Annotated in this window: 51 protein-coding genes and 1 pseudogene; 33 read left to right on the top strand and 19 right to left on the bottom strand. The window is 65.1% G+C overall.

What is annotated here, in order from left to right:
* The first annotated feature begins 283 nt into the window (after positions 1-283).
* The 8 genes from AC5Y7V_RS29300 (at position 284) to AC5Y7V_RS29265 (ending at position 7846) form a co-directional block, all read left to right on the top strand.
* Entirely contained in the window at positions 284-1738 is a 1455-nt protein-coding gene (locus AC5Y7V_RS29300; RefSeq protein ID WP_499883515.1) for an SIR2 family protein, read from the top strand.
* An 11-nt stretch (positions 1739-1749) separates the two neighbouring features.
* Positions 1750-3804, top strand: a complete 2055-nt coding sequence (locus AC5Y7V_RS29295; protein WP_499883514.1) for an ATP-binding protein — start codon at positions 1750-1752, stop codon at positions 3802-3804.
* A 222-nt stretch (positions 3805-4026) separates the two neighbouring features.
* Positions 4027-4866: a hypothetical protein gene (locus AC5Y7V_RS29290; RefSeq protein ID WP_499883513.1), complete on the top strand. Its 840-nt coding sequence runs from the start codon at positions 4027-4029 to the stop codon at positions 4864-4866.
* A 265-nt stretch (positions 4867-5131) separates the two neighbouring features.
* Positions 5132-5473 carry an AbrB/MazE/SpoVT family DNA-binding domain-containing protein gene (locus tag AC5Y7V_RS29285; RefSeq protein ID WP_499883512.1) on the top strand — a complete coding sequence of 114 codons (342 nt, stop codon included), beginning with the start codon at positions 5132-5134 and terminating at the stop codon, positions 5471-5473.
* On the top strand, positions 5470-5781 hold the full coding sequence (locus AC5Y7V_RS29280) for a hypothetical protein (RefSeq protein ID WP_499883511.1): 312 nt from the start codon (positions 5470-5472) through the stop codon (positions 5779-5781). The genes AC5Y7V_RS29285 and AC5Y7V_RS29280 overlap by 4 nt, the downstream gene beginning before the upstream one ends.
* Positions 5753-6493, top strand: a complete 741-nt coding sequence (locus AC5Y7V_RS29275) for a TetR/AcrR family transcriptional regulator (protein WP_499883510.1) — start codon at positions 5753-5755, stop codon at positions 6491-6493. Before AC5Y7V_RS29280 ends, AC5Y7V_RS29275 begins: the two co-directional genes overlap by 29 nt.
* A 620-nt stretch (positions 6494-7113) precedes the next feature.
* Positions 7114-7392: a hypothetical protein gene (locus tag AC5Y7V_RS29270; RefSeq protein ID WP_499883509.1), complete on the top strand. Its 279-nt coding sequence runs from the start codon at positions 7114-7116 to the stop codon at positions 7390-7392.
* A gap of 136 nt (positions 7393-7528) precedes the next feature.
* The gene (locus tag AC5Y7V_RS29265) at positions 7529-7846 is read left to right on the top strand and encodes a hypothetical protein (protein WP_499883508.1); all 318 of its coding nucleotides are present in this window, start codon (positions 7529-7531) and stop codon (positions 7844-7846) included.
* Positions 7847-7887: 41 nt separating this feature from the next.
* Here AC5Y7V_RS29265 and istB read toward each other — a convergent pair whose 3' ends face one another.
* A complete protein-coding gene (gene istB / locus AC5Y7V_RS29260) occupies positions 7888-8691 on the bottom strand; it encodes an IS21-like element helper ATPase IstB (RefSeq protein ID WP_499883507.1) in 804 nt (267 codons plus the stop codon).
* Positions 8688-9920 carry an IS21 family transposase gene (istA, locus tag AC5Y7V_RS29255; protein ID WP_499883506.1) on the bottom strand — a complete coding sequence of 411 codons (1233 nt, stop codon included), beginning with the start codon at positions 9918-9920 and terminating at the stop codon, positions 8688-8690. Before istA ends, istB begins: the two co-directional genes overlap by 4 nt.
* Positions 9921-10227: 307 nt before the next feature.
* Between istA and AC5Y7V_RS29250 the strand changes: the two genes are divergently transcribed.
* Positions 10228-11193: a pentapeptide repeat-containing protein gene (locus tag AC5Y7V_RS29250; RefSeq protein ID WP_499883505.1), complete on the top strand. Its 966-nt coding sequence runs from the start codon at positions 10228-10230 to the stop codon at positions 11191-11193.
* Positions 11194-11306: 113 nt separating this feature from the next.
* Here the strand turns inward: AC5Y7V_RS29250 and AC5Y7V_RS29245 are convergent, their stop codons facing one another.
* The 3 genes from AC5Y7V_RS29245 to AC5Y7V_RS29235 form a co-directional block, all read right to left on the bottom strand.
* A complete protein-coding gene (locus AC5Y7V_RS29245; protein WP_499883504.1) occupies positions 11307-11648 on the bottom strand; it encodes a hypothetical protein in 342 nt (113 codons plus the stop codon).
* Between the two features lie 266 nt (positions 11649-11914).
* The gene (locus AC5Y7V_RS29240) at positions 11915-12886 is read right to left on the bottom strand and encodes a ParA family protein (RefSeq protein ID WP_499883503.1); all 972 of its coding nucleotides are present in this window, start codon (positions 12884-12886) and stop codon (positions 11915-11917) included.
* Between the two features lie 1459 nt (positions 12887-14345).
* A complete protein-coding gene (locus tag AC5Y7V_RS29235; RefSeq protein ID WP_499883502.1) occupies positions 14346-14924 on the bottom strand; it encodes a hypothetical protein in 579 nt (192 codons plus the stop codon).
* A gap of 246 nt (positions 14925-15170) precedes the next feature.
* Here AC5Y7V_RS29235 and AC5Y7V_RS29230 point away from each other — a divergent pair, with 246 nt between their 5' ends.
* Complete coding sequence (locus AC5Y7V_RS29230; protein WP_499883501.1) at positions 15171-15434, top strand: hypothetical protein; 264 nt, start codon at positions 15171-15173, stop codon at positions 15432-15434.
* Between the two features lie 12 nt (positions 15435-15446).
* Here AC5Y7V_RS29230 and AC5Y7V_RS29225 read toward each other — a convergent pair whose 3' ends face one another.
* Positions 15447-17291, bottom strand: coding sequence for a hypothetical protein (locus tag AC5Y7V_RS29225; RefSeq protein ID WP_499883500.1), 1845 nt, complete (start codon positions 17289-17291; stop codon positions 15447-15449).
* A gap of 793 nt (positions 17292-18084) precedes the next feature.
* Here AC5Y7V_RS29225 and AC5Y7V_RS29220 point away from each other — a divergent pair.
* From AC5Y7V_RS29220 to AC5Y7V_RS29175, 10 genes are all read left to right on the top strand, one after another.
* On the top strand, positions 18085-18960 hold the full coding sequence (locus AC5Y7V_RS29220; RefSeq protein WP_499883499.1) for a DUF2637 domain-containing protein: 876 nt from the start codon (positions 18085-18087) through the stop codon (positions 18958-18960).
* A 37-nt stretch (positions 18961-18997) separates the two neighbouring features.
* Positions 18998-20554, top strand: coding sequence for a DUF4226 domain-containing protein (locus AC5Y7V_RS29215; protein WP_499883498.1), 1557 nt, complete (start codon positions 18998-19000; stop codon positions 20552-20554).
* A 13-nt stretch (positions 20555-20567) separates the two neighbouring features.
* Positions 20568-20873, top strand: a complete 306-nt coding sequence (locus AC5Y7V_RS29210) for a YbaB/EbfC family nucleoid-associated protein (protein WP_499883497.1) — start codon at positions 20568-20570, stop codon at positions 20871-20873.
* A gap of 69 nt (positions 20874-20942) precedes the next feature.
* Positions 20943-21248: a hypothetical protein gene (locus AC5Y7V_RS29205; protein WP_499883496.1), complete on the top strand. Its 306-nt coding sequence runs from the start codon at positions 20943-20945 to the stop codon at positions 21246-21248.
* Between the two features lie 14 nt (positions 21249-21262).
* Positions 21263-22900, top strand: coding sequence for a PPE domain-containing protein (locus AC5Y7V_RS29200; RefSeq protein WP_499883495.1), 1638 nt, complete (start codon positions 21263-21265; stop codon positions 22898-22900).
* Positions 22897-23262 (top strand): type I secretion protein TolC, encoded by a 366-nt coding sequence (locus AC5Y7V_RS29195; RefSeq protein ID WP_499883494.1) that lies wholly within the window; start codon positions 22897-22899, stop codon positions 23260-23262. The genes AC5Y7V_RS29200 and AC5Y7V_RS29195 overlap by 4 nt, the downstream gene beginning before the upstream one ends.
* A gap of 109 nt (positions 23263-23371) precedes the next feature.
* Entirely contained in the window at positions 23372-23524 is a 153-nt protein-coding gene (locus AC5Y7V_RS29190; protein WP_499883493.1) for a hypothetical protein, read from the top strand.
* Between the two features lie 183 nt (positions 23525-23707).
* Positions 23708-23887, top strand: a complete 180-nt coding sequence (locus tag AC5Y7V_RS29185) for a hypothetical protein (protein WP_499883492.1) — start codon at positions 23708-23710, stop codon at positions 23885-23887.
* Between the two features lie 130 nt (positions 23888-24017).
* A complete protein-coding gene (locus AC5Y7V_RS29180) occupies positions 24018-24281 on the top strand; it encodes a site-specific integrase (RefSeq protein WP_225330463.1) in 264 nt (87 codons plus the stop codon).
* A 30-nt stretch (positions 24282-24311) separates the two neighbouring features.
* Positions 24312-24938, top strand: a complete 627-nt coding sequence (locus AC5Y7V_RS29175) for a tyrosine-type recombinase/integrase (protein ID WP_011331207.1) — start codon at positions 24312-24314, stop codon at positions 24936-24938.
* 371 nt (positions 24939-25309) lie between these two features.
* Here AC5Y7V_RS29175 and AC5Y7V_RS29170 read toward each other — a convergent pair whose 3' ends face one another.
* The 11 genes and pseudogenes from AC5Y7V_RS29170 to AC5Y7V_RS29120 all read right to left on the bottom strand — a co-directional run bounded on the left by AC5Y7V_RS29170 (position 25310) and on the right by AC5Y7V_RS29120 (position 35834).
* Positions 25310-26068: a class I adenylate-forming enzyme family protein gene (locus AC5Y7V_RS29170; protein WP_327037321.1), complete on the bottom strand. Its 759-nt coding sequence runs from the start codon at positions 26066-26068 to the stop codon at positions 25310-25312.
* Between the two features lie 124 nt (positions 26069-26192).
* Positions 26193-26849: pseudogene (locus AC5Y7V_RS29165) on the bottom strand (AMP-binding protein); the annotation flags it as partial.
* A 28-nt stretch (positions 26850-26877) separates the two neighbouring features.
* The gene (locus AC5Y7V_RS29160) at positions 26878-27639 is read right to left on the bottom strand and encodes an enoyl-CoA hydratase (protein WP_011331210.1); all 762 of its coding nucleotides are present in this window, start codon (positions 27637-27639) and stop codon (positions 26878-26880) included.
* 4 nt (positions 27640-27643) lie between these two features.
* Positions 27644-28798, bottom strand: a complete 1155-nt coding sequence (locus AC5Y7V_RS29155) for an acetyl-CoA C-acetyltransferase (RefSeq protein WP_011331211.1) — start codon at positions 28796-28798, stop codon at positions 27644-27646.
* 21 nt (positions 28799-28819) lie between these two features.
* Positions 28820-29320 (bottom strand): MaoC family dehydratase, encoded by a 501-nt coding sequence (locus AC5Y7V_RS29150; protein WP_011331212.1) that lies wholly within the window; start codon positions 29318-29320, stop codon positions 28820-28822.
* On the bottom strand, positions 29317-30075 hold the full coding sequence (locus tag AC5Y7V_RS29145) for a 3-hydroxyacyl-CoA dehydrogenase (RefSeq protein WP_011331213.1): 759 nt from the start codon (positions 30073-30075) through the stop codon (positions 29317-29319). Before AC5Y7V_RS29145 ends, AC5Y7V_RS29150 begins: the two co-directional genes overlap by 4 nt.
* A 91-nt stretch (positions 30076-30166) precedes the next feature.
* The gene (locus AC5Y7V_RS29140) at positions 30167-31327 is read right to left on the bottom strand and encodes an acyl-CoA dehydrogenase family protein (RefSeq protein WP_011331214.1); all 1161 of its coding nucleotides are present in this window, start codon (positions 31325-31327) and stop codon (positions 30167-30169) included.
* 8 nt (positions 31328-31335) lie between these two features.
* Positions 31336-32124 carry an enoyl-CoA hydratase/isomerase family protein gene (locus AC5Y7V_RS29135; RefSeq protein WP_011331215.1) on the bottom strand — a complete coding sequence of 263 codons (789 nt, stop codon included), beginning with the start codon at positions 32122-32124 and terminating at the stop codon, positions 31336-31338.
* A complete protein-coding gene (locus AC5Y7V_RS29130) occupies positions 32121-33788 on the bottom strand; it encodes a long-chain-fatty-acid--CoA ligase (RefSeq protein WP_011331216.1) in 1668 nt (555 codons plus the stop codon). The genes AC5Y7V_RS29135 and AC5Y7V_RS29130 overlap by 4 nt, the downstream gene beginning before the upstream one ends.
* A gap of 7 nt (positions 33789-33795) precedes the next feature.
* On the bottom strand, positions 33796-34971 hold the full coding sequence (locus AC5Y7V_RS29125) for a thiolase family protein (RefSeq protein WP_011331217.1): 1176 nt from the start codon (positions 34969-34971) through the stop codon (positions 33796-33798).
* Complete coding sequence (locus AC5Y7V_RS29120; RefSeq protein WP_011331218.1) at positions 34968-35834, bottom strand: CoA transferase; 867 nt, start codon at positions 35832-35834, stop codon at positions 34968-34970. Before AC5Y7V_RS29120 ends, AC5Y7V_RS29125 begins: the two co-directional genes overlap by 4 nt.
* A gap of 101 nt (positions 35835-35935) precedes the next feature.
* On the opposite strand from AC5Y7V_RS29120, the gene AC5Y7V_RS29115 reads away from it, so the two are divergent.
* On the top strand, positions 35936-36523 hold the full coding sequence (locus tag AC5Y7V_RS29115) for a TetR/AcrR family transcriptional regulator (protein WP_011331219.1): 588 nt from the start codon (positions 35936-35938) through the stop codon (positions 36521-36523).
* Positions 36524-36649: 126 nt separating this feature from the next.
* Here AC5Y7V_RS29115 and AC5Y7V_RS29110 read toward each other — a convergent pair whose 3' ends face one another.
* Complete coding sequence (locus tag AC5Y7V_RS29110) at positions 36650-39685, bottom strand: Tn3 family transposase (protein WP_011331220.1); 3036 nt, start codon at positions 39683-39685, stop codon at positions 36650-36652.
* Between the two features lie 57 nt (positions 39686-39742).
* Between AC5Y7V_RS29110 and AC5Y7V_RS29105 the strand changes: the two genes are divergently transcribed.
* The 12 genes from AC5Y7V_RS29105 to AC5Y7V_RS29050 all read left to right on the top strand — a co-directional run bounded on the left by AC5Y7V_RS29105 (position 39743) and on the right by AC5Y7V_RS29050 (position 53404).
* Positions 39743-40597, top strand: coding sequence for a C40 family peptidase (locus tag AC5Y7V_RS29105; RefSeq protein ID WP_088295437.1), 855 nt, complete (start codon positions 39743-39745; stop codon positions 40595-40597).
* Between the two features lie 147 nt (positions 40598-40744).
* The gene (locus AC5Y7V_RS29100) at positions 40745-41326 is read left to right on the top strand and encodes a hypothetical protein (protein ID WP_499883491.1); all 582 of its coding nucleotides are present in this window, start codon (positions 40745-40747) and stop codon (positions 41324-41326) included.
* Positions 41323-41937, top strand: a complete 615-nt coding sequence (locus tag AC5Y7V_RS29095) for a hypothetical protein (protein ID WP_088295438.1) — start codon at positions 41323-41325, stop codon at positions 41935-41937. The genes AC5Y7V_RS29100 and AC5Y7V_RS29095 overlap by 4 nt, the downstream gene beginning before the upstream one ends.
* A 50-nt stretch (positions 41938-41987) precedes the next feature.
* Complete coding sequence (locus tag AC5Y7V_RS29090) at positions 41988-43391, top strand: MinD/ParA family ATP-binding protein (protein WP_088295439.1); 1404 nt, start codon at positions 41988-41990, stop codon at positions 43389-43391.
* A gap of 44 nt (positions 43392-43435) precedes the next feature.
* Positions 43436-43855: a hypothetical protein gene (locus AC5Y7V_RS29085; RefSeq protein WP_088295440.1), complete on the top strand. Its 420-nt coding sequence runs from the start codon at positions 43436-43438 to the stop codon at positions 43853-43855.
* 49 nt (positions 43856-43904) lie between these two features.
* On the top strand, positions 43905-44636 hold the full coding sequence (locus AC5Y7V_RS29080) for a DUF8175 domain-containg protein (RefSeq protein ID WP_141098980.1): 732 nt from the start codon (positions 43905-43907) through the stop codon (positions 44634-44636).
* A 13-nt stretch (positions 44637-44649) separates the two neighbouring features.
* Positions 44650-46953, top strand: a complete 2304-nt coding sequence (locus tag AC5Y7V_RS29075; RefSeq protein ID WP_088295442.1) for a hypothetical protein — start codon at positions 44650-44652, stop codon at positions 46951-46953.
* On the top strand, positions 46953-48539 hold the full coding sequence (locus AC5Y7V_RS29070) for a hypothetical protein (RefSeq protein ID WP_064074503.1): 1587 nt from the start codon (positions 46953-46955) through the stop codon (positions 48537-48539). The genes AC5Y7V_RS29075 and AC5Y7V_RS29070 overlap by 1 nt, the downstream gene beginning before the upstream one ends.
* A 7-nt stretch (positions 48540-48546) precedes the next feature.
* Positions 48547-50049, top strand: a complete 1503-nt coding sequence (locus AC5Y7V_RS29065) for a putative type IV secretion/conjugal transfer ATPase (protein WP_064074504.1) — start codon at positions 48547-48549, stop codon at positions 50047-50049.
* 304 nt (positions 50050-50353) lie between these two features.
* Positions 50354-52060: a type IV secretory system conjugative DNA transfer family protein gene (locus tag AC5Y7V_RS29060; RefSeq protein WP_418009248.1), complete on the top strand. Its 1707-nt coding sequence runs from the start codon at positions 50354-50356 to the stop codon at positions 52058-52060.
* A gap of 265 nt (positions 52061-52325) precedes the next feature.
* Complete coding sequence (locus AC5Y7V_RS29055; protein WP_064074507.1) at positions 52326-52952, top strand: hypothetical protein; 627 nt, start codon at positions 52326-52328, stop codon at positions 52950-52952.
* 218 nt (positions 52953-53170) lie between these two features.
* Entirely contained in the window at positions 53171-53404 is a 234-nt protein-coding gene (locus tag AC5Y7V_RS29050) for a hypothetical protein (RefSeq protein WP_064074508.1), read from the top strand.
* Between the two features lie 73 nt (positions 53405-53477).
* Here the strand turns inward: AC5Y7V_RS29050 and AC5Y7V_RS29045 are convergent.
* A partial coding sequence (locus AC5Y7V_RS29045; protein ID WP_499883490.1) for a type II toxin-antitoxin system PemK/MazF family toxin occupies positions 53478-53699 on the bottom strand: 222 nt, incomplete at its 5' end.

Below are 53699 nucleotides of genomic sequence, written 5' to 3'. Positions count from 1 at the left end.
AGTAGGGAGCGCCCAGATCGTTGATTTGGGTTTCGATCATCTGTCGATTGGTGAGGCGCTCGGACATCGGGTGCAATTAGCAATCTTCGCATCGCGGATCTCGATCGCTGAACAACGAGCGAGGAATCAGTGATTGGGCTCGTCGCCCGCGAGAAGCCGGTGCGGGCCCCGACTTCTTACGGAACGAATCCGGCGATGAGCTCGATATCGGCGTCCGCCGTCAGCACCTCAGCCAACTCGTCGCTTACAGGGGGCGCTTTCATCCGGGGGCCAGGCGAGCGCCATGTCTGAATCTCCAGAGATCGCGGAGCCAGTCCCGGTGAGACCCGAGGACGAGTCGGTGCAGGACCACCAGGGCATAATAGGTGGGTCTCCTCGCGGGCTCTTTCTCGTCGGCGGTGTCATCAAGGAGCTCATCACGACTCGTGATGCGCATTTCGCGCGCGAATATTTGAGTTCGCTTTTGCAGGTCAAGAACCTCGTCATTCTCCTCGGATCGGGGGCCTCGTTCCACCTTGGCTCGCCACAGACCCGAAACCTCACGAATCAGACTGTGCTCGAACTGATCACGAAGTCTGGCGGTGAGCCTAGTGATGTCGACTCCGAGTTACTGAGCATCATCAACCCCACTGACAGCGGTGACCTAGAGCAGCTGCTCAACGGGCTGCAGTTGGCTAGCTCACTGGCAAGGCATGCAGGTCAAAGCTCGGTTTCAATTGGCTCCGGACAAGCCGCCAGGGCTTACCCAAAGGAGCAAGTCGAAAGTCTCCGCCACAGTATCAACCGGGCGCTGGCAGAAGCATGTCGCTTACCGTCTGAGTCGGCGATACTTGAACCGCCGTTCGACGTCGACCCGTTCCGCGCCCACCGGACCTTCCTTTCACGGATGGTCCGCAGTCGCCGGTCAAACCTCCCGCGCCCCAGCATTTTCACGACTAATTACGATCTGGTAGTTGAACGAGCTCTCGATCAACTCGGCTATCCGTACATCGACGGCTTCAGCGGCACTGTGGATCGTCGATTGAATTTGGCGTACTACGGCCTGGACTTTCACCGGGTAGAAACGACCACACAGGCGGTCGTTGCGCGGGCAGAGGCAGCCGTATACCTACACAAGGTCCACGGCAGTCTCAATTGGCGCTCATCCGTCGAGCGGGACGCCGCTACGGGTCTTGAATCGTTGGAAGTTAAGCAGAGCGCCGCTGAGACTGCGAGCGACGACCTCGTTCTTATCTATCCAACGGCCGCCAAGGAGGCTGACTCTCTGGCATATCCGTATTCAGATCTGCTGCGCCTACTCGGAGACGCCGTCCAACAGGACGACACTGCGGTCCTTGCAGTGGGATACGGCTTCGCCGATCCCCACATCAATCGACTTTTGTTGCGAAGTCTTGCGAGCAATCCTGCGCTTAACGTCTTCGTCGCCGACCCCAAGGCTGTGCTAAGCGATGAGAATCTGTTGGCGGTGACAGACAATGCGGATAACCTCGGTAAGGCGTTGATTGAAACCGGTGCGAGCCCGAAATCGACGGCGATCGCAGCACTTGCGACAGCGGCCGACTCGCGCATCGCTGTCCTCACCGGTGATCTCGGAAAGTTCGCAGAGCTGGCCGAGTTGATGCCAAACCTGAGCACGCACGGCGTGAGCCCACCCGCAGCAGTTACGAGCCTCATTGAAGCTCTGGAGCGGTCAGCAGGAGGGGCTGCTCCTCCCCTCCCTGGGGTTGATGCCCTGTGAGGGACGTAGGCTTGATCGGGCGGGTCATCGATGTCCGAAGCACCACCATCCGTGTCGCGTTGGAGGTAGGCGCAAAGGGCTTCACCAAGGTGGGGCCCGACGGTGTCCAGACGGTAGGTGTCGTCAACTCTTACATCACAGCGCCAGCGGGGGCTCACCGCGTTGTAGGAATCGTCACTGCGGTGTACATCAGCAGGCGCCAGGAGTCGAAGGAGCGCGGCGAACTGCTCAGCCAAGACGACACGGCTGCCTACGAACTGGAAGCCACTGTCGTAGGTCGGTTTGAGGGAGACTCCTTCAAGTCTGGGCTAACCGGCTACCCACCCCTGCATGCCCCTGTGAAGGCGGCGACCCCCCTAGAAGTGAAGAACATATTTCATCCCAAAGGAGGCCCGGCGCTACGGATCGGGACGTCGGCTGTAGCCACTGAGCAATCGGTCTACCTGGATGCGAACCTGCTACTCGGACATCATTGTGCGGTCGTCGGTTCCACCGGGTCAGGCAAGTCGTGCACGGTGACTGCCATCATCGACGGCCTGCTCGATCACGCTATTCCCAATGGGCACATCGTCATCTTCGACATCAACGGTGAGTACGCCCAATCGTTTCCCACGTCTAGCGGCCGAGGAAAGAAGACACGGCCCCTTGTTCTCGGCCCGCGTCCGGGAACGTCGAGCGGCCTCTTTCTTCCGCACTGGTTCATGAACAATGAAGAGCATCTGACGCTGTTTAAGGCGAGCGAAGGTGTTCAAGCACCTGTTCTTCAGCGCTCGATTGCGGACGCGCGTGTAGCTGGTGCGTCAACGAATACTGAGCTGCTCCGTCTCCAGAATGTTCTGAGTTCTGTGGTGATTATCGAAGGAGCGTTCTCCAACACCAGAGGAGGTTCCGACACTGCATTTGCGCAACTTGTCGGCCTGCAGAATATGGTCGACGATCAAGCTAGTCAGACGAGCCCCTGTTCAGTTCAGTGGACGCAAATCAAGCGCATCCTCGACGTAGGGATACCCCAAGCCGTCGTCCAGAACGTCGAGTGGACGCCGTTGACGGCACTGCAACGGGATGTTCTTGCGCGGATGTTCGTCGCTATCCGCAGTCATGTGCGCGCAGCGTTCGGCCTCTTAGGCATGGGAAGTGCTCAGGCGGCCCCAGACTTCGACGCGCCCGTTTATTATTCACTTCAGGATCTCTGCGACCTTTTCCTTCCCAATCGGATCCAGTTGGAACAGGCAGCCGACAACAAGATCGCTGGCTACGTGGCAACGCTTCAGATGCGACTGAGCCGCCTTCTGGCTGACGGGCGCTACGACTTCATCACGCGAGTAGAGAAGCATGCCGACCCGCTTGGCAGCTACCTCAAGGCTCTCATGGGCGTTGACCCGACTGGCGGGAAAACTGATTCCGACTGGCCGGCAACGGATTCCTACCGAGGACAGGTAGCCGCTCACGGCTCCGGACCGTCAGTCACGATTCTCGACCTAAGCCTGGTCGCCAACGATGTGCTTGAGAACGTCACAGCCCTCCTCGGCAGGATTCTGTTCGACTTCGCGGTGCGGAGCGAACCCAGGGCTGAACATCCACTGCTGCTGGTGCTCGAGGAGGCTCACCGTTTCATTCCTTCCCGACGAGAACCCAGTGGGTCTGGCACTCGATCGGCGGCGGTCTTCGAACGAATAGCGAAGGAGGGTAGGAAGTTTGGACTCTCTTTGCTTCTAGCGAGTCAGCGGCCGAGCGAACTGAGCGAGACTGTCGTAGCGCAATGTGGGACTGTCATCGCACATAGGCTCACCCACGAAGCGGACCAGAGCCTATTGCGCCACGCGACAGCCCTGAGTTCCCGCGCGCTTCTCGACCAGTTGCCTAGTCTTGCGCAACAGCATGCCCTTGTCACGGGGGTCAGCACCGGCGTGCCAGTCGCCGTCCGCGTGCGTGATGTTGATGACCCCCCGAAGAGCGACGACCCAGACTTCATGAGCACCTGGGGACAGGTCGAGAAGTTGTCAAGGCTTTCGGACCATATTGATCAGGTGGTCAAGGACTGGCAGGGCGACGCGCCGTCGAATTGATGGCTGCGCGGAGCGCCGTGAAGATGCGTTCAACAAGCCGTGCCGGATGGCAGGATGAACGCCTCCGTCCGGCGCTCTCATGCCGTTTTGGATTTCTTCCGACACTCTCACATTGTCGTGGATTGCCGGGGCTGATCCCGTCCGCAACAAGATGAGAGCGTGCTGGTCAGCGCTCCCCCACGCTGTCAGCTAGTTCCGGATCGGACACCGGGCAGGCCTGACGTGGACCGCGAACGGATCCAGCGTTACCGGGCAGCACTCGAATATCGGCGCCTCACTGAGAAGCTTCACGCACTCGACAGAATTGACCCGGCTATGGAATTGGTCTGGAGTGCCCTCCACGAGGGCACCGCGGCGTCCGATATCAGTCTGACCAATGATCCCATCGTGGCGCAGTCGGCCGCAGACCTTCTTGTTATTGTCGCCGACGTCGAAGTCGTGCAGTTAGGAGAGGTGGCCGGCTACTACCCCGAGGGCTTCACCGAAGTGATACGACAGCTCTCCGAATGGAGACACCCATCGCAGCCAGCTCTCGCAGAGTTACTCAATTCTACGAACGCCCGTGCCTTCGGTTCTCGACGGATGAAAAAGCCGCAGGCTTTCGACGATGCGATTGATGAAGAAGCGATATTCGTAGCGTTGCAAGCCGACTGGTCTGACCTTGCTACGCCCCCGCGGAGGAGCTGCATAAGGCTACTAATCTTTTCCTCGGAACGAATATGGAAGCGGGCATACGACAGAGTGGCATCGCTCCAGGAAGCCTTCCAAAATGACCCAAACTTGCATCTATCCAGCACAGATGTCGACGCGGTCTCCTGGGCGCTTTCTGGACGTGAGGATCTTTATAACGAGCCCGACTGGACCCAGCTGCACGTCTTCGGCAGCCCCGCCGTCCGCAGGGCAATGCGGAGCGCAAAGGCCGAAGCGCGCTCAAGCGAGCTGTCACAGGTTCTGGGGCGATTCGATCAACCAGGGTTACCGCCGCGCCCACGAGGGTCCTATCCACTTTCCGCTCCGCAATCCGAGGGGTTGACGGATCCCGGCGAGGGCGTTTCCACGTAGCGGGCGGCGAGCTTCGAGTGCCTTTCCCCGGCCATGATGGTTCGCGACCAACCAAAGCCTCGACTGTCCGGATCCGCTTCGAAGAGGCCCGGTGAAAGTACCGGAACCCGCACCCACCAGTGCCGACCCCGGCGCTACCGTCAACAGCTCTCACTGTGCGCACGCCGGGCGATCGATCGCTTGCTCTCCGACGAGTAACCGCTCGTATTGCAGTATGACTGCATTGCAGCTTTACAGGTTTGCGGCGCTATGCGATCATGGTGGCATGGCATTCCATGGTTTCGTCGCCGTTCAGGCCCGAGGTGTCGTGGCGCTGCCGGCAGACGTTCGACGTCGGCTGCATCTCGACGAGTCCGGCGCGCAGGTCGAGATCACTGAACGCGAGGACGGCGTCTTGGAACTTCGGCCGGCCTTGCCGGTGCCCGCTGATCAGCGCTGGTTCTGGGAGGACCGCTGGCAGCGACGCGAAAAGGAAGTCGACGAGCACGTCGCCGCCGGTCGCGTCACTGTTCACGAGGACGGTGAGTCCCTTATGGCCCACCTGGAGCAGCTCGACACGGAGGCTCGCGCCGACGAGGCCGCAGCCGACGACGCCCCCTCGTCGTGAAATTCGAAACCACCCCGGCCTTCGACGGCGACGTGCGCCGACTCAAGCCCGATCACCGCGCTGCCTTCCTCAACGTGGTGAAGACGAAGTTCGTCCCGGCATGCGACGCCTACGCCACCGATCCCTCAACGCCATGGCCGCGAGCGCTCCGCGTGAAGTCAGTACAGGGCGCTCCGGGAGTGCTTGAGATGACGTGGTCGTTCGCGAGCCCGGATGGTCGCGCCACCTTTGAATTCGCCACCGTCAACGGTGAACTGCGCTGTCGATGGCGACGGGTCGGTGACCACGACGTCTTCAAAGCCCCATAACTACCCAGATGCCCGCAACTTCCGGGTGATCTCGCTGAGGTCGCCATACGGGGTGTCTCCCCCTCGGCGTCTGGGAGGATTGATGGCGATGGATAACGGCACACTCCCCCGCCCGCCGGAAACCAATGCGAAGGCGACGAAGCCTGAGCAGATCCGCGATGCGGCGATGAGGTGCTTCGCCGTACATGGCATCGCGACCACATCACTGCGAGTCATCGCCGAGACAGCCGGGGTCAGCCTCGGGTTGATACAGCACTATTTCGTCACCAAGGGCCAGCTGATCGATTCCATCGATCGGCACGTGCTGGCCATCTTCGACGAGGCCCTAGGCGAGGCCGCCCCGGTGTCGACGGCCGACGACATTGTCACCGATGCCGGCAGCCGGTTCGCCGAGCTGATGTGCACAAACCCCGACGTCATGGACTACATCGGCAGAGCACTCACCGAAGGCGGTGAGGTCGGCAATGCGCTCTTCGAGGGCCTCTACGCGATCAGCGCCCACCAGGGCGCCACCTTTGCGGCCCAAGGCCTCACACCCGACGATCTCGACCCGGTGTGGGCGGCCATGTTGCCGCTGATTCTGCGTGTCGGAACGGTCATGCTGCGCCCGCACGTCGAGCGGCACATATCCGGCACGTTGTACGACCCCGCCCAGACTTCACGCTGGGATGCCGCGCTCACCCGGATGATCCGCGAAGGACAGATGAAATGACGGGTGGGCAGCTCGATCACGGGCCCGGTCGGCACACAACACCGAACGCTCGGGCGTAGTTGATGGTCGTGCCCGAGCCTTATCGTGAGGGTGCAGGTCCACGCGGCGACTACAGGCTCGCACGATCGCGCGCACAGCTGCTGTGAGAGACGGAAAGGACGCAACGCATGCACGGGGGGGTCGATACCGCCGGCACCGGCGGTGAGGACACTGATCCGCTGCGCATCGTCGACGAGGAACCGCCACAGGCGCTCAGTGGTGGGCCCTTACGGCCCCTGACGGACTTGTCCTACGAGTTCGCCCCAAAACACCACTCCCCCCGCTCCTGGCCGAGACTCACCTTTCCCCGCCGGATGAAGAACTCCCTGAATACGCGGGCCGTAGTCGCCGCGGCCTCCCTGATCGCAGCCGCGGCCGCCGTCACCTGGTTGCTCTGGCCCGGGGCATCGGCGCCAACTGTGCCTCCCCCACCGACTGGCGACGGAGCCGAGCAGCTGCGCCCGCTCGTACCCGCCGGCTTCGGCGACTCATGCCGACCGCAGTCGACCACTCCCCCGTTGGTCGCCCATCTGACTTGCACGACCAACTCAGACCTTTCAGGGCCGGCGACCGCACGGTTCATGCTGGCCCAGAACGACACCGACCTCCAGGACCTGCTGCGCGAGAACCTGGCAGGTGCGCAGGTCGTGGTGTGTCCGGGCAACATCGCCTCCCCCGGCCCGTGGCGGCGCAACGCGGCGCCATCACGAATTGCCGGCACGTTGGTCTGCGCGATGCACGGACAACAGGCGCTGATTGCGTGGTCGACCGATGCTCATCGCCTGGTGAGCACCATCGAATCCGACACGAGCGGACCAACCTTGGCGCAGCTCTATGCATGGTGGACGTCGCACTCATGACGCTCGGGTAGAGAGCAACGCCCTGAGCCATCCGTCCACTCCCCCGGCGCTTGCGGATCCCCTCTGACTTGTGCGGCGCCCGCGGCTACGAAACGCTATCGCCATGATCAGACGGCCAAAGCGACCTCCAGCGCACGTGGCAGAGCGCCGACGTCTCACCGCAGGCCGTCTACACGTCACCGAGACGGCCGCGGCGGCGACCGCAGCTGCGGCCGCGGCTGCTGATACGGCGGCCGAGAAAGCCGCCAAGGCTGAACGGCGCAAGGAGATCCGCGAATGGATCGGTTCGCTTGGACAAGGCACCGCCACGGTGGCGGTGCTGATCTCACTCGGCGCTCTCCTCGCTGCGCGGGACGCCAACGACGCCACCAAGACAGCGGCAAGCAACCAGTTCACCCTTGCCCAACAAGGTCAGGCCGCTGACCGCTTCACCCAGGCTGTCAACGTCGGCTGAATCTGAACCCCATTTCGTCGGTTGAAAGTGGACCCCTCTCGTTAGGTTTGTTTGGTGGTTGTGGCCGCTGGGACGCGGCCGAGGTCTCGGTCTTTGAGTCGGTAGCTGTCTCCTTTCATGGAGAGCACATCGGCGTGGTGCACGAGGCGGTCGATCATGGCGGCAGCGACGACGTCGTCGCCGAAGACTTCGCCCCAGCGGCCGAACGGCTTGTTTGAGGTGACGATGAGGCTGGCGCGTTCGTAGCGGGCGGAGATCAGCTGGAAGAACAGGTTGGCTGCTTCGGGTTCGAAGGGGATGTATCCAACTTCGTCGATGATCAGCAGTGGCAGGCGGGCGAGTTTGATCAACTCGTCCTGCAGTCGGTCGGCGTGATGGGCGGCCGCGAGGCGATCGACCCATTGTGCGGCGGTGGCGAAGGCGACGCGGTGTCCGGCTTGGCAGGCGCGGATGCCCAGTCCGATCGAGAGGTGGGTTTTGCCGGTCCCTGGTGGGCCGAGGAACACGACGTTTTGCTTGCCAGCGATGAAGTCCAGCGTGCCCAGGTGGGCGATCTGTTCACGTTTGAGGGAACGTTGGTAGTCGAAGTCGAACTCCTCCAGCGCTTTTCGGGCGGGGAACCGGGCAGCGCGGATGCGGCCCTCACCGCCGTGGGACTCTCGGGCGGCGACTTCGCGTTGCAGGCATGCCGCGAGAAACTCCTCATGGGTCCAGTTCTCTGCGCGGGCCCGTTCGACCAGCCTGGGGATGGCATCGGCCAGTGATGGGGCTTTGAGGGCGCGGGTCAAAAACGCCAGCTCGGCGCCGATGTCGCGGCTGATCGTCGGGGCCGACTTGGTGGTCATGAGGCGACCTCGCCATCGATGCCGAGGATGCGGTCGTAGTCGGTCAGGTTCCGGTAGGTGACCCCTGTGTCTTCCGAAGGTGCGGCCGGGATCAGCCGGCGGCGGGTTCGTAGTTCGGCCGCGGCACTGATATGGGCTGGGTCGCTGATCGTTTGGTGCTTGGCCCAGCAACGCTGGTGTTGACCGACCAGCGTTGTGTCGCAGTGGATCTGTACGGTATTCAGATCGGCGGTGATGGTGACTTTGCGGCCGATCACGTCCGGGTGCACCGAATAGTCGTTGGCGTCCAAGCGCACGTAATGGTCGCGACCCAGCCGTATCGTAGAGGCCCAGCCCACCGACGGTGGTGTGGGTGGCAGATCGATCATCGCCGCAGCATCAGCGGGCCACCGGTCCACGGGTCGGCAGCCCAGACTGCGATGGGTTCGCGCGTTGGAAACTACTAACCACGTGGTTAGTAGTTTGTTGAAATGCGCCGGCGAGGTGAAGGACCGGCCAGGCAGAAACGACGTCTCCAGATAGCCGTTGGCTCGCTCCACTAGCCCCTTGGCTTCAGGATCCGCCGGCCGGCACAGCACAATCTTGATCCCGAGCATGCCGCGGAACGCGTTCATCGGCGCTGTCAGTTCCGGTTTCCCGCACCGCCACTTGCCGACCGCAGACTCGTTGTCCCACACCAACGCCCGCGGAACACAATCCCATCGCTGCAGCAGCTCCCAATGCCCGCACAACAGGTCAGCAGACTGGCGGCTGGGCAGCATCATCGCGGTGATCATCCGCGAATACCCGGCGACCATCACCAGCACCGGAGGGCGGCCCACCTGACCAAACCCCAACGGGATATCCACCGGCGGGAACCACAGATCGCACTGGGCCAACTCGCCGGCCACATACTGCGTGCGACCAGCAGGATCTGGCGGCAGATACAACGGTCGCAGCTCCCTCACCCGATCCCTGAGGATCGTGATCCCACACGACCAGCCGATCCGCTCAGCGATCACCGTCGCCGGCATCCGTGGATACGCGGCCAACAACTCGCGAATCGCCGGCTCGAAGGCATCAACCTTGGAGCCCTGCGCCGGGCGCTGATACCTCGGTGGCCCCTCCGCAGCCAACGCTCGCCGCACCGTATTGCGGCCCACGCCCAACACCCGGGCGATCGCCTTAATCGGCATCCCCTCCGACCGGTGCAACCGGCGGATCTCAGCCCAATCCTCCACTGACATCACATCCTCAGAATCAACCGAGGGGTCCAAATTCGGCCGACGATTAGGGGTCAGTGTTCACCCGACGCCAACACAGGCGGTCAGCCAGATTGGCAATCCCACCTTGGACATTCGACTTGGTGGCCTGTATGCGCTGCAATCGGTAGCCCGCCAATCACCGGAATACCGGAAAGCGGCTCGGAACCTGTTTGCAGCGTACGTACGCACCCATTCACCGCTGTCGGACTCGCGCTGCGCTGGAACACCTGCCGGGGCCCTGCCTCACTCCGACTTTTACGCGGTACGTCCCGCAGAGGACGTGCGGGTAGCGATGACCATTCTTGCCGATCCGATCTATCCTCTGATGGCGTCGGACCCATCCCGATCAAACCCGGCGAGGGCTATCCCTGAACTCGGGGAATACGAACTAAGTCGACTGTGGGACAGCGGCGGTAACCCGCCCGATCTTCAATCAGTATGCCTAGTCAATGTCGACGCGACTGGAGCACGATTGAAGGAGGCACAGCTGCAGGGCGCGGATCTACGTGCCACGAACCTGTCCTACGCTGACCTGCGTCAAGCCCGGTTCTCGACATGGCTGCCGCAGGAAACCAACATCGACCAGGCAGATTTCTCGTATAGCCATCTCGAAGACGCAGATTTGCGGGACGTGCGGCGCCGCAACAGCGACTGCATCCGGTACGAAGGAGGCGACGGTGACAAGTACTTCACCAGACTCCGCTTCGACGGAGCGAACTTGACCGGCGCGGACTTAAGCCTGGCGCTGCTGACGGGCGCCGATCTCAGCGACGCGGTCCTGGACCGCGCAACGGTGGGATTCACCTCACTGGCGGATTCATCCCTGCGGAACGCCAGCCTCGTCGGCCTCAGAATGTGGGCCTACCTGGACCTGCGCGAAACCGACCTCACAGGTGCCCGCCTATCAGCGTTCAATTTGCCGGGCTCGCAGCCAGATCTAGTCCCCAACGGGATCTCCCCCAACGTCCCACTGCTGTGGCTCAACCGCGCAAAACTGCGTGACGCAGACCTGCGCGGCCTGGACCTGTCTCAAGCGGATCTGTCCGGCGCCGATCTGACCGGCGCACACCTGGACGCCCCCTCAACACTGACTGGCGTGCATTACGACGACAGAACCACCGTCTGGCCGACGGGTTACACGCCGCCACCGAGCACCCCACGCAACACCTCATTTGAGGACGACTGGCATGCAAGGCGCGGCGGGTCGCAGCCGGACGGATACCCGGACGGCCTCCCTCTGTGCGGTCCCCCCGTCTAACAGCTCGGACCGACGGCGCACGCACCTAACTACCCGCGGAGGCTAGACCAACGGCCGGGACTACGCGGAAGCGTTGTGCTGCCTCAGACGGCCGGCGTTCCGGCATTGGGGTGCTATGTGTCTTTCTTTCCGGGCAGGAAGGCATTGAGGACCGGGGCGATCCAGGTGCTACGCGTGGTGAACCCGAGCTCGCGCCCGAGGGTGTCGAGCACGTTTTCCTGCTCGGGGGTAGGACTGAATCCGATCTGGACACTGCCGCCACCCAGATACCGCACCGCCGACGGGTCGGCAGGAAACAGTGAACCGCCAACTGGCGCAGTGCTCACCTCAGACTTTTTGATGATGTCTGCGAGGTCTGCATGTTTGGCGGTGATCGCTTCGAGGACAACCTGCAGATTCGTCTTCTTCTCCTTGTGCCGGTAATCCTCGAAGCGTTGCTTGACGCCTTGGCTCACGTAAACCGCCGTCGTCGGCCGCGTACGCGACCGTGTGCTCGACTGGCGCGGGGATCGGACCGTCCGGGGCGGTGCTGTCACCCGAGGGCCCTCCTCCGCCTCGACGCCTGGCTCAACTGCGGCGACTCGCGTCTCACCGGCCGGCTCACGCAGGGGTGGAGTTGGCGAACCTCCGAGCAATCCGCTGAGTCCTGACCCACGGGGAGCGGGGCTGCCGAGGTCCGACAGGTCCTCTGAGGGTATGTCTTGGTGCTTCAGCTTGCTGCTCACGGCCACACTCCTTGCTCGATCATTTCGGCGCGTCGAGCGCCAGCCCGGGTGAGGATCTCTTTCGCCAGTTTGGCGAAATCGCGGGCTACAGGTTTGGACGTACTGCTCACTACCGCAGTGCTCTTGGCGGTTCCGCTACGCAGTTCCCAGTACTTCGGGTTGTTGGCGATCTCTTGTTCCAGCTCGTGGGCGACGCGGCCGTACTTTGTCATGTCGTTGGCGACGGCCTCTGAATGCCGGATGAAGGCCGACATCATCACATCGTTGTCGGCGCCAAGGTCGCGCCCGATCTGCTCGTTCATCTCCTTTCTCACCTTCGTGGCTGATGTGCCTGACGCAAATGCGAACACGCCGAGCAGCATGAGGTACTCGTTGTACTCCCGCATCTTGCGGATCTCGCCGGCCAGCTCACGGAGCCCGAACTGCGACATAAGCTCGGTCTTCATTGGCACCACGATGAACCTCGCGGCGCACAGGGCCAGCTCCAGCAGAAGCGGATTCTCAGGTGGGGTATCGATGATGATCAGCTGATATCGGTGTGCGATCCGCTGAAGACTGTCCGCGAGGGACAGAAGAACAGACGGCGCCGACTCCTGAGACATCATGTCCCCGGCTACCGCTGCACCAATGCGCCGTACGTACGGACCACCAGGAATGACATCAAGGTTGTCCCTCACGTTCTGGACAGGCGTGAGCGGTGCGCCGCCAGTGATGGCACCGAATAGGCCCCGACCGTGGTCATCAAGCTCGGTGTTGGCGAACCCCAGAATGTGCGCGATGTTCCCCTGACCGTTGAGGTCAATGATCAGGGTCGGGGCACCATCAGAGGCCACCAAAGCCCCGAGATTCGCCGTCGTTGTGGTCTTGCCAACGCCGCCCTTGCCGTTAGCAACCGCATATACGTGGCCCAGACGCGCCCATTCGATCGTCGGCACAGGCGCGGCCCAGGCGGTTACGCTTTCGGTCATGAAAGCCCCCTGGCCTGTTGAATTACGGATGACTGCCCACGCAGTGCGCCATCCGACGCGACAGCTCCGGGCACATTGCGGTTCATGGTCAGCAGAGTCTAGTGAGCCAAACAGGACACGCAGCGCCACGCCACGCCGGGTACGTCGCAGTGACCAAACTGTGACACACCACCTCGGCGCCCGCACGCGGCTCAGCACCGTCCCGAGCGGTGATGACCACTCCCCTACTCACAACCGGCACTATGGCGCCACACGTCCCTGCGGCCGTCCCAGTCGGGATGCAGCCGGGCACATGCGACCCAGCACAACTGCTCATGTGGATGCACCCGCGAGAGTCCACTTCTCATCAGTTTGCACACGCCACGCAATGCCGACCACGCGAACCACTGCCGCCCCCTGCAATGCGCTTGGCCTGCATGAAGATGGGTTTCAGAGCGTGAAGCCACGCGCGTTTCAGCGCACGGTTCACCGCCAGTGGCACTGCCTGACATGCCACCTGATGCAATGCCGTAGCACGTGCCAGGGCAAACACCACGATTCAGGCCAGAGGCGGCGCCGGTTGTATAGCCACGGCACATACCTGACAGTGTGCCTAGTGCAGTGCATCGCATATCGCCGCACCCCGTACGGTGATGCAAGCGCCAGAGAACGGTGTTACAACAACCGTGATCGCCATCGCGACAGAGGCTGCGCCCCCTACATGGGTGGATACGTCAGATGTACCTCGGTTATGCGGTTAGTGATGTGCACCGACGAGTGGTGAATACAGAGCAGCGGCATCTACTTCGAGCCGCACCTTTCCGCGGACTCTCGGCGTTGCTTGTGGATCTGGGTTTAAGCGGGTCTGTCCGACAGTTGGCGCCGCCGCCTGTCGCACGGCGTCGTGCGGTGTTGATCGAGGAGTGGTCTGCACGACTCCTGCTCATGCACACGCCTAGGCAGGGCAGCACGCCTGGTTAGCGACCCATGACCAGATGTGGTGACGAAGACTGCGCACCATGTGCACGGCAGTGGGGATTCGAGTGAGGGCACCAGCGATCCACACCGCCGGGGGCCTCGCATAGGTCCGACCGGTGCGCACCGCGATTCTTCTAACCTGAGGCTAAGCATGGGGTACTGCGGTGATGCACATGGCGGGCCATACTGTTCCGTCGGCGGCGTATATGGCGGCGCTCCAAGATCGCCCGCACACGCTCCGTAGGCGGTGACCTGGCCTTTTCGGATAAGTCGCCGACGGTCGCCGAGGCCGACAACATCTAGGAGGCGCCCACGTCCCCGCTGAGGCGATCCAGACCCATTTCCGCGCCCCTGACAAGCGCCGCACCAGGTTCTCGCCCCTACGGGCCATCTGGACCGTTTTCGCATGTCGCAGCGGTCGAACCGTGGAGCACGGCAGTGAGCGCACCGGAACAAACGGACTACCCGCTGAACGGGAGGGGACATCGCCCGCAGGTGACTTCTAGCGTGGGTCAGTCAAGGAGCTGGCATCGTCGGGGGTAAGCAGACGCCCGAGGATGTCTTGATAGTTCTCGGCTGCCTTCGCGAAGCCCGTCGCGGCGTCCCGATATTGGCCGGCGACCGACCGGTGCCGATCGGCGAGAGCGCGGTAGTCGTCGACCAAGGCGGCCGCATCATCGCTCGCGTGCTGGAACTCGCGGACTGCGCCGAGCAGGATCGCCTGGTTGGCCTGCAGCAGTCGGTTGGTTTCCTCTGTGGCAGCGGCGGCGGCCCGGGCACGCGCTTCACCCTCGCGGGCGTGGGCTTCTGCGGTTCGGGACTCCTCCAGCTCTCGTTGTAGCCGTGCGATGGCCTCGACGAGGTCGCTCGGATCCGGCGATCCCACTGGGAGCCCTGGCTGTGCCAGCTGATCGGCGTAGACGTAATAGGTGGGGCGTTTGCCGTCGAGCGTCGAACCGCCTTCGAGGTCACCGCTTTCGACTAGCCGTTTGACGGTCCGCCAGTCTTTTCCGAGCAGCTTTGCCGCCTGCGCCAAGGAGACGGTCGGGCGGATTGGGCGGGAGGGGGGCGTTGAGCTCACGCGGCCCCCTCGCTGCTCGATACGTTGTGCGGGCTCTCACTATAGCCGCTATCGGTCGGCTAGCCAGGGGCTGCCGACCTGCTGTTATGCTTTATTTTCCGACATTCGATGCGCATGTCGACACGCCGACTTCATTTCGCCTGCGCAGGCGCGGTACCCGCTACAGTGATTCATGTCGGTTAATCCGACATATGCGCACCTCAGAGCAGGCAGGGGTGGGACGGCGAACGGCGATTGGAGCGGATGATGGCGGAAAATACGGCACAGGCCACCACTCCTCGCCGGCGGCGCCCCGACTGGCGCAGCCGGGAGGTCCGCGCCAAGGAGAAGATAGTCGCCCGTCGCGTCAGCGAGGCGGACCACAAGGCACTCAAACAGTTCGCCGACGCCCACGGCACGAAGATCGCCGAGATGATCGCGCCGGCACTCGACGCTCTCATCGCACAGGCGCATGCGTTCTGTCAGGACGCTACTTCGCAGGAGTTGGCGCCGCAGGCCCGAGCGTCCTAACCCGCCAGGCGGCTACGCGGCGACGATTCGTCCGCCGAGCAATTCCGCGATCAGCTCGATCGCGTGCAGATCATCGCGTCCATCACCATGATCGGGCGGGCCGGTGGCCATTACGGCTTCCAGCCACGCCGAGTGCTCCAATTCGTCAGCTGGCGCGCTGGCCACGCCCGGTAGCCCCTCAGGAGTCTTCTCGGGTAGTTCGATGCCGTGCTGCTGTTCTCGATCGGCCAGCCAACACCTCCAGGCCGTCCTTTCCTCCCGGTGCTTAGTGACACGTTCTTCGCGTCTCAGCTGCAGTTGGTGCCTCGCGGCGATGTCGTCGAGTGCAGTATTGGCCGGCGCCACTTTCCCCCTGCCTGTCGCCGCGATGAGCCCGATGACCTGGAGGTCAGCGATCATGCTGTCGGCTGTGGCGCGGGGGAGTCCTGCAGCGGCATAAAGATCAGCTCGCGACGTCAGCCCGTGGTGGACCACCAGCTCGTAGATTCGGCGAAGATGGTGACCCACGACGATCCATGCATCGTGTACCGGTTCGACTCTGACTCGCTCCGCGGCGGCGGCAGTCCGGGTCACCACGTTCTGGCTGGTCAGCGCGTAGACGTCCGGTTCGGTTCCGATGTGCTTGCGCACCAAGATCAGGGGGGATCCAGGTCGATCCCTCAGATCAGCGAGGACCCTCCAGATGGTGTCTTCGCTCAGTAGTCCTGCGCTCAGCGACAACGTACGTCCACCTACGCCTACCAGCCACGTTCCCGCCCGTTGTTCTCCTGCCACCAGGGCATAGAACGCGACTCCTTGCAGCACCGAGTGCACGGTCCAGCGGTAGCGCTGGCCGGCGAATTCTCGGTCAGCCCAGGCAAGCGCATTAGCCAGCCAGGCCCGCAGAGGCTGGGGCCCCCGGTACCCCCTGTGCCCCCCCGGTGAGTTCTTACTCTTGTGCCGCGGGGGAGAGGATTTCAAGACGTTCTCGATCAGCCAGGTCGTGGCTTTGTCGACGTCGCGGGCCAGCGCCCCATCTGCCCGCGAGTGATACCGCCGATACGCGGCGCCCAGTCCGTGTTCCCACGGTCCACCCGGGGCGGTCATGGCGCGCAGACTGGCCAGGCTGTGCCCGCGGGCTACCGCCTGTGTGACGACCGACATGCGGGCTTCATGGTTGGACTGCCAGGTCGGCCGGGTGGGCGCGATAACGCCACGAGTGGCGTAAGCGACCACATCGGCGGGCATCGGGTCGCTTCGGAGGTAGGGGGCCGCGATGGTCTGGCATTCGCCGCTGCCGTGGAGATAGGCGCTGCGGTCACCGACATCGGCTGCGGTAGCAGAGCGTTGCGCTGGTACGCGGGCCTTGAACGCGCCGAGCAACATGCAGAGGCGGGGTAACAGGTCTGGCTCCGAGCGCGTGGTCATCGTTGCGACGGCGTCGTCCAGGGTCCCGACCAGCTGCCGGTAGCCACCTTCTCGGCAGGGGCTACCCGGCGGGGTCATGCACCCGGTCTCCGGGTTCGTGTTGGGCGTGATGTCGAGCGTGGGGAGCCGTGCGGCCAAAAGACGGACTAGGGGCACGATTTCGTCAACTGACGCGGAGGTCCCGATCGCGAGCGGGCACAGCAGGTGCCCGCCCCCACTAGTGGACCGGTCTGCGATGATGGCGCCACCACACTCGGTCAACCACGCCGCTGCAGCAGTCATGTCGGCCTCCACGGCCGCACTGCCATGACGTTTTGCATCGAAGTCGAGCCACAGCATGTCGGTGCGGCGATGGCTGTAGAGGTAGACCGCGGCAGGGCGCGCCGGGAGCCGGTCGGTACGTCTCGATGTGTCGCTGAACTTCCCGGTCTGCTTGCTGCACAACCGCATACGCGATCGGCCTGGCGCAGCGACCAGCGGAGTAAGACGTTTCCACACCAATCGAGCTGATGACGCAGTAGCAAGGTGGGGCGCGTCTGCGGCGGCCGCCGCCGTCATGGTCGGGCCGCCCGAGTGTGGTTGCGGGCAGCGCGATTCGGAAGCCGGCAGCCTTGTATGTGCGCAGGGTTGACTGCGCTATTGCGGCTCACACAGGTGTCCTTTATCCTGGAGCCAGCTGCTGGCCTTCACCGGCTAGTAACTGGCCCCAAAATCGGTCTCGGAGATTCGGTTGTGGCGGTCCCTAGAGAACCGAAGTTGGCCCTTCGGTTCAGATGTGCGAAATCCCCGCTTCGGCGGGGCTTTCGTCTTTTAGGGGACCAGCCCTTCCCGCATGGTGTCGCCACGCAGGGTGTGGTGTAACGGGGTAGATGTGCCTCCTGGGTCTCATGTTGTTGCAGCCGAGTTTGTCATGAGGTGGTCGGTTTAACCGACCAGACACGCCTGGTCACATCCAGGTTTTTCGCGACGGTGCGTCGAGCCGCTGCCGCCGCGTGCCCCGCGATGACCTCCCCTCGCACCGCCCGAGAATCGTGCGTTCGCAACCCGACCTCAAGAATCAGCACGGGCCGCGCACAAGGGCAGCGGCGCCGCGACACCGACTTTCTTCGGGCGTAGCTGCAGCAGCGGCAGCGTTGTTAGATCAGGTTAGCCGCCGGCGAACCCACCCGGGCTTCGGCAGGGTTCGACCTACTCACGCGATGCGACTCCTGTACTGAGCGCACCTTCCTGAAAGCAGCGAGGCATGACCGCAGTGGACAGCACGACCTTCATCGACGAGGAGCAGGACCAGTCTGGCCTCAACTCCCTGCCCACTAGCACGATGGCTTGGCTTGAACCGGAGGCCGATGGCAGCCCTCCCGATGTTGGCGCTCCGGCCCTGGTCCGGGCCAGTAGAGCAGTGGCAGTGGCGATCACCGCGGCCATCGCCATCTCCAGCTTTATCCTGTCGTTCGCCGCGCTCAGTGATCTCGCTCGGCGCACGGGCAGCTGGACTGGCTGGCTGCCCTTTTTGTGGCCCGGAATCGTTGATGGCGCAATCGTGTTGGCGACGATGGGCATCTTGGCGACGGCGGCGTACCCCGACCAGCGCAAGAACAGGCAGTTCTTCTGGGCCATGCTCGGCGTGGGTGCGCTAGTCAGCATCGGCGGCAACGCTCTCCACGCCATCCTCCCGGCCACAGCACCGCTGCCGACCGCGTTGGCGTTCGCCGTGGCGTGCGTGCCTCCCGCCGGAATTTTGGGCAGTACCCACGCGGTCCAGATCTTGTGGCGGTTCAACCCTTCCCGTGCCGCGAGCGCCCCGCAGCCGCGTCGCACCGTTGAGGTGCCGGCCCGGGCGGACCAGGACCGCGGCCAGCGGTGGCTGGCGTTGGCCCGCGAGATCCACCGCCGGGGCCGGTTGACCAACCACTCCGAAACCACGCTCAGTCAGGCGTTGTGGCGGCTGTTCGAGGTGCGCCCAGAGATGTCGCTACGTGCCATCGGCGAGGAGGTCGGTGTGGGCCACCACGATGTCATCGCCCGCATCCGCCAGAGCGCTACTGAGGTGGTACGCGAGCATCCGGAGTTAGTTCCTATGCCCGTAGCTATCGGGGGTCAGCCGGGCTTAGCGTCATAGATAGCAGCGACGTGGTGAACAGAGAGGACGTCCGCTCGTGACTTTTGGCCTTCCGAGTCTTCCCAACATTGTGCAGGACGTGCTCGAACCGGCGGTCGAGAACGCCGTCAAGGTAGTGACCGCGGTGGGTCGCGTATTCGCCGACGACGATCATCCACCGTCCCAGACCCCGTTGCAGCGCACCAACACTGCGCTCTACGGGCCCGGCGGGCCGCCGGCCGCACCCCCGCCAGCTCCGGCCCCGCCACCGGGCAACGCGGGCGGACTGAACGACGGTGCGGCCAACGCTGGCGACCAGCACAACAAGAACGTCGACGGCGCGGCCCTCACCGATGACAAGCTGGCCACGCTACTCAAGCAGATTTTCGAGTCGAATCAGCAGGCCCGTGACAAGGTCAACGCGATCCTGGCCGACATTCAGGCCAAGTCCAAGCAGATCGCCCCGGAGATGGGCGACCCGGCCTCGGTGATGGCGTTCCAGAAGTACATGGATCAGAAGTTCGGCGAAATCCAGAAGCTACTCAGCGATTCGCAGGTCGACGCCAAGACGCAGGCAGCCATCATGGATGCCCTGGGCCAGGAGTACCGCACCAACGGTCCCAAATCTGGTGGGGGAGACAAAGACTCCTCCGGCGCGGGCGGATCCGGTGGAGACTCCTCAGGCGGAGGCGGGGGCGGCGACGCCGCGCCACCGCTGGCCGACGCCGGAGGCGGCGCGGGTGCACCGGCAGATCCTGGTGCTGGCGGCGACCCGCTGAACGATCCACTGGCCGGTATGGGTCCGATGGGCATGGGGGGCATGGATCCGATGTCGTCGTTGGCCGGGCTGGGCTCGGCGCTGCCAGGCATGCTCGGGGGTCTCGGCGGTGGGGGATCCCCGCTGGATTCCCTGGGCGGTGCTCTTGGTGGCCTAGGCTCCGCCCTGCCGGGTCTGGCCTCCCAGTTCGGGGACAAGACCGGACAGGACCAGAACGGCCCGGACGACAAGTTCTCCGACACCAAGGGTGAGGGCAAGGGTGACAAGCCCGAAGACACGCAGTTCAAGGACGATGGGGGCAAGACTGACGACGCCGGCAAGCCCGACCCCGGCAAAACCGACACCAAGAGCCCGGCCGACCCGGCCCCCGCAGAGCCGGTGGGCACCACCGCGGCGGCTGCCGCACCGGCAGCGGCCCCGGCGGCCCACACGGTCTCGCTGCCGGACGGAACTTCGGTAACAGTTCCTGATGACCAGCGCGAAGCGGCCTTGAAGGCCGTGCTGGAGGGCAAGTCGGTGAGCGCGGCTTACGGTGATCAGATCGCCCCGGCAGGCTCACCGGTGATGAACCCGGTCGACCGCAACAGCCTGCGCCCCGGCGATTACGCCCAGTTCGAGGCCAAACCCGCGGTGATGTATATGGGCAATGGCAAGATTTGGCTAGATGGCCAGCTCAAACCTGTCTCGGCGCTGCCCAGCTCGCCGGACTTCTTAGGCTGGACCGGACCGCCGGCAGCCGGGGGCGGGACGCAGGCGAGCGTGCCGGCGCCAGCAACCGGCACACCGGCGTCAGCTTCGGTTACCGCGGCGCCGCCGACCGGTAACCACACGGCATAGGGGAGCCCGCAGGATGCAGTCAGAAGCCGAGACGCAGGAACGTACCTACGTCGAGACCGCGCGCACCGGGGCGCTGCTGGTGGAGCTGGACGCCACTGGTGGTGTGGTGCGGGTGCAGCTCGAGCCGGAGGTCAACGCCACCTGGTCGGCAGAGACCCTGTCGGAGCGCCTGATGCATCTGCATCGGCTGGCGCTCATGCGGGCCCGCTTCGCCCAGCGGCAGCGTATGAACGAACTCGGTGCTGATATGCCGCCGGACGACACTTATCCCAGTGAGTCCGAGATCGCCGCCTATCGCGCCCGATATTTGGATTTTTAGGGCCGCGCTAACCGCCGGACACTGGGGTTACGCTGGGCAAACAAACCCGTTGAGTGAAAGGACTGGACCATGGCCAACCGGTTGACGGTGGACTTCGAGGCATGGGAGGACCACGCCTCCTGGTGGGACAACGAAAGTGCGGAAGCAGCTCGGCGCATGGCCGCTGACCCTGACACCCTCGAATCTGCCCGACACGCCTTCGGCAAGATCGGCTCGTCGACAGTGGGGCAGGCCTACGCCGACACCTTGGCCGCCCGCCATGACCTCGGCCAGCGACTGGCGGCCAACGCCCAGGCCGTGGCCCACCACATCCGCCGTGATCTGCAGACCTACGCCGATCAGGAGCATGAGAATCAGCAGACGCTGCGAACGTAGATCTAGGTTCCTTCATGGCTAGTAGCGCAAATCTCTTCATCGACCCCGACGGTGTCCGCGCCGCCGGGGCTGGCCTGTCCGGGGCCAGCTCCGCGGCGGCAGCATCCCCGCCGGCAGTCACGCCGTGCGCGGCGGACTCGACCTCGGTGAAGATCGCCTACGCGCTATCGGCGTCGATCAGTGAGCTGGTCAACGCCACCGCGGCGGTCAATCACAAGACCGCCCAAGCCGGATCACGGATGAACAGCAACGCCACCACCTACGAGGAGCAGGAGCAGGCCAACGCCGCGTCCCTGGCCAGCCGATCCCGGGGACGCGCCCCCTCCGTCCCGATCGGTGACCCCCCGTCGATCGGCGATCCACCAATGGTGGCGCCTCCGATTCCGACTCCGGGTGTGCAGCCGACGTCCGGCAAGGAGATCGCCGCCCTCGTGCACGGCGGTCCCGGTCCAGAAGCCCTAGAGACCGCCGCGCAGGCGTTGAATGCCCATGCCGCTCAACTGGACTCGGCCGCACAATCGGTACGCTCAGCCCGCTGGACCAGTGAGCAGAACTGGGACTCTACGGCCGCAGCACAGGCCAGCACACACTTGGCCGCGCTGGAGTCGACCTACTCTCGCCACGCCGATCAATCGCGCGCCCTGTCACGCGATGCGACAGTGCAGGCCAACAACTTTCGCCAGGCCCGCGCCAACATCCCCACCCCGGAGCACTTCACCGATTTGGAACAGCGTCTACGGGCGGCGGCTGCGGCGAACGCCAACAGCGGAGGCCGCTACACCGCCACGGTCACCCAACTGCAGACCGCTTTGGCTGCGGCACACCAGCAAGCGGTCAGCAGCTATGGCACCTACACCGCCGGCGGGCAGCTGCAAGCCAAGCCCCTGGAGCCGGGCGTCGCAACCACTACACCTGCTGGGGCGCCCGGACACGGGCAGCCAGGCTCAGCACCTGGGACCGAAGAGGGATCTGAGCCCGGTACCGGTGACGCCTTGGGCGGCGGCACGGGTCCGGCCGGCGACGCCCTGGGCGCGCTGGGTGATCCTGCCGGCGGCGGAGACCTGATGCAGACGCTGTTGCCTACGGTGTTCGGTGTGGTGGCCGGCGCGGCGGGCGGCCTGCTCGGGGCGCTCAGCGGCGCCGCGGAGAAAGTTCAGCAGACCGGCACCCAGCTCGTCGGTGGACTGGCTCAGGGCGGCGCCTCGGCGCTACAAGGGCTCGCAGGCGGGCAACCCGGTGGGTCGGACCCGTCCTTGGGTGAGGGCAGCGGCCCGGGAGACCTCGGGCTGGGCGGGGGCGGGGGCGGCTCCGAGCCAGGGGATACCGAACCCGCTTCGGCCGGGGATGGGCCCCTTGCCGCCGCGCCGGCTTCGGCGGCGGCCGCCCCGGCCGCCGCGCCGGCTCCTACAGTCGGAACGGGCGCTCCATCGCTGAGCGGCTCCGGCACCGGTGCTGGGATGGGTACACCCATGGGTGGCATGATGCCGCCGATGATGGGTGGGCCCGGCCGCGGCGGCGGAGGTGGTGAGGACGACAAGCGACTCTATGAAGAGAAGCGGCTGCGCCCAACGACCCCACCGAATGCCGAGCCGGTCAAAGGCAGGGTCGAGGCACGCGAATCACGTTCTGAGAGAAGAGATAAGCAGACATGACGCTGACCGACGATCAGTACGTCGCCCAGGCCGAGGCCGCGTTGGCGCACATGCGCGCCCGCAACAAAGCCTTCCTCGACGCCGTGGAGGGAATCAACATCCCATCTCTGCACGACGACGTGCGCGCGCGCTTCGACAGCAACGGCGACCTCATCGACCTCGACATCGCACCCGAGGCGATGAGCACCTACACCAACGTTGAACTCGAAGAACTCATCACCGCTGTGCTGCGCGAAACCCGCAAGCAGCTCACCGAACACATGCACGGACTGTTCGTGACCTATCTGGTTCCCACCGATCCACGGTTCGACCCCGACGTCACCGGTGAGCGGTATATCGCGCCGCCACCACCTGACGCCTAACTGTCCCGCCCCGTGAAATAGCTCTGCGCGCAGACGATCCGAGAAACCCAACAATCCACCGATGCCGCTGTCCCAGTCAGACGCCTGGAGCGTATAGAGCCTGATCTTGATGGTGTTTACGCCGAAAGTTCCTAACGCCGAAATGATGCTTGCCCGCTGGGGTATTCCGCGTGTCGTGATTGATGCGGGCGTCAACGATGACGATTCACCCCACGGCATCCTCTTCGCGCGGATCACCGACGCCGTGAGACAGCACGTCTGACGGCGCTCTACCGGCGGCAGAAAGTTGCGGGACAGCCCGCCAGGGGCGCGGCGTTCTGCAGCCGCATCCCGTGCGGGTCACTCCTTGCTGGTGAAATAGACTGGGGTGTAACCAGATTGGCGCGCCAGTGGCAAGCGTGCGAAGCGCGCGGCAGCCCGTAGTTGTGACCCGGGGTCATCAGTGGTGGCCCCGCACGCGCGCGACGAGCTCGGCGCGGGCCTGGCGCTCGGCCTCGGCGGCGGCCGTCCGCTTGCGCGCAGCCCGGGCGGCGATCTCGGCCGCCACCTGCTGCGCTGCTCGATGTGCTGGCTTACCCAGCCTGTTTTGGGGGTCGGGGAGCAGATTCTCGAAATCCGGCGCTAAGGATTTACGGCAGATAGTAGCGTACTATCTGCCGTAACTCGTGAGTCGTCCTGCCGCGATGGTCGTTCCGGAGATGGGCGACTCCGGAAACTATCTGCCGTAGTGCTGAAGGGCGGTCGGGGTGGGATCGGTGAGCTCGCTACCGGCGCGGGCCGCCGGGATCCGGCTGGCGGACGCGACGCGGACCTTTCTGGGCACGATCGCGGCGGTGAACACCCGCCGCGCCTACGCCTCGGCGTTGGATCGGATGGTGCGCGACTTCGGCGCGGACGGCGATGTCGGGTTGTTGAACCCGGATCGGGTGTCGGGGTGGTTCGACTACGTGTGGGGCGACAAGGCCCCCAAGACCTACAACCTCCGGCTGACCGCGGTGTCGGCGGCGTGCGCCTACTGACGCGATCAACAGTGGCTGACCGGCGATCCGGTGTCGCGCCTGCGGGCGCGGCCGAGTGCGCCGGACAACAGCAAGGCGATGACCGCCGCCGAGGTTGCGGAGCTGCTGGGCATGGACGCGGCCCTGCGCGAGCGGGTGTTCTGGTCGATGCTGTATGAGTCCGCCGCGCGGGCGGAGGAGATCCTGAATCTCGACATCGAGGACCTGGACACCGTGAACCGATGCGCCACGGTCACCCGCAAGGGCGGCGCCCGCGAGGTGATCTATTGGCAGACCGGCACCGCACGGCCGCTGCCCCGGCTGATCGCCGGACGGAAGTCCGGGCCGCTGTTCCTGACCGACCGCAAAGCCAAGCCGTCGGTCGCCAAGACCGACACCGACAACTCGACCGGCCGCGCCCGACTTTCCTACCGCCGCGCCGCGACGCTCCTCGAGGAGCACACCGAAGGGATGCGACGCGGACCGTTCACGCTGCACCAGCTGCGGCACTCGCGACTGACCCACGCCGCAGAGAAGGGCGCTTCCACGCCGATGCTGATGGCGTTGAGCGGACACACCTCGGTGCGCAGCCTGGTCAAATACGCGAAGGTCTCCGCCGAGGCGCTGGGGCGCTGGCAGGCCGAGACCGATCCCGCTGCGCGGCGGCGCTCCCGCTGAATCTCTCAGTAGCTGACGGTGACGAGTTCCGGCGCGTGTCTGCGTATCTTGTTCAGCACCTTGACTGTTCGGCCCGAGCGCATCTGCTCGAGGGGGGCCGAAAGAGACCAATCAAGTGCGGCACCGTCGATGGGTGTGGTCTTCCGCGTCCGGGAACTCATAGCCGCTGCCGGGCGTGCGTGGTCGTGGTGTTTGTCGGATCCGGCGGGGGCACGGCCGAGAGTAGGGCCGTGAGGTCGCGCGAGACCTCGCCGGGGTTGGAACAGCCGTGGGAGATGAGCGCGCGGGAGCGCGGCTTCGGTCAGGCCGTATCGGATATGGACGGCGTCGTGGTTCCCGGGAACTCGAATGTGCCGGAGTCGTCCGTCGGTCTACGTGCGTTGCGCGGAGTCGTCCCGAATCTCACTGCGGAGAACGTGTTTGAGGATCTTGCCGGAAGGGTTGCGCGGGATGTCACGGACGATCAGATCGCGCGGCAGTTTGTAGTCCGCGACGTATTCGGCGGCGTACGTCCGCAGCTCCTCGAGGGTCACCTCGCGACCGGGAACCGGGGTCACGATCGCGACGATGGTCTCCCCGAATGTGGCGTGGTCCAGGCCGACGACGGCAACGTCCTGGACGTCGGGGTGCCCCGCGAGGGCGTTCTCGACCTCGATCGAGTAGACGTTGCGGCCGCCGGTGATGATCATGTCCTTGAGCCGGTCGACGATCGTGATGAAACCGTCGGCGTCGCGGACGGCGAGGTCCCCGGTGTGCAGCCACCCGTCTCGGATGGTCTCGGCGGTGGCCTCGGGCTTGTTCCAGTAGCCCTTCATGATGGTCTCGCCGCGCAGGATGATCTCGCCGGTCATCCCCGTCGGGACATCGTTGCCATCCGGATCGACCAGCCGGAACTCGGCATTCGTGATCGGCCAGCGTCCCGTCGCATCGGGACGGACGGCGACCTCGTCAGGCGTGGAGTAGATGCCGGTGGGGCCACCCTCGGTCGGCCCGCACAGCTGGAAGAAGCCGACGTCCGGGAAGGTCGTCACGAGTTTCGCGACCGCAGTCGGCGGCATCGGTGCCGCCCCGAAGAAGCCGAGCCGCCAGTGCGAGAGGTCGCGCCGCTCGAGGTCGGGGACCGTCAACATCATCTGATACATGGTGGGAACACCGAGGAAGACGGTGATCCGGTATCGCTCGATCGAGGGCGTCGAGGACGGCGGCGGGCTCGAATGCCGGCAACACGACGTGGGTGGTGCCCATCGAGAAGCCGCTGAGCACGAACAGCACCAGTTCGGCGCAGTGGTACATCGGTGCCACGTGCAGGTTCCGGTCGAAGGAGTTGACGCCGAGCGAGGACACCGCGTGGCCGACCCACAGCAGCCGGTGGTGATCGAACAGCGCACCCTTCGGTTTCCCGGTGGTGCCGGAGGTGTAGATGATCATGCAGTCGTCGTCCTCGCGCACCTCGACCTGTGGGTCGCTGTCCGGCATGGAGGACGCCAGCTGGACGAAATCGTCGAAGCCGTCCGCGCCGTCCAGCGAAAGCGCCGGGGCAGCGGGCGCCTGCTCCAGCTTGGCCAGGTCCCGCACCGCCGCGACGGTGTCCCCACCGAACAGCAGCACCGACGCGCCGGAGTCCTCGAGCAGATACGCCAGCTCCCGGGCCGTGGACCGCGGGTTGAACGGGGAGACGATCGCGCCGACCTTGAACGCGCCGTACAGCGCGAGGAGGAAGCGGTCGGAGTTCGGCGACAGCACCGCCACGCGGTCGCCCTTCTGCACGCCGAGGGACAGCAGCGCGTTGGCGTACTGGTTGATTTCCCGGTCGAGCTGCCCGTAGCTGCGCTCGACGCCCTCGAAGATCAGCGCGGGCCGGTCCGGGTGGCGGCGTGCGTTCAATGTCAGTTGTCCACCAAGGGTTGCCATGATTCTCCTATGATCGGCGGGTGGTCTGCTAAGCAAATGTGGGGGGACGTTTGGTGAGGACGGCGTCGGCGCCCTCGGCGAAATCCGGTGTGCCGATGAGTTCGATCTGTCCGGCTCGTTCACGCTCGAGGGCGTGGTCGAGGTGGCCCAGGGTGGACGCGGCGAGCGCCCGTCTGGTCAGTTCGAGGGCGCGCCGCGGCCCGGCTCCCAGCGTGCCGGCGACGGCCTCGACATGGGCCGCGAGCTGGTCATCCGGCAGGATCCGGGCCACCAAGCCGGTCTGGGCGGCGTCGGTGGCGGAAAGCCGCTGCCCGAGCAGCGCTAATTCTGTAGCCCGCGCCCGGCCGATCGCCGCGGCGACGAGCGCGGTCGCGCCGCCGTCGGGCATCAGCCCGATGCTGGTGAACGACAACAGGAAATACGCGCTTTCGGCGGCGTAGGTGAGGTCTGCGGCGCAGGCGAGCGCCACTCCGTACCCGACCGCGGGGCCGTTGACGGCGGCGATGACGGGGACCGGCGCGGAGACGATGCCGCGGATCACCCGGTTCGCGGCGTCCATCACCACCTCGGGTTCCTCGCCCGTCACCGCGGTCAGATCCGCTCCCGTGCAGAAGGCTCTTCCCGCGCCGGTGAGCACGATCGCGCGGGCACCGGTCGCTTCCGCCCCGCTGATCGCGGTGTCGAGTGCGACCAGGTCGTCGACGCCGAGGGCGTTCATGCGGCCGGGCCGGTCGATCGTGATGTGAAGCAGGCGGCCGGTGCGGACGGTCCGGATAGCGGTCGGGGTCATCGGATCAGCCGAGCCGCTCGATGATGGTGACGTTGGCTTGTCCGCCGCCCTCGCACATGGTCTGCAACCCGTAGCGTCCGCCGGAGCGTTCGAGTTCGTGCAGCATGGTGGTCATCAGCCGGGTGCCGGTGGCGCCGATCGGGTGGCCGAGAGCGATGGCGCCGCCGTTGGGGTTCACCCGCTCCGGGTCGGCGCCGGTCTCCTGCAACCACGCCATCACGACCGGGGCGAACGCCTCGTTGACCTCGAACACGTCGAAGTCGTCGATGCGCATGCCGGTCCGCTCGAGTGCCCGTTCGGTGGCGGGGATCGGTGCGGCGAGCATCATGACCGGATCGGCGCCGAGCACGGTCAGGTGATGGATCCGGGCCCGCGGAGCCAGGTCGTGGCGGCGTACCGCCTCGGCGGAGGCGATGAGCATGCCCGAGGCGCCGTCGGAGATCTGGCTGGCGACCGCGGCGCTCAAGCGCCCCCCCGGCGTGAGGCTCGGCAGGGCGGCCATCTTCTCCGGTGTGGTGTCGGCGCGCGGTCCTTCGTCGGTCGTCATCTGCTGGTAGGGGAGGATCTCGGCGGCGAAGCGTCCGCCGGCGATCGCCTGCAGCGCCCGGCGGTGGCTTTCCAGGGCGTACTGCTCCATCGCCTCCCGGTCGATTCCCCACTTTTCGGCGATCATCTCGGCGCCGCGGAACTGCGAGATCGTCTCGTCCCCGTAGCGGGCCCGCCACCTCGTCGAGCCCGAGTAGGGGTCGCGCACGCCGAACGCCTCGCCCGCGGTGACCGACGACATCAGTGGGATCTGGCTCATGTTCTGCACCCCGCCCGCGACGATGAGGTCGGCGGTGCCGCTCATCACGGCCTGCGCGGCGAAATGTACAGCCTGTTGCGAGGATCCGCACTGGCGGTCGATGGTCACGCCGGGCACTGTCTCGGGCAGGCCCGCAGCGAGGGCCGCGGTGCGGGCGATATCGCCCGCCTGCGGACCGATGTTGTCCAGGCAGCCGAGGATCACGTCGTCGACCGACGCGGGGTCGACACCGTTGCGTTCGACGAGTGCGCCGATCACATGGGCCGCGAGGTCGACCGGGTGTGCGGCGGCCAGTGCGCCGCGGCGGCGGCCTACCGGGGTGCGTGCCGCGTCGATGATGTATGCCTCTGGCATTGATGTCTCCGAATCGTCGTCTCAGGTGGTCGATGGTTGACGTGTGCGCGAGTGCAGGTAGGCGTCGAGCAGGACGGTCAGCACGACGCGGCCTTCGCTGTCGACCACGGTGCTCTCGGTGGTGACGAGGGCGCGTGCCCGGTCGTCGAACTGGATGTCGTCGATGACGACGGTGCCGGTCAGCACGTCTCCTGGACGCACGGGACGGCGGAACCGCAGATCTCGGATGCCGCGCCCGGCAATGGCCGCCCAGCTGTGCCCCACTGCGTCGAATGTCAGCCGTTGCAGGATCGCCAACGTGTGGATTCCACTGGCGATCAGGCCACCGAACTGGCCGTCCTGCGCCGCCGCCCGGTCGATGTGAAACCACTGGGGATCCCAGTGGGTGGCGAAGTCGACGAGTTCGGCCTCGGTCACCGTGTGTGAGCCCAAGTCGAAACGCTGGCCGATGCCCAGGTCCTCGGCGTATACAAGGCGTGTGTGCTCATGGTGCGATCCCACCTGCACGCCGACGGGTTTCACCGCGGCGCCATGCGGATCGCGCCGTCGAGGCGGATGGTTTCGCCGTTGAGCATCGGGTTGGTCACGATCGCCTCGACCAGCTGCGCGTACTCGGCGGGGTCGCCGAGCCGGTTCGGGTGCGGCACCTGCTGTCCCAGCGAAATCTGAGCCGCCTCGGGCAGCGTGCCCAGCAGCGGGGTCTTGAACAGGCCGGGCGCGATGGTGTTCACCCGGATCAGCAGCGACGCCAGGTCGCGGGCGATCGGCAGGGTGGCGCCGACGATCCCGCCCTTCGATGCCGAGTACGCGGCCTGTCCGATCTGCCCGTCGAAGGCCGCGACCGAGGCGGTGTTGACGATCACGCCGCGCTCGCCGTCGACGGGCTCGTTCTGCGACATCGCGTGCGCGGCGAGGCGGATGACGTTGAAGGTTCCGGTCAGGTTGACCTTGACGATCTTCTCGAATTCGGCCAGCGGGAACGGTCCGTTCTTACCGACGGTCTTGACGGCGTTGCCGATGCCGGCGCAGTTCACGGTGATTCGCAGTGAGGACTCCGCGTTGGCGCGCTCGACCGCCTCGGTGACCGCGGCCTCGTCGGTGACATCCGCCGGAGCGAATTCCACGGTGTCGCCGAGAGCAGCCAGCGCATCCGTGTTCGCGGTGGGCAGGTCGACGGCGATTACCCGGGCGCCCGACTTGGCGAGGGCGGTGACGGTGGCCAGTCCGAGGCCCGAGGCTCCGCCGGTGACGAGTGCGTTGGTTCCGGTGATATGCATGAATACTCCTGACGAAATAGGTTGAGAACATCGGGTTTTTGACAAAGTGAGGTGTGACTGACGCAGTGGTGTCACTGCGCGAAGGTCAACCTCATAAGGCGCGGCCGATGAGTTCCTTCATGATCTCGTTGGTGCCGCCGTAGATCTTCTGCACGCGGGAAGCGGCGTACATCTGCGCGATCGGGTACTCCATCATGTAGCCGTAGCCACCGAAGACCTGCAGGCAGCGGTCGACGATCTCGCACTGCTTGTCGCTGCCCCACAGCTTGGCCATCGACGCGGTCGCCGCGTCGAGGGTGCCGTCGAGGTGACGCTGGATGCAGTGGTCCATCAGGGTCTTGCCGGCCAGCACGTCGGTCTTGCACTCGGCGAGTACGAACTTCGTGTTCTGGAAGTTCAGGATCGGCTTGCCGAAGGCGTGACGTTCCTTGGCGTACCTGATGCTCTCCGCCACCGCGGCCTCGGCCACCGCGACACCGCCGACACCGAGGATCAGCCGCTCACGCTGCAGCTGACCCATCAGCTGGTAGAAGCCCTGCCCCTCGACGCCGCCGAGCAGATTCGCTGCCGGCACCCGCATGTCGGTGAACGACAACTCGCGGGTGTCCTGGCCGTGCTGGCCGATCTTGTCCAGCACCCGCCCACGCTCGAACCCCGGAAGATTCTCCGTCTCCGCGACGAGCAGCGAGATACCCTTGGAACCTTGGCTCGGGTCCGTTTTGGCGACGATGACGAGCAGGTCGCAGTGCGACGCGTTCGAGATGAACGTCTTCGAGCCGTTGATCACGTAGTGGCCGCCGTCGCGAACCGCGGTGGTCCGTACGGCCTGCAGGTCCGAGCCGGTGCCGGGTTCGGTCATCGCAATGGCGAGGACGCTCTCACCGCTCGCACATTTCGATAGCCAGCGCTTCTTCTGGTCCTCGGTGGCATAGGCGGCGATGTAGTGCGCGACGATCGTCGAGTGCACGGCGAAGCCGAACGCGGTGTCGTGGGCGTAGGCGATCTCCTGCTGCACGATCGCCTCGTGGCCGAAGTTGCCGCCCCCGCCGCCGTATTCTTCGGCGATGTCGAGGCACAGCAGTCCCGCGGCGCCGGCCTTGGTCCAGAACTCGCGGTCGACCTGGTGCTGCGCGGCCCAACGGTCCTGGTTCGGGGTGGCTTCCTTGCGGAAGAACTCGGCGGCGTGCTTACGCAGCAGCGCCTGATCGTCGGTCTCCCACGGGGAGCGGTAATCGGGGAACAGCTCGCTCATGATCGGTCCTACTTTCCGGTGAATTCGGGGGCGCGCTTGGCGAGGAACGCGGCCTGGCCCTCGCGGCTGTCGGCGGAATGGATGGCAACGTGAAAGTTGCGCTTCTCGTGCTCGAGTCCTTGCGCCAGAGAGGTTTCCAGGGCCTGGAGGGCGGCATCCTTGGCCAGCGCCACCGCGAGCGGTGAGTTGGCGGCGATCCGCTGCGCCATGGCGACCGCCGCTTCGAGGGCGGTGCCGTCCGGGACGGTCTCGGCGACGATGCCGGCCGCGCACGCCCGCTGTGCGGACAGGAAGTCGCCGGTGAGCAGTAGGGCCATCGCCTTGGACTTGCCGACGGCCTGAATCAGGCGCTGGGTTCCGCCGCCGCCCGGGATCACGCCGAGCTTCACCTCCGGGACACCGAACTTGGCGGATTCGCCGGCGATGACGATGTCGCAGGCAAGCGCCAACTCGCAGCCGCCGCCGAGTGCGAGGCCCTCGACCGCAGCGAGGACCGGCTTCGGGAATCGGCCCAGGTCGGCCCAGATGGTGCCGCCCAGCGCGGCTCGATCGCCGAGCAGCGACTGGTCGCGAATGGCGTCGAAATTGGTGATGTCGGCTCCGGCGCAGAAGATCCCGCCGGCGCCGGTGAGCACGATGGCACGGATCTCGTCGTCGTGCCGAGCCGCGACGAGCTCGGTGTTCAAGGCGGTGAGCACCGCCTCGTTCAGACTGTTGCGAGCCTTGGGCCGGTTGATCTCCAGGATCAGGAGGTGGCTGTCGCGGGCCGTGCGTAGCGGGGCGTTGTCGGGGTTCATCGGACGTCCTCGTAGACGTTGGTGTGCGCGGCGCGCATGGCCTTCTTGTCGAGCTTGCCGACGCTGGTGCGGGGCAGCTGGTCCAGATACAGGACGGTCTCGGGCAATTGCCATTTGGCGAATGCATCGGCGAGCAATTCGTGGATCTCCGACAGTGGAAGTTCCTGCCCGTCGGTCGTCACGACGAGTGCTACTGGACGCTCCTGCCACTTCGGGTGCGGGACGCCGATGACGGCCGCCTCGGCGATCTTCGGATGGGCAACGAGTGCGTTCTCCATGTCGATGGAGGAAATCCATTCGCCACCCGACTTGACCACGTCCTTGATCCGGTCGGTGATCTTCAAGTAACCATTCGGGTCGATGGTCCCGACATCGCCGCTACGCCAATACCCGTCGAGGAACTTGTCGGCGTCGTCGTCGAGCTTGTGATAGCGCTCGATGATCCACGGTCCGCGCAGCAGCACTTCACCCTGACTCGTGCCGTCGTGCGGGAGATCGTTGCCTTCCGCGTCGACGATCCGGATGTCGATGCCGTTGACCGGCAAACCCTGCTTACGCTTGAGATCCCACTTCTCCTCGTCCGAGATCACACCGCGCAGCGAGGGCTTCAGTCCCCGGTTCACCGCGACCAGAGGGGTGGTCTCGGTGGCGCCGTAGGCGTGGATGACGTCGGCTCCAGTGATGTCGTGGAAGTCGCGCATCAGCGACAGCGGCGGCTCGGTGGCACCGGACAGCAGCCGCGCGCGGGAGAAGTCCGGTGCGACCGCAAGCGTCTTGATGTAGTTCATCATGGGCTGGAAGATCGCCGGCGCACCGTTTGCGACGGTGACTTGCTCCGCGATCATCGCGTCCACGAGGACGGATGTGTCCTCGGCGATGTAGCGACCGGGCAGCACGATTTTTGCGGCACTGTAGGCGGCCGCCTGGGGTAGGCCCCAGCCCTGGCCGTGGAACATCGGCGTGATGAGCATGACGGCATCGTCGCTGCTCATCCCGAGTCCGGCGACCTCGGCGAGGGTGTGCAGGTAGATGCCGCGATGCGAGTAGTAGATGCCCTTGGGCCTGCCGGTGGTGCCGGTGGTGTAACACGCGCTGTAGGAGGAGGTTTCGTCGATGACCGGCCAGTCGATCTCCGGGCCGGCGTCCGCGAGCAGGTCCTCCCAGTGCACCGCGTGCGGGAGCGTGGTGGTGATGTCGGCCAGCGGCTTATCGGTCATCACCACCCACGTCTTCACGTTCGGCGTATGCGGTGCCAGCGCCTCGGCAACCGGAAGCAGCGACTCGTCGATGAGGACCACCGATGCATCACTGTGTCCGGTGACGTAAGCGAGATCCTCTGGCGCCAAACGCAGGTTCATCTGCAACATCACGGCAGCGAGGCCGGGAATCGCCCAGTACAGCTCGTAGTGCCGCTTGCTGTTCCAGTCGAGGATCCCGACCACATCGCCCGGCCCGACGCCGATCGAGCGAAGTGCATTGGCACTTCGTTGGATTCGCGCGTAGGCATCGGCGTAGGTGTACCGGTCCCAGCCGCCGTCCGCGGTGCGGTACACGATCTCCTGCTCGGGATAGGTGCGCGCGGCGTGCCGGATGATGGTGGTGGTGTTGAGTTGATAGTGGTCGCCGTGGGTGGAGGGCAGGCCCCTCACGATCTCGTGGCTCATGACGTCCTCAGATGCGTTCGATGATGGTGGCGTTCGCGGTGCCGGTGGCCTCGCAGACGGTCTGCAAGCCGAACCTCTTGCCGGAGCGTTCGAGTTCGCAGAGCAGGTCGGTGAGCATCCGGGCTCCGGTCGAGCCCAGCGGGTGGCCGAGGGCGACGGAGCCGCCGTTGACGTTCAGCTTGTCGTCCGGGACGCCGAATTCCCGTTGGAAGATCAGCGGCACACCGGCGAAGGCCTCGTTGACCTCGAACAGGTCGATCTCCTCGACGGCCAACCCGCTTCGGCCGAGCGCCTTGTGGGCGGCGTCGAGGATCGCGGTGAACTGGATGATCGGGTCGGCGGCGGCGACCGACAGCGCGCGGAACCGGGCGCGTGGGATGAGGCCGTTGCGCTCGGCGTACTCGCGGTCGGCGATCAGCAGCGCGGCCGCGCCGTCGCTGATCTGCGAGGAGTTGGCCGCCGTGGTCCGCCCGTCGGCGCCGAACACGGCTTTCAGGCTCGCCATCTTGGCGGGGTCGATGTGCTCGCGGATGCCCTCGTCCGAGTCGATGACCGGACCGGTCGGGTCGTCGGGGTCGGCGGTGATCGGCACCATCTGGTCGCGGAACTTCCCGGCCCGCGTCGCGGCGTGCGCCCGCTCGTGGCTGCGAGCGCTGAACGCGTCCAACGCCGCTCGGCTCAGGTCGAACCTCTCGTTCATCAGCTCCGACGACGGGCCCTGCGCCATCAGCCCACCGTCGTAGCGGTCGAGTTCGCGCGGGCTGTACTGCGGGCCGAGCGGCGCGCCGGGCAGGAACGCCGGAGGCATCGGCACCCGTGACATCGACTCGACGCCGCAGGCGATCACCAGGTCGTGGGAACCCGCCATCACCGCCTGGGCGGCGAAGCTGACCGCCTGCTGCCCTGAACCGCACTGGCGGTCGATCGTCACCGCGGGGACCGACTCGGGCAGCCCGGCGGCGAGCACCGCGTGGCGGCCGAGATTGCCCGACTGGACATCGTGCTGGATGACGCAGCCGGTGATGACGTCCTCGATCGCGGCGGGGTCGACGCCGGCGCGGGCCACAAGCTCCCGCAGCGTCTGCCCGAGCAGGTCCACCGGATGCCATGCGCTGAGGATCCCTCCGCGACGGCCGACCGGGGTCCGGACCGCGCCGACGATAACGGCCTCGCGAACACTCATGACAAAGCTCCTTGTGCTGAATTACGGGGTGCCGAATCGCGGATTCCGATCAGGGGAATGTCGAGGCGCTTCGCGACCTCCTCCCATTCGCGCGTCGGCTTGGAAAGAAACGTCTGCTCGAGCTCCTCCTGGGTGCCCTCGACACCGAGACCGGCGCGGGCGCGCTCCCAGAAGTGCGGCTCGAGCGCGGCCAGCGCGACGTGGCCGTCGGAGCTGGAGTAGATCCGGTAACCGGGATGCGCCCCGCCGAGCGGCGCGCCCGCTCCCATCAGACCGTGCCGAACTGCGGCGCCGGCGTCGGCGGCCGCCTGTTCGAGGACGACCCGCTCGCGGTGTCCCACGCCGGACTCCGCGGCCACGCGCAGGGCGAGCAGGGCCGCGGACACGGCGCGCTCGGCGCCGAGCAGGTCGGCCACCGGGACGGTCGGCATCGTCGGCGGCTGGAGAGTGCCGTGCAGGGCCTGGTACGTCAGGTCATGGCCGGGCTGCTCCGCCGCGATCCCGTCGTGCCCGACGATCTCGATATGCGACAGGTGCGGATTCGCCGCGGTCAACTCGTCCAGGCCGAGCTTGACCAGCGCCGAGGGGCGCATGGCGGTGAGCATCAGGTCGGCACGCGACAGCTCGCGCGCCGCCACCGCCCGATCAGCGGGGTCCTTGAGGTCGAGGGTCACGACCCGCTGGCCCACAGTGAGCTCGTCGTACCACGTCGGCGCCACGGCCCGCAGCGGGTCGCCGGCCGGCGGTTCGATCTTGGTGACGGTGGCGCCCAGCGCCCGTAGCCGCGCGGCGGCGAGCGGGCCCGGCAGATTGATCGCGAGCGACACCACCTGCACGCCCTGCAGCGAACTCGACTGCGACATCATCAACCCCTTTTTGACTATACTGATGTATAGCCATTAATGCGCATGTACTGTCTAATGTCAAGGGTGTATGCTTTTTTCTCTGATAGGAGGCAATTTCTGTGACCGACCCCCGCGCCAGTGACGAGGACCTCACCGCGAAGGCCCGCATTCGCAACGCCGCGCTCGACCTCTACGCCGAGCGCGGCGAGGATCGCGTCTCGATGCGCGCCGTCGCCGCCGCCGCCGGGGTCGCCGTGGGATTGGTGCAGCACCACTTCAAGACCAAGGACGGGCTACGCGTCGCCGTCGAGCAACTGGTCGTCGACTATTACGCTCTGGCGATCGCCTCTGTGCCGGACGAGGGCGCCCCAGCGCAGGTCGCCGCCGCTCGAGACGAGGCGGTGCGGCACATGCTCGCGACGCATCCGACGGTGGTGAACTACATCCGGCGCGCTGTGCTCGATCCGCAGGGAAAGAGCGAGTTACTCGAGCGGCTGACCGACCTGAGTCGCAGAGAGATCTCCAAACTCCGCTATTCGGGCAAGACCTCGACACGGCGATCCGAGTCCTCACAGGTCATCGGGCTGATGGTTCGTCAGCTGGGGCAGCTGCTCATGCAGCCGATGATCGATGACATGTGTGACTTCCTCGACCGGACGGGCGTGCCGCACAGCGACAAACTGACGCTCTCCGTGACCGTAATCTAGCGGTAGTTTGTTGGGTCAGGTCGGAGGTAGAGGTGCAGGCCGTGGCCTGTTTCGCGGCTCAGGAGAGACTTCCGCCGACATGCGTCGTCAGGTCCTGAGCGGTCATCCGCCACCCTTCGACTCGCGCTACTCGTCGTCGTCGGCGTCCGGGTCGCGCAGCGGTCGGTGAACTCCGCTGGGGTCGGGCAGGTGGAAGCTGTAGTGCCCGTCGATGCCGATGTGGGCGCGCACGAACGCCGACAATCGCTCGACATCGGTGTCGAGCACCGGGTATCCGCCGGCTCGCAGCGCGGCGAGGGCGCGGTTCTCGTAGACGGTGTTCCACACGACGACGCAATTGAGCACCAATCCCAGCGCCGAGAGCTGGTCTTCCATGCCCTCGTAGTAGGCGCGGGTCATCTCGCCCTTGCGGCCGTGATAGATCGTGCGCGCCAGGTCGTGACGACCCTCGACGAGATTGGACTGGGCCTTGCCCTCGCGCCGGTAAGGTTCGTCGTCGGCCAGGCGCAGGATGTGCAGGGTCTTGAAGATCCGCCCGAAATGGGCGATGGCCTGGCCCAACGCGGTCGGCTGCCCGTCGCGGGAGATCATCCTGGTGACCTCGTGCGCCGACACCTCACCGGAGTGGATCGACACCGCGATCCGGCACATGTCCTCCCAGTGCGCGGCGATCTTGGCGGTGTCGATCACCCCGCGCGCCGCCTTGTCCAGCGGCCCGTAGTCGGCTCGGGCGTCGATGCGCCACAACCGCTGATCGGGCAGGTTCGCCAGCTGCGGCCGGTACTGGCGGCCGATCAGATGCAGCAGTCCGAACACGATGTCGGAATACGACCCGGTGTCGGTGATGATGACCTCCGGAATCCGCCCGCCGTGCTGGGACACGATCACGTCGATGGTGTGCAGCGAATCGCGAGGTGTTCCGCGCAGCACCTTGCCTGCCAGCCCGGCGGACTGGTCGTTGAGCATGTTCAACCAGGTGATGCCCAGTTTCCGGCCGAAGTACTTCGGGTTCGGGCGGGCGTTATGGGTGCGCACGGGCACCACGAACCGCATCCCGTCCACCGAGGCGACCAGCCCGCCGCCCCACGCTTGGGCCAGGGGGATGTCGGCCTGGGCGTCGACCAGCACGGCGTTGGCCGCCTCGATGGTCTCGGCCCGCACGTAGCACTGGTCGACGTGCAGCAGCCGATCCCTGGTCAGGGCGTCGACACCAGGCGTTGTCACCGGTTTGAACCCGACGTTCATCGCATAGGAACAGAGCACGGCCGCCACCGACAAGCCGAGGTCGGCGACGCGGGCCTCGTTGCCCGAGGTGTGGGTGAACGCCTCGGTGAAACCGGGATGCCAGCTCATCACCTCCGTGACCAGTTCCGGCAGGTCCACACGCGGGATCATCGCCTCCACCCGGCGGCGCAGGTCGACCAGCGACGCGGGCTCGGCCTTGGCGTCCAGCGCGGCGACGTGCAGTTTGCCGTCGGCGTCGATGCTGGCTGGGGTGTCCTCGCCCAGCCGTGCGGCCAACTCCCGATAAGCGGTCTCCAACGCCGTCGCGTGATCGGTCAGCAGCTGCGTCGGCGCGGCGGGCAGGCCCAGCGCGTTCATGCCGGCGTCACGCGCAGCCTCCCAGGCTTCGCCTGCCAGCAGGTGCGCCCGCGGGTCGCGCCACCGCGACGAACGCACCGCGAAGATGCTGCGGTGCTTGAGGTGTCGGTGGAACTGTTCCAACACGCAGATCGTGTAGGAGTTCCGGTCGACGGTGCCCTCCGGTCGGCCCGGCGTGTAGATCAAGCGCTTCCACGCGCCGACGATCAAGTCGTGGTCGACCTTGCGGGCGTCCAGCAGGTTTGCCGGGATCTTGCCCGACGACCTGGATGTCAGCAGCTCGGCGAGGGTCTTCATTGCCGCCAGGACGGCGGCGCCGTCACTGGTCGCGCCGAACTCGATCGTGTCCATCAGCATCGACAGGAACGGGCGGACCGTGGCGAACTTGCCGGCCAACTCGATCAACCGCTGCCCATCCAGCTCCGCGTCGTCGGCGGGCACCAGCTCGTCGACCGCCTGGACCGCGTGCCGCAACTCGGCCCGGGTGACGGTCTTCTCGATCATGTCCAACACCACGCCCAGCCCGACGTCCTGGTTGACCTCGACCATCTCCAGCAGCACCTTCACCGCTGCCGCGAGCTTGCCTGCGTTGCGTGACACCCTCGGATAGCGACGCAGCTTCTCCTCGCGAGACTCCCGCTCGGCCTTGGACAGAAGCTTCGTCGTCATCAACATGTCGAAGGTCTCCAACACGTCGTCGACCGCCCGCGCGCTCAACACAACGACCGTCGCGGCCAGCACCGCCAAGCGCTGCTCACGCGTGGGCAGCCGCCGCAGCGCGGCGGCCTTGCTCGCCAACCCGTAGGTCGCCAACCCCGTCAACCGACGCGGCGGGATCGCCCTCACGTCGATGCTGTCCACCCCGACCGCTTGCAGGTCGACAACCCTGCGCAGCGCCGCGAGCATCCCCTTCGACGACGCCTTGAACACGCCCTTGCGCAGCCGCTCCAGCTCGCTGACCTTCTGCCCGCCCTCCGCAGGAACCTCCAGCAGCCGCAACAAGGCAGACGCGGACTCCGAGGTCAGCTGCTCGCCGAGCTGGCGCCACAACCGGGCGTCCGCCGCGTTGCGGCCGTCGCCGATCAGCCGCTCCAACGTGGTGATCCCCGGCAGCAGCGCCTGACGCTTCCGCAGCCATGTCACTGCGTCGCCGAAGATCGCCTTCGGTCCGTCGCCGGTCATCCACGCCTGGTCGACGATCCACGACGTGAGCTCCGACTCCATCTCGCCGAACGGCTTGAGTCCGTACACCTGCTGGATTTCCCAGGCGTGTTCGAGCTTGGTCTTCTCCCGATCGGTGTACCGCTTCACCATCGACGGATCGGAGATCTCCAACTGCTCGGCCAGATACTCGATCAACGCGGGCGGGACATCCAGCGGATCAGCCAGGAACATTCCCAGGTGACGCACCGTCACCACCTGCACCGCGAACCCCAGACGGTTGTAGTCGCGCCGCCGCGCAGCGATCAGCCGCCGGTCCTCGTCATCCAAGTAGCAGTAACGCTCCAGCTCCTGCCGAGACAACGCACCGAACCGGCCATAGCCGCCCTCATCAGTCACGACGACATGAAATCACCTACAGCGCAAGGTCGCTCGGCGATTGCCCCTTAGCGCCGGATTTCGTCAATCTGCTCCCCGACCCCCTTCAAGCAGGAAAGCGGCTTCAACGTCAACGCGCACAACAACGACTCCGGCGCGGACGGCCCGGCACAGTTCCTTCCCTCAACTGCTGCACAGGAAGGCGTGGACGGGGACGGGGACGGAAAGCTCGACATGCGCTCACCGGCCGACGCTGCGATGTCGATGGCGTCCTACGACTGCAAGATGCTCGAGCTGACGAAAAAGGCGATGGCTGACGGCCGCCTGCAAGGTGAGCTGATCCCGCTGACATTGTCCATGTACAACTGCGGCCCCGGAAACACCTTGTCCCAGGGCCAGGTCTGCCAGAACGAGGAAACACGCGGCTACGTCACCAACATTCAGAAGTTCGCGATCGAGGAATTCACCGACACGTCCGCACCGGCGGGGCCGATTCCAGGCGGCCCCTCGACGGGTTCGGTCGTCGTCGATGCCGCTCTGAGGTGGCTCGGCACCCCGTATGCCTGGGGCGGCGGCGACGAGAACGGACCGACGCGCGGCGTCCGTGACGGGGGAGTGGCAGATAGTTTCGGCGACTTCAACAAGGTCGGGTTCGACTGCTCAGGATTGGTGAAATACGCAGTCGCGCAAGCGACAGGCGGCCGAACGGTTCTCCCTCACCAGGACCAGATGCAGATAGGCGACTCTCGCGGAACCTCGATCACCAACCCTGCCGACCTGCGACCCGGCGACATCATCCAACCCCACAGCGGCCACATCTTCATCTGGATGGGCGGCGGCAAGGTCGTCGAAGCTCCGCAATCGGGCGATGTCGTCAAAATCTCCGACTGGACCCCGCCGTCCTCGGGATTGGCAGCGAAACGCTTTGCCTGACAGAACAACCCAGACCAGAACATCGCAACCCGATGACCACCCCGGAATGAAGTTTCACCCGAAGAAAGGTAGATCCCAGAAATGACGGTATCCGCAGCCACCGAATGGGAACAGGCCGCAGACGCAGTACGTACCGCCGCTGACGAGTTGCGCACCAGCGACTCCTCAGAGATCCGCGCGTGGGCGAAGAAGAACAAACTGCTCTCGCGCAGCATGTGGCCGAAGGTCAAGCGCGAGTTGGTCAAACAACTCGATCTCGACTACGACGTACTCCGCGACGCGGAAGCGACCAAACGCAAGAAGGAGATCGCCGAAGCCGCCGCCACCGCACCGTTGGTGGAACTGTTCGCCGCAGGTGACGAGCGGGGTAGCTTCGCTGTACTCGGACCGGTCGACGACGCGGCCTGGTACGGGACGTTCCACAAGAACGACACGGTCTTCAAGGAAGGCAACCAGCGCTCGGCAGACGACTCGGCAGCCGGTAAGGCGGTATTCCTCGCCGGCAAAGCACGGGAGGACGCGAACGTTCCCGCGGTGCGGTTGCTCCTGCACATCTCCAATCCGGAGATCGACGGGAACTCCCTCGCCGGTATGGCAGCCAAGCACGGTGTTGCACTCGACCTCGACATCACCGACAACAACCGGGCCGTGGACTGGTGCGAAGAGCCTGGTTACCAGGCGTGGCAGGCGATTCGGTTGTCGGATCTGTTCATCGAGGACGAGTCGTGAAACGCCACCTCGCCGCGCTCGCCGCTGCATCTGCCGTCGCTATTGCCCTGGCCGGGTGCTCCTCGGGCACGGAAGGCACCGCAACCGGCCCGTCCACCACGACGACGGGTGCACGGGCGCAGCAATGGTCCCCGAACGAAACCTCGGCGGCCGAGTCCACGCGGCCTGCGGCCACCGTTCCGGAACACGCGCCCGAACAGGTCGCCATCGTGGACCGCAGCGATCCGGCTGCCGTTGCCGACGCCGTGGTCACCACCTGGTTCACCTGGAACACCGCTGACGATCGCGGACCCAACGACGCGGCCGCCCGCACCGGCGACCTGCTCACCGAACGCTTCCTCGGCGACGTCACCGGAACCACCCCGACCGGAAGCCCCGGCGGTCAGTGGCTCGAATGGGCCGCGAAGGACGCGCAGGTCTGGCCGACGGTCAGCTCTGTACCGAACCAGGGCGCCGTGGACACCGCGACTGCGGTGCACCGGATGTATCAGGTCGAACAGACCGCGATTGCGTCCGATGGCTCCATCGTCGGCGTCGACACCGCAATCGTCGCCGTCCTGGTCGTCAGTCGCGGCGGTCTGTGGGCCGTCGACGACCTCAAAAAGCTATGACCAGCGAGAAGAACGTCCCCGGAACCACCCCCTCCCCGAAAGGAACTCCCGTGAGCGCTCCTGACCCCTACGACGAGCACCAGGACACGTACACCACCGAAAAGGCCGTTGACCTGCGCGGCCAGCGTCTACGCCGGCAATCTCGGCCCGAAGCCGAGACCGCCCCGATCGAGACTCCTGAACCAGCCCCGCAGATCGAGTCAGCCACCGAATCCGGCGATACCGAGTTGGTCGACGAGTCGGCAGGATACGACGACCCGTATGCGGTCGGGCAGGACGCACTGGCAGAGAACGACGAACCCGAATTCGACTACCGGTTCGAGCGGGAGACCAGCGAAGTCGACGACAGCCCCGCAACATGGGGCTGGCGCGGACGTGTCAACGCGGCGGTCGGCATGAAGATGGCGCCGAAGCCTGACTCGGCGGAGGTGCGGTTCCGCCAATCCGTCACCCGAGTCCAGCAGCCGCTACCCGGTTGCATGGTCGTCTCGGTGATCAGCCTCAAAGGTGATGCCGGAAAGACTTCGACGACCCTGACCCTGGCCAACACCTTCGGTTCGCACCGCCACGGCGTTGTCGCGTGGGATGCCAACCAGTCCACCGGGACCCTCGGAGACCGCGCGGCGAATCCCACCGATCCCGACGTCGGCCCCTGGGATGTTCTCGAGAACGCCCGCGATCTCACCTCGGCGGGAGCCGTGTCAGGTGCGCTCGGCAGGTTCCTGCGACTTCAACCCACGCACGACGAAGTCCTCGGAGCCGACACTTCGACCTCACGCGATCATGGCATCGGCTGGGACGAGTGCGCGGCGATCATGGCTGTACTCCGCCGTCATCGGGACCTGATCTTCATCGACACCGGCAACGAACCCGTGGCCGCGAATTGGCAATGGGCCGTGCAGCACTCGAACCTGTTGGTCGTTCCCCTGCCACTGCGCCTCGACATGACCAAGATGGCGTTGCGGATGTTCAAGGGGATCATCGCCCGCGGCTTCGGGCATCTGGTGTCCTCCGCGATCGTGCTGACTGTCGTGACACCCGGCTCCGATCCCACCCTCGAACCTGAACTCGTCGAGGGACTGGCTCGACTGGGCCTTCCGGAAGAGAACGTCATCCGGGTTCCCTACGAGCCGTCGTTCGCGACTGGAGAGCGCATCGTCTACGACCGGCTCCTTCCGTCCACGATCGAGGCTTACACCAATGTCGCCGCCGAAATCGCGGATGCTCTCGCTGCCAGCGTGTACGGCCGCGCTGCCGAGTACGCCGACCCGTACACCCCCGAGCAGATCCAACGTCCTCCGGAAGTTATTCGACGTACAGCCCGACCCGAACCGGTCGCGCAGTACGAGGACCGATACGCGGAGTACGAGCCGGAACCCCGGCCGAACCCCCGCCCCCTCCGTCCTCGCCCGGTAACTCCACCCCACCCGCGAAGTCGCGGGCGCCTGGATTGAAAACCACTGCACCACAGCCGAACACCACATCGAAAGGGAACACGATGAACGAACAGAACACACCGGTGAGCCCGTCCACCCGCGGCGGCCGGCTGCGTCGAGCGGCAGCCATCACCTCCGGCACCATCGCCCTGGCAATCATAACCGCCGCTCCTGCCGCAGCTCAGGACGCGCCGAAGTCGAAGAACCCATTCGAAGGGGTCACCCCTACCCTCGAGTTCCTCGGACCTGCGTTCCAGAACGTCTGGGTCCGCGTGCTCGGCACCATCTGGGCACTCGCAATGGGCGGTGTCGGCGTGAAACTGATCTTCGCGCTGTACAAGATGCGAGCAGCGAAGAACGGCGGCTACGCCTCGGAGATGACCGACAACGCCGCTGAGGTCAAGACCGCAGCCACCGCCTTCGGCGGCCTGACACTTCTGACCGTCATCATCGGCGCCATCATGTTCGTCACTCAAGGCTGAGACGAATTCCGTTCCATCTCAGCATTGTTCACGAGAAAGAAGAGAACTCATGGTCAAAGATTTTTCTCAGGTAGGTACGGGCAACCGTCCGGTCGCGGCGACTGGATCCACAGGTGGCGGATCGGGGTTCTTCTCTGACCGTAAGCGCGTTATCGCCACTGGTGTCGTCGCAGTGGTGTTCCTCGCGTTGGTGATCGCGCTCCTCACCTCCGGTGGTGCTGATGACAACAAGGGGAGCGGAGCCGATGCAATTCGTGCAGCCCACGGTCCGACGACGACCATCGACGGTGTCCCGGCGGGATACACCCGCGATCAGGCGGGAGCGCAGACCGCGGCGGTGAACTTCATTCAGGCCGATGGTCAGACGTACCAGGGCCGGATCGACGTCGCGAAGCTGCGGGAGGTCGCTGTAGCGTCCGATCCCAGCCCTTCCTTGCAGAGTGTTCTCGATATCTCCAGCGGCCGAACTGATCTGGGAAAAACCGTCAACAACGTGCCGCTGATCGTCACGGTCACCGACTTCACTCAGGACTCGGCCACGGTGTCGGTGTGGGGCATGGGCGTCGGTCAAAGTCCGGTCAGTGAGGGCAGCGACAAGGTCGGCATCCTCACCGTTTACTCGACTACCACCGTCACGGTGAAGTGGGAGAACGGGGACTGGAAAGCCCAGGACTGGAAGTTCGTCAGTGGCCCGTCCGCAGATGATGCCCAGTTCCCGGCGGCTGATTCACCGCTCTCGAAGCCTGGCGCGAACGGCTTCTACACGTTCTACGTCAACTAGAAGGGGCCGACTGATGTGGCGCAAAATCATTCTGACCGCGGTCGTGGCATTGTTCGCGATGCTCGGACTGGCGTTGCCGGCGGCAGCGGAACCAGTTGCTGTCCCCAACACCGACCCGGCTCCTGGCGTGCAGAATGCCACTCAGTCGGGCAAGGAACTCCCCAAAGGATTTCCCGATGATCTGAAGAAGTTCGTCGCCGGCACAGACGAATTCAAATCCGCCTCGTGGTTCACCGGAGTCTGCAAGGACACAGGCGGCGACATGGGCCAGTACTCGACACAGGTCATGCACAACGAAAACCGGTTGATGTACTGGACGGCAAAAGAATCCGAGCGGATCGCCATGTGGGCACCGCAAGTGATGATGTCGAAGAACCCGGCTCTGATCGACGCTCTGGTCGCCGCCGGCGGTGCCGGTACTCAGATGTCCGGAGTTGACATGGGCGTGGAGGCGAACCAGAAGGCCGCCTTGAGCATCACGGACGAGTCGATCCTCAAGGGCGTCTACCCGGACACCTACCCCCTCGACGAGGGCGCGGACATGTACCCGCCGTCTCCGACGTGTGCGCAGGATCTGGCCCGGTGGACGACGAAGACGACAAGCACCTGGGGTTTCGAGTGGAGCCCGACACCGGACGCTGCCTCGCTCGCGGTGATGAAGAAGCAGCCGAACGCCGACAAGGTCCCCGACGCTGCCTGGACTTCTCCCTGCGCCGGCAACGGTGTTCCCAGCATCCTGTGCATGCACGCGATGTTCGTGAACTGCGAGCGCGCCAACGAGAAACCAGATGACCTGTTCGCGTGCACTGAATGGAACACCAGGGTCGGGAAAATGTTCGGCGGCACCATGAACTGGATCGATCAGAACACCAGTTTCAGTGACCGCCTCGGCGAGACCCTCGGAGGGATGATGAGGGCGACACCTGCCTATATGGGCGGCAAGATCTTCGTCGACAGTTTCACCTTCGCGTGGGATACCGTTGCCGGCCCGCTCGGTGATCTGGTCGCGTTCGTCAAAGACCCGTCGGACGTGATCGATTCCTGGGCGAACAAATTCAAGAGTTCAGCGATGTCGATGACCGATTCGGTCCTGCCCGGTTTGGCAGGAATCGGCGAATTCGATCCGTTGGAGCCGCAGTTCTTGACGGTGTACGCGATGTCGACGGGGTTGGGGCTCCTGGTGCTGGCTATCGCCACGATCTTCGCGCTCTACAAGTCAGCCGACGGAAGCCGCCCAGGCGAAGAACTCGCCAAGGACTTCTTCGGATACTTGCCCGCCGGGATCATGCTGATGCTCTTCGCTCCCTCTATCGCCCAATTCGTCATCAGTCTCGCCCACGAGATCTCGGTCGCGTTGGTAGGCGCGATCGGCACCACCACCGACGAGGTGATCAACAACGTATCGACCTCCCTGGGCGCTCTCAACGACGAAACCCTGGTCGGTGGAGCCGTGGCCGGCATCATCGGATTCGGGTTGATGGTTATCGGTGTGCTCTCGGTCTTCTTCGGCTTCTTGATGCATGCGGCCGCGCTTCCCGTTCTCGCAGTGGTCAGCGGTATCGCATTCGGCATGTGGGTGCACCCCACCTGGCGAAAAAAGGCGCTTCGGCCGGTGATGATGTTTCTCGGTGTCGTGCTGTCCAAGCCCATGTTGTTCGTTCTGCTGGCCGCGGTGTTCGTTGTCATCAACGTCTCGGCGCAAGGATCGGTCGCCGACGACGGCAAATTGGAATCACTGGGCCAACTCGCCCTGATCGCCGTGTGCTTCGTGATGATCGGTCTGGCACCGTTCGCGTTGCTCAAGTGGTCACCGATCCTGCCGACCGCTGCGGATTCCGCCGACTTCGGTAGCTCGGGCTCAGCGTCGGGCGAGATGATCGGCTCGTCGGCGAGCATGTACCAGCAGCAAGCCGGAGGCGGCTCGGGCGGCGGCGGCGACGGGGGAGCTGCGTCCCGCAATGCCGATGTCGCCACCTCTCCCGGACGCGGCACCGGACCGTCCGATCACCTCGGCGGTCACAATTCCTCCCCGGACGCATCGTCGGCATCATCCGATCACGCGTCCAGTCGATCTGGCCACGGAGGGCAAACCTCGTCCGGTTCCGTCGGGATCGGTGGCAAAGACTCCGGCAAGGGCGGAGCCAAAGCGGGAAGCGCCGAATCGAAATTGATGAGCGCGGCGAAGACAACCGCCGGCGCAGCGGCAGGTGCAGCGACAGTGGCGGCGCCCTTCGCGGTGGCTGCTGCCGGTGCAGCGATGAACAAGGCCGGGGCCTCGGCCCAGAACGCTCCCGAACACGCGGACGGAGAACACTGATGAGCGAACAACGCACGTCGATCCTGGGGCGTCAGATCGCCCGCAAAGGAAACCTGCCTTTCGCCGAACCGGTCTTGATCGCCTGGAGCGCGACACTCATCCTGGCGCTGGTCCTGATCTTCGTCATCGGTCAGAACATCTGGGTTCTCGGGTTCGACTTGGCGCTGATCCTGGCCGTCATCGGTGCGACGTTCGAATTCGGGCAGCGCGAGTCCTACGCGGCAAGCAAAGCCAAGCAGATTCGAAACCGTCAGCGCCGCAAGCGCGGTGAGCACGTGTACGTCAGCGCCAGGGACGAAAACTTCGGCGATCCCGACCACGATCCAGGGTGGGAGTTCCCCGTCCCGCTCTACCAGACGAAGCCGGTGGATCTGGCCGGCACCGGACTCGACGACATGTTCATCCTCGAGCACACCACACCGGGCGACAACAACTACTACTCCGTGATCGTGGCGATGCAAGGTTTGGCCGAAGGTCTACGCGGTGATGCGGAGTGGGCGGTGACCTCAGCTGCGTTCGGACGTATCCTCGCCGGGTTCGCGAAACGGTCCTCGTTCGTTCGGGGTGTGGCGCTGCTGCACCGCAGTGTCCCGGCCGATATGGCGCCGCACGAGAACTGGATGATGCGCATGATCTCGGCCGCCGGTGAATCCGTGCGGCGCATCGACGAAGCGATCCGTTCCTACGGTCAGCTCCTCGACCGCAACGCCCCGTATGTCGAGGAACACCGCTCGTACTGCGTACTGATCATTCCGAAGTCGCCGACGTTCCTCGCCGAAGCTGCGCGCATCGCGCGCCGCAAGGATGCCGCCCTGGTCGGCGGTATCGCTCAGGTCATTCGCGACGAAACGGAGAAGGCGCAGCATTCCCTCGAACGCGCCGGTATGGGCCGGGTGGAGGTCTACGGCGAACAGCGAGCCTGCGCGGTGATCCGCGCATTCCAAGACCCCACCTTCCCCCTCGACGCGCACAAGGGTGTGCGGTGGAACAACTGCTGGCCCTCCTACATCGGCCGCGACGAGTCGGTCGAGGTTGCGGGAGCGTGGCACACACGGGCCGGGGTGATTCCCCCGCGTGCGATCGAACCGCGTGAACTCGGCCCGTTGTGGCTTGGTCCGTTCCTGACCGGAGTCGAGCCCGACGTCGGAGACGACGAGATCGCCGCCGCCCCGACCATCCGCACGGTGATGGTGCGCATGGATTTCGTGGAAGCCTCCCAATCCCGCGAAGCCGCGAAGAAGGACGTCACCCGCGACGAGGCCAAGCGCATCGAGGAGAGCCGCAAGGGAAAGACCACCGACGGCGCCTCCGACGTGGCGATCACCGAATCAGCTCGCCGCCGACAGGATCTTCTGCCTGGTAGCGGCCACCACGGCCTGATCTATTCGATGGCCGTCTCGGTCACCGGCCGAAACGAAGACGACGCACTACGCGCCGGGACACGCGTGGAGCAGGCCGCCGACAACTGCGGCATCGGAGAAATCGTGTGGCAGGACAACCGCCACGACGTGGCCGCGTTCTTGACGTTGCCGCTCGGCCGCGGACTGGCGGCCACCAAATGGACTCGAATCAAGACAAGGGGCTGAACCGGCGATGACGAAGACAGAACAGACCACGGCGCACCGTCGCGGCCACAAGAAGTCCAACCGATGGACCCTCGCACCCAGCCTCGGGAAGAAGAACGTCCAGGTCGAGAGCGCGGAGGAATCCGCAGTCGCCCAGGCGGTCCACTCCTCCGACCGGATCACCACCCGCCGGCCTGCCCCCAAACGCAACCGCTGGTTGGACCGGTGGGGCTGGTACGAGGTGCGAGCGGAAGGTGCGTGGACCACCACCCGGCAAGGTGAAGCGCTGAACCTGGCCACGATGCGCCGCTCGGTGCGTCACGAAGGACTCATGACCGGGCTGAACAAGATCAACCAGTCGATGGTGATCACCGATCCGTTCGCGCTCTACGGCTCGGAAATCGAGAACATCAACGTCGCTATCGTCGGTGACATCGGCAAAGCGAAGTCTTCGCTGATCAAAACCGCGTTCTGCATCCGTCAACTCGCCCTGGCGAACAACCGGCAGTGCGTCGTCATCGACAAAAAGCGTCAGGGCAACAAGGGCGGCGAGTATTCCGGTATCGCGCAGGCGATGGGCGCCCGGTCGATCCGATTCCTCGCCGGCGGTGACGGTGTCCGGATCAATCTGCTCGACCCGGCTATCGCGAGCGGAACCCAACGTACGGACGGCGTTTCCCCGGCCGGCCAGGAAGCACTGGTCGGTGCCGTCATCGAAGACACGATGGGTCGTTCCCTCGTCGAGACGGAAAAAGCAGCTGTGCGCCAAGCACTCAAATCCGTCAACGAACGAGCCGATGCGGAGAACCGCGAACCGACCTTGCGCGAACTCGCCGCTGAACTGCTCGAAGCGAGCCCCGGCAGCGGCAACATCTTCGGCTCACTGCACGCCGAGGACTCGCGCCGCTGGGGCCTCAATCCTGGTCTCGCACTGCAAGAACTGTGCGAAGGAGACCTCAAGGGCCTCGTCGACGGCGCTACCTCCCCGGAGGTCCGCGAGGCACTCGATCATTCGTTCGTGCACTTCGACGTCTCGGCCCTCCCGAACAAGGGACCGGCGTTGCGAGTGATCATGACCGTGATCAACACCTGGCTCGCGAACGTTCTCGCAACCCGCTCCGCCAAGCACATGCAAACGCTGCTGCTGATCGAGGAAGGCTGGCACGTCGCCGACGGCTCGACCGGAAAGGTGTTCCGGGAGAACATGAAACTCTCTCGCGGCCTCGGACTTTCGACCGTTTCGGCGTTCCACCACATCTCGGACCTCCCCGTCGATTCGCCCGCGCGGGCGCTGATGAAAGAAGCCGGAATCGTCTTCTTGTACGGGCAGGACCGTGTCGAGGATGCGGAGGAAACAGCTCGCATGTACCACCTGCCGGCCGGGTCGACGGAAATCATCATGTCCCTGGCGAAAGGACATTGCCTGGTCAAGTACGGCAGCGCCGATCCGATTCTCATGCAGCACGTCCGTTCCGATCTGGAAATCGAACTCACCAACACCGACGAAGTGATCAAGGGAGAGGCAGCATGATCCCGACAGACGCTCCGGATCGCCTGGCGACGCTTCCTATGCCGCCGCTCGTCGCCTTCACCATTCTGGTCGTCGGGTCGGTAGCGGCCTGCGCGCTCATGATGTGGGTTCTGATAATGCGGCGCAGGTCCAGCGGCCGTAGGACGACCCTGTCACCGCGTGGCCGGCCATCCGGCATGGCATCCGCCCGCACCACACTCTCGCGGCCCGAGCTTGTGATGCCCGACCCGATCGAAGGAGACAAGTCGTGAGTACAACTCAGCGTCCTACGCAACCGATGGTGCCGCCTGGCGTGCTTCCCCTTGTGAGTCTCGTTGCTTCGGCCGTCGTCAGCGTCGTTGCCGGCGGATACATCTCGGGTGTCGTGTCCGGTCATGGCGGCGCTCTCCCCACCGGTGTGTACGGAGTTCTCGACGTGTTCGAAGGGCTGTTCCGGAATCCGGGCGACCCCGCACTCGCGTGGCCGGAAGGTTCTCGGCCGGGCGGACCGGTACTGACGTGGGTTTCCATCGCGATCGTTGCAGCGTTGTGCCTGTGGATGGGGCTGTTCGTTTCCGGGCAGCAGATGAAACGCGCCGCCGCTCGGCGGGTGCGAGAGTCCGGATTCGCTGACCGCACCGAACTCGCCCGAACCGGTATCAGCGAAAAGGCGGCCGTCCGGAAGGCGAAAGCGACCCGCCTCTCACTCAAAGACGTCCCGGTGCGCCGCATCGATGCCGCTGTCGAGACCACCCGAGTCGCGGAGCTGTACGACCACAAAGGGGAGGGCGTATTCCTCCAGTACCGCGACGGGCTTACCTGCACCGGACCGACTGGTGCGGGTAAGACGTGGCGTGTCTGCTGGAAAGGTGTCACCGACGCCGTCGGCCCGGTCGTCGCTACCTCGACCCGCGGCGATCTGTTGCGCTCCACGTGGGCGCAGCGCCGGGAAGTCGGGCACGTCGAGGTCTTCGACCCGGAGGGGCTGACCGCGATCCCCAATCCGATGCGGTGGTCGATCCTCGACGGGTGCGAGGATCCGGAAGTCGCCAAGCGGCGTGCAGAAGCACTGGTCCAGGCCATGCCGATGGACGACACCAGCAATTCCGGCTATTGGAACGGCAAGGCCGCGATGCTCATGCGCGGCTACCTCTACTCCGCGGCCGTCAAGAACAAGAACATGATCGACCTGCGGATCTGGGCGTCCTCGCGCAACGTCCAACTGGTCCGCGATGTTCTCGAGCAGGACCTTCCGGACTGGCACGCCGAACTCGAGCAAGCCTTGGACTCACAGTCCGATTCCTCCGATGACGTGGTCAGCGCGTGCGCGCGGTTGCTCGAACCGTTGGCGTCCCCGAAGTTGATGAGCGCGATCAACGTCCCCCGTAGCGAGTCCGCGGATCTGCATGCGCTGATGACCGAGGGCAAGAACACTGTGTATCTGGTCTCGGAAGGACACAGCGCTTCGGCGGCCGCGTTCACCACTGTGCTCTCGGCCGAGCTCTATCACATCGCGAAGACACACGGGCTGGGCAACGAGGACGACAAGATTGATCCGCCGTTGCGGATGGTCCTCGACGAAATGAACAATGTCGCGGCGATTCCGCATATGCCGGATCTGATTACGGACTCGGGCGGCCGCGGAATCCAGATCTGGGCGTTCGTGCACAGCGCCTTGCAGAACGAGAAGCGTTGGGGCCGCATCGACGGGCAACGGTTGTCGAGCGATTCCCCGGCACGGATCTACTTGCCAGGCCTAGGTGACGAAGGCGAATTGTCGGCGCTCTCACGGTTGATGGGTAGCCGCGACGAATACATCAGCCTGGACCCGCGTTCGGCACCGCGCAGCGTTCCGGTGATGGCACTCAACGAAATTCGTGAAATGCCGGAAGATCAAGCGTTGATGATCTACCGCAACGCCAGGCCGATGAAGGTGCGGCTGCCGTCGGTGTGGGATGTTCCGGATCTCTCGAAGCGGGTGCGGGCGAATCAGTCGGCGTTCGACGCGTTCTGCGCGAAGGCCGAACTATGAGCTCCGAATCTGCGGCCTCGCCGTGGGAGTGCGCGGACCACTGGGCGCCCGGGGATTCTGCGTTGTGGATTGGCGTCGGCGCCAGCGGGGTGTACGAGCGGCCGATCATCGTCGTCTCCCCGGCCGGCGCCCTCGTTCGGGATCCGGAAGTAACGTACAACGACGGTATCTTCACTCTGTCCGACGGATTACGGGATGTGCGGCACCGTGATTCGTGCGAACCGTGCGCAGCTTCGGTGCGCATGCTCCATCAAGGAGGTGTGTGATGAGTATTCCGGTATACCAACCTGGCCCCGCTGATTGGCGCCACCTGGATCGCGAGGCTGCTGCGGAGCTGTGGCTCGAGCTCGGGCAGTGGGTCGAGTGGCTGCGCCGGCGGTACAACGTCGGTGGGCAGCAGATCCGATCGTGTTGGTACAAACATGATCCGATGGTCGAAGAGCTGACGGCGGCGATGTGGGCGCACCGTGAGGTGTACCAGCAGCTGAAGAAGAACCCGTATCACGGCGGTATGGCAGCCTGGCACAACCATGTGCTGTGGCCAATGATCTCTCGGCTGCCCAAGATGGGCTTCAACGAGGAATGCCGTGGCGGAGAGTGCGGCTACCAGCCGAACGACCCCAAGATCGGAACGGATTTCGCGGAATTCGTCGCCGCCGACACCGACCCTCGACCCGAAGCCGCGGACGCACCGCTGATCGATCAGGTCCTCGGGTTGGTCGATAGCGCAGCCGGGAAGGTGACTGCGCTGACGATGGATCAGGTTCTCGAGATGATCGACGGCGGCCGCGCGACCGCCGAAGATCCTTCTGACGATTTCACGGCCGTCGAGATCGACGGCGACCGGTGGGAATTCGACGACGACACCGAAACATATCGACCCGTCGAATAGCCCTCACAAGCCGAAGCCTCAACAGCCCCAGGCCCTTCGGGCGGTCTCGCCCACCGTTCGAGATACGGGACCGGGGTAGTTGATGCTTCTCGTGTCCGCCACGGCTGCGGCGATCGTGGGTTGTCCCGCCTGGGACCTGCGCGCCGTGCTGTGGCGGACACACCCCTTTTTTCATAGGATGCTTTGCAACACAACTCGATTCGGATTGGTGGACTGCCATGCAGGAGCACGACCCCCTCGGACGGATGGATTTCCCTTTGATCCGGTCACTCGCACGGATGAGTGGAATGTTCATCCGGTCCGGATTGATTTTTCTCGCCCTGTTCGTCGCAGCATCGCTGATTTCTCAGGAGACACCAGGCCAGTGGGCGGTCGGCGCGTTCGTCGTGCTCTGGCTGGGTTTCGGCCTCACGCTCCGGTGGCTCTCGGTATCGCGATTTACCGACCTGTGACAGTTCCCGCCGCTTGCCATGACTGTGGCCCTCGACCTTTCCGGTCGAGGGCCACAGTCGTACAGCGAGTTCGTCAGGGCAGCCCGAGTGCGATCGCGAGTGCTTTGTTCAGTTTGACCACTGTTGCGGGGGAGAGCGCTCCCGCCGGCCTGCTCGCGGCGAGCTCGTCGTCGAAGAGCTGGATGAGGTCGTCCGCCAGGATCGAACCGACAAGTGGATCTGCGGCTCCGAGAGGGACGGCCGTCGGAACGCCGGGCTTCGGTGTGGTGGTCACGCGTGCGGCGAGGACCGTGTT

The organism is Mycobacterium sp. NGS34, assembly GCF_059812845.1.
The sequence above is the reverse complement of the archived record's forward strand: the minus strand, read 5'-3'. Positions and strand labels throughout refer to the sequence as shown.

Bases quoted from the DNA above. Each gene is read 5' to 3' on its own strand.
- AC5Y7V_RS29085 (WP_088295440.1), top strand. From the start codon at position 43,436: ATGAACGAACAGAACACACCGGTGAGCCCGTCCACCCGCGGCGGCCGG.
- AC5Y7V_RS29065 (WP_064074504.1), top strand. From the start codon at position 48,547: ATGACGAAGACAGAACAGACCACGGCGCACCGTCGCGGCCACAAGAAG.
- AC5Y7V_RS29055 (WP_064074507.1), top strand. From the start codon at position 52,326: ATGAGTATTCCGGTATACCAACCTGGCCCCGCTGATTGGCGCCACCTG.
- AC5Y7V_RS29200 (WP_499883495.1), top strand. From the start codon at position 21,263: ATGGCTAGTAGCGCAAATCTCTTCATCGACCCCGACGGTGTCCGCGCC.
- istB (WP_499883507.1), bottom strand. From the start codon at position 8,691: ATGACCACCAAGTCGGCCCCGACGATCAGCCGCGACATCGGCGCCGAG.
- AC5Y7V_RS29160 (WP_011331210.1), bottom strand. From the start codon at position 27,639: ATGACCCCGACCGCTATCCGGACCGTCCGCACCGGCCGCCTGCTTCAC.
- AC5Y7V_RS29120 (WP_011331218.1), bottom strand. From the start codon at position 35,834: ATGTCGCAGTCGAGTTCGCTGCAGGGCGTGCAGGTGGTGTCGCTCGCG.
- AC5Y7V_RS29075 (WP_088295442.1), top strand. From the start codon at position 44,650: ATGTGGCGCAAAATCATTCTGACCGCGGTCGTGGCATTGTTCGCGATG.
- AC5Y7V_RS29285 (WP_499883512.1), top strand. From the start codon at position 5,132: ATGGCATTCCATGGTTTCGTCGCCGTTCAGGCCCGAGGTGTCGTGGCG.
- AC5Y7V_RS29240 (WP_499883503.1), bottom strand. From the start codon at position 12,886: ATGACCGAAAGCGTAACCGCCTGGGCCGCGCCTGTGCCGACGATCGAA.
- AC5Y7V_RS29230 (WP_499883501.1), top strand. From the start codon at position 15,171: ATGGCGGAAAATACGGCACAGGCCACCACTCCTCGCCGGCGGCGCCCC.
- AC5Y7V_RS29080 (WP_141098980.1), top strand. From the start codon at position 43,905: ATGGTCAAAGATTTTTCTCAGGTAGGTACGGGCAACCGTCCGGTCGCG.
- AC5Y7V_RS29170 (WP_327037321.1), bottom strand. From the start codon at position 26,068: ATGTTGACGGTCCCCGACCTCGAGCGGCGCGACCTCTCGCACTGGCGG.
- AC5Y7V_RS29220 (WP_499883499.1), top strand. From the start codon at position 18,085: ATGACCGCAGTGGACAGCACGACCTTCATCGACGAGGAGCAGGACCAG.
- AC5Y7V_RS29250 (WP_499883505.1), top strand. From the start codon at position 10,228: ATGACCATTCTTGCCGATCCGATCTATCCTCTGATGGCGTCGGACCCA.
- AC5Y7V_RS29195 (WP_499883494.1), top strand. From the start codon at position 22,897: ATGACGCTGACCGACGATCAGTACGTCGCCCAGGCCGAGGCCGCGTTG.
- AC5Y7V_RS29050 (WP_064074508.1), top strand. From the start codon at position 53,171: ATGCAGGAGCACGACCCCCTCGGACGGATGGATTTCCCTTTGATCCGG.
- AC5Y7V_RS29300 (WP_499883515.1), top strand. From the start codon at position 284: ATGTCTGAATCTCCAGAGATCGCGGAGCCAGTCCCGGTGAGACCCGAG.
- AC5Y7V_RS29155 (WP_011331211.1), bottom strand. From the start codon at position 28,798: ATGCCAGAGGCATACATCATCGACGCGGCACGCACCCCGGTAGGCCGC.
- AC5Y7V_RS29140 (WP_011331214.1), bottom strand. From the start codon at position 31,327: ATGAGCGAGCTGTTCCCCGATTACCGCTCCCCGTGGGAGACCGACGAT.
- AC5Y7V_RS29145 (WP_011331213.1), bottom strand. From the start codon at position 30,075: ATGCATATCACCGGAACCAACGCACTCGTCACCGGCGGAGCCTCGGGC.
- AC5Y7V_RS29070 (WP_064074503.1), top strand. From the start codon at position 46,953: ATGAGCGAACAACGCACGTCGATCCTGGGGCGTCAGATCGCCCGCAAA.
- AC5Y7V_RS29130 (WP_011331216.1), bottom strand. From the start codon at position 33,788: ATGAGCCACGAGATCGTGAGGGGCCTGCCCTCCACCCACGGCGACCAC.
- AC5Y7V_RS29205 (WP_499883496.1), top strand. From the start codon at position 20,943: ATGGCCAACCGGTTGACGGTGGACTTCGAGGCATGGGAGGACCACGCC.
- AC5Y7V_RS29210 (WP_499883497.1), top strand. From the start codon at position 20,568: ATGCAGTCAGAAGCCGAGACGCAGGAACGTACCTACGTCGAGACCGCG.
- AC5Y7V_RS29125 (WP_011331217.1), bottom strand. From the start codon at position 34,971: ATGAGTGTTCGCGAGGCCGTTATCGTCGGCGCGGTCCGGACCCCGGTC.
- AC5Y7V_RS29190 (WP_499883493.1), top strand. From the start codon at position 23,372: ATGGTGTTTACGCCGAAAGTTCCTAACGCCGAAATGATGCTTGCCCGC.
- AC5Y7V_RS29225 (WP_499883500.1), bottom strand. From the start codon at position 17,291: ATGCGGTTGTGCAGCAAGCAGACCGGGAAGTTCAGCGACACATCGAGA.
- AC5Y7V_RS29135 (WP_011331215.1), bottom strand. From the start codon at position 32,124: ATGAACCCCGACAACGCCCCGCTACGCACGGCCCGCGACAGCCACCTC.
- AC5Y7V_RS29270 (WP_499883509.1), top strand. From the start codon at position 7,114: ATGCTGGCCCAGAACGACACCGACCTCCAGGACCTGCTGCGCGAGAAC.